Raw genomic sequence first — 57671 nt, 5'->3', positions numbered from 1 at the left:
ACATGTTCTCAACGCAGCTCTCGGCCGCGATGACTACTCGCCGGACAGGCCAAGCGATGAAGCGGATTTTGTGTTCGATCTTCCGGCAAGATCCCGCGATCGCAAGTATCATGCGAAGCTGCTGGAATGGTGGCCGCCGCTGCTGGCGGTCGAGCGGGTCACGCAGCCGGTAGGCGACATTGCACTTTTGAAGATCGTTGAGGATGTCCCCGCAAGCGTGCGGCCCTACTCGGCTGAGGATCTTGTCGTTGACGAGCTTGAAGATCGCCTGGTGCGAAGCTTCGGGTTTTCCCAGCCAAATGGCGAGTTTGCTGCAGGCCGGCTGCTTGGCGGCGATGTCGGTGGCTGGGTGCATTTTGCTGCCGAGAGCACGCAGGAATCGTTCGTTGCTCCAGGGTTCAGCGGGGCGCCGCTTCTGGATGATGAGCGCCGGTTCATCCTCGGCATGGTGGTAGCGGTCGACGACGATGCGGCCAAGCGGGTGGCCTTTGCCCTTGGCACTCAGTTGATCTGGACGGCATGCCCACAGCTGGCGCGACCGTATCGTGGCCTGCGTGACTTCGGCGAGCGCGATCGGGCGTTCTTCTTCGGCCGCAAGACATTTGTCGGCAGGTTGCGCGAGAAGCTCCTCACGCACCCGATCGTTGGCGTTGCCGGAGCTTCGGGTTCAGGCAAATCCTCGGTGGTCAAGGCCGGTCTGATCCCGGATCTGCGAAAAGAACGCAACTGGACCATCCTGAAGATGCGGCCAGCCTCCGATCCATGGGTGGACCTGGCGAAGGGGTTGGCGCCGCTGCTGTACGAAGGGCTGCTGCTCGGCGACCGACTGGGCAAAGAGGAAGAATTGGCGGAGAAGCTGCGGGACGATCCCTCGCATCTCGGTGCTTGTCTGAGAGGCGTAGCAAAGGCGCAGCACTCCGACCATGTCCTGGTGTTCGTCGATCAGTTCGAGGAGCTGTTCACGCAGGCTGGCCACGAGGCCGAGCAGTCCGCCGACGGCGAGCTCGTAAAGGCGAGGCGCCCGGACTTCCGGGATCTGATGATACGGACGGCCTCGCTCAAAGGGTCGCCATCGGTTCAATGGATCTATACGCTGCGGGCGGACTTCGCTGGCCAGGCCTATCGCTACCCCGCTTTCGTCGAAGCGCTAAAGGATGGTGAGGAGAAGCTCGCCGACATGAACGGAACCGAGCTTCGCCAATCGATCGTGGAGCCGGCACGAAAGCTTGACGTCGCCTTCGAGGAAGGCATCGATGGCGGGCCGTCTCTCAGCGAGCGCATTGTCGACGCGGTGGAGGCAAGGCCGGGCTCGCTGCCACTGATGGCGCACCTCCTGGAGAAGCTGTGGGAACAGCTGGACGACCGACAGATCACCCATGCGGCCTATGACCGCCTGCGTGGTCTTGAGGGCGCGCTCGATCGTCATGCCGACGGAGTCTTCGAGAGGCTGACGGAGGAGCAGAAGCTGCGTGCCCGACAGCTTATGTCGCGGCTGGTAAAGGTCGAGGAGGGCAACGAGCCAACCCGGCGCGTGCGCACACGCGCGGAGTTGGGCGAGGAATTGTGGGAAGTGGCTGGCCTGCTTGCTGATCCGGGCAGCCGGCTGCTGGTGATCCGGGGCACCGACGAAGACGTGGGTCAGGCAACAGCCGGGGGTGGTGAAGCGCAGGCACAGCGACAGACCGTCGAGGTGGCGCACGAGGCGCTGCTGCGCAACTGGGGCAAGTTCAGCGACTGGTTGAAGCAGGATCTTGCCTTCCTGCTGTGGCGCCAACGGCTCGAGCAGCGGATGGGCGAGTATGAACGCTTCGGGCGCTCCAAAAGCCAACTGCTGCCAGAAGACGCTCTCACCGAGGCCAACAGTTGGGCCGTCAATCCCGCCGTGGACCTCAACAAGGGCCAGCGAGACTACATCGACCTCTCGAATACTATGGCTAACGAGGAAGCGGACCAGCGCGCAAGAGATACCAAAGCCCGGATCGTCCTGCTGACCCGGCAGCGTCGCTGGTACGTGACAGCACTGATGCTCGCAGTCCTGATCATTGTCGGCGGTGCATATGCTTATTCCCGCTTGAGCAGCCTCCAGGCCGAAACCGAGTTGCAAAGGACCAAGGCAGTGGTGAGTGAGGCCGAGGCTGTGCTGCAAAAGGCAGAGGTCGAGCGTCAGAAAGCTGAGACCGAGCGGGAAAGGACTGCCGCAGAGGATCAAAAAGTAAAGGCAGATCTGCAGACCGCGGAAGCCCTCAGGCAGAAGGCCATCGCCATAGAAGAGCGCAAAAACGCCGAACGCGACGCGTCGCGCTATTCGGCAGCAATTGCTTCAAGCCTGCTCGACAATAACAGCCCGGTGCAGGCGTTGCTGGTGGTGCGCGAGCGTCTTCCCAAGACATTCACGCCGGATCTGCTGAAGGACCGTCCTGAAGCGCTGGCCCAGTTGTACAGATCTGTGGCAAGCATTGATGGCTTGCCGGGCGTCCTGCGAGGCCATGAGCGAGCGGTCAACGCTGCTGCCTTCGCGCCTGACGGCAGGACCATCGTCACCGCCTCTGAGGACGACACCGCCCGGCTATGGGACGCCGCCAGCGGCAGCCTGCTGCATGTGCTCGACGGCCATACGGGCCCAGTCCACGCTGCCGCCTTCTCGCCCGATGGCAGGACCGTTCTCACCGCCTCTGATGACCGCACCGCCCGGCTCTGGGACGCCGCCAGCGGTCGCCAGTTGCATGTGCTCGAGGGCCACACGGACACGGTCACTGCTGCCGTCTTCTCGCCCGACGGCAGGACCGTCGTAACCGCTTGTAGTGACAGCGCCGCCGGTGAGAGCGCAGCCCAACTATGGGATGTCGCCAGCGGCACTCGGCTGCATGTGCTCGAGGGGCATGGGCGCTCCGTCATCGCTGCCGCCTTCTCGCCCGACGGTAGGACCATCGTCACCGCCTCGGCGGACCATACCGCCCGGCTATGGGACGTCGCCAGCGGTCGCCTGCTGCATGTGCTCGAGGGCCACACGAACGTAGTGTACGCTGCCGTTTTCTCGCCCGACGGCAGGACCATCGTCACCGCCTCTGAAGACAAGACCGCCCGGCTCTGGGACGCCGTCAGCGGCAGCCAGCTGTATGTACTCGAGGGCCACACCGACGCTGTCTACGCTGTCGCCTACTCGCCCGACGGCAGGACCATCGTCACCGCCTCCCGCGACACCACCGCCCGGCTTTGGGACGCTGCCAATGGCAGCCAGCTGCATGTGCTCGACGGCCACATGAATTTGGTCACAGATGCCGCCTTCTTGCCCGACGGCACCGCCGCCTTCTCAACCGACGGCAGCACCGTTGTCACTGCCTTTTATGACAACACCCCTCGGCTATGGGACGCCACCAGCGGTCGACTTTTGCATGTGCTGCAGGGCCACGCGAACGTCGTCAGAGCTGCCGCGTTCTCGCCAGACGGAAAGACCATCGTCACCGCCTCAGGTGATAAAACGGCCCGGCTGTGGGACGCCGCCAGCGGAAGCCGGCTGCATGTGCTCGAAGGCCACACAGACTCAGAAAGAGCTGCCGCCTTCTCGCCTGACGGCGAGACCGTGCTCACCGTCTCGAATGACAGTACCGCACGGCTGTGGGACACTGCCAATGGCCGCCGGCATGTTCTCGAGCGCCACACCCAGCCGGTCAACGCTGCTGCGTTCTCGCCCGATGGCAGGACGGTCGTCACTGCCTCGAATGACAACACCGCACGGCTGTGGGACGTCGCTAGCGGCCGCCAGCTGCATGTGCTTGAGGGGCATGCCGGCCCTGTCGTCGCTGTCGCCTTCTCGCCCGACGGCACGACCATCGTCACCGCCTCCGATGACAGAACCGCCTGTATGTGGGATGCCGCGAGCGGCGGCCAGCTGCATGTGCTAGCGGGCCACACGGATGGTCTCTACGCTGCCGCCTTCTCGCCCGATGGCAGGACAATCGTCACAGCCTCATATGACCACACCGCCAGGCTGTGGGACGCCGAGAGCGGTAGCCAGCTGCATGTGCTCGAGGGGCATACGAGTTCTGTCAACGCTGCCGCCTTCTCCCCCGATGCCAAGACTGTCGTCACCGCCTCTTTCGACAACACCGCCCGGCTTTGGGACGCCGCCAGTGGCAGGCTGCTGCATGTGCTCGAGGGCCACACGAACTTCGTCAATACTGCCGTTTTCTCGCCCGACGGAAGGATGGTCGTCACCGCCTCAAATGACAACACCGCGCGGCTGTGGGACGCCGCCAGTGGCCGCCTGCTGCACGCGCTCGCGGCGCATACGAATTTCGTCGCCGCTGCCGCCTTTTCGCCCGATGGCAAGACCATCGTCACTGCGTCATATGACAACACCGCCCGGCTGTGGGACGCCGCCAGTGGGAGCCTGCTGCATGTGCTCGAGGGCCACACGAGCTATGTCATTGGTGCTGCCTTCTCGTCGGACGGCAAGACAATCGTCTCAGCCTCCGGCGACAACACCGCCCGGCTGTGGAATGTAGGGCCGAGAACCTTGGCGTTGAACGCCGATGGAAGCATTGCGAGAACCTCTGACGGACAGGTCGTGTGGCAGCTGCATCCGTCCTTCAGCCAGGGCCTTCTCGACCGCGCCTACCAGCTCGTTCCTCGTGACCTGACACCCGAGGAGCGGACAAACCTGCTGAAGGAGAAGTAATATTTCTATCCTTCGATGGTCCAAGGAAAATCAGCAGCGTTCCAATAAAGTTCAGGGGCAAATAGGGCAGAGATTCAATCGAAACTTTCCTAGAGTGTCTTCTGCGGTGCTCTGACCATCCCAGCTCCGCGATCGACAAAATCCAATCCTGCTACAAACCGGTTAACATTGCAGCTTGCCAACAACTGGGCCCGCACCATTTCGCCATTTGCTCGGCCGTTGGTTTTTTTGGCCCATTCCCACCACAAAGCGGCGGTGCCAGCAACGTGCGGGCAGGCCATACTTGTCCCACTATCGAGCCGTAATTTGTCATCGAGCGCTGCAGAAAGAATGTCCACTCCGGGAGCGCAGAGCTTCGGATTGATGTTGGAGAAGGACGCGACGCTCAAGCCAGCGGGGGAAAGGCTCGCGGCGCCGACTGAAATGATGTTTGGCGAGGTCGCCGCCGGAACACTGACGTCAATGACGAAATCCGGGTTGTCATCTCTCCGGCTTTCATTTCCCGACGCCGCTACGATCACCATGCCTTTCTGGTCAGCGGTCTCCACAAGCAGGAAGTCGATAAGTGTCCGGAACAGAGAAATGTTCTCGCGATAGGCCCTCAATGCCTTGGAGGTAGCAATCTTCTGCGGATTGCCGCTGTCCTGCAATCTTTGCTGCAAGGCGGGGAAGTCGAAGCCAAGGGACATCGAGACGATGTTGGCTCCTTCGCTATGCACCCATTTCAAGGCTTCGAGCACCGCAGATGCATTGCCGCGGCCCTTGTTGTCGAGGACCTTCCCGACAAGGACATCGGTTACGCCCCGAGCGATGCCAATCCTCTTGCCGTCAACATCACGCCCAAAAATCGTTCCAGCGCAGTGAGTTCCGTGGCCGTGCGTGTCCTCCGCGCTGTCCAATGTAAAATTCCTCTGGGTTACGCTTGCACCAAGAAAGGCTGGATGCTTGCGCTGAATGCCTGTGTCCAGCACGGCAATTTTGACGCCGGCGCCGGAAAGGTCAGCGGGATTGCCGCCGAGAACCTCGCGGACGCCCCATGCATCATTAGCTGCTGAAGACCGAGCTTCGCCGCCAACCGCGCGAGCATTGACCGGTTCGATAAGCGAAAGCGGCATGTTGAGCGCCACAAGGCTGTTTGGATCCCGTCTTGCATCTGCCGCCTGCCGCTCGTTCAGGCTTGCCTTTTTGATGTTCAGGTTCTGAGCCGTCAGCTTGGGTCGTTTCGCGACGAGCGTGTCTCTGCGGCTTGCATCTACGGACATCGATTCAGCCAGCATTTCATTGATCGACATATCTGACGAAGTTTTTTCGATGCCGTCCAACTCGAGCTTGAGAATGATGTAATCGAGGTCTGCCACAATTGTCCTCCATGGTCATAGTGGACGATACCGATCTATTTGTCCCGACCAGTATTGCCAGTTGGACTATTGGGTGCAACGATTGCTTTTTCAGTTTGTTAGCGGCCTCGGGCGATGGGCGTAACGCATGTCGGGTGTCTGGCAGGAGAATATTGTTCGCCTCTGTTCCGGCGACGGACAGGCGCTCGGGACCGGAACGCTTGTATTGACCAGCCAGAATGGGCTGTGCGTCCTGACCTGCGCACATGTTCTCAACGCAGCTCTCGGCCGCGATGACTACTCGCCGGACAGGCCAAGCGATGAAGCGGATTTTGTGTTCGATCTTCCGGCAAGATCCCGCGATCGCAAGTATCATGCGAAGCTGCTGGAATGGTGGCCGCCGCTGCTGGCGGTCGAGCGGGTCACGCAGCCGGTAGGCGACATTGCACTTTTGAAGATCGTTGAGGATGTCCCCGCAAGCGTGCGGCCCTACTCGGCTGAGGATCTTGTCGTTGACGAGCTTGAAGATCGCCTGGTGCGAAGCTTCGGGTTTTCCCAGCCAAATGGCGAGTTTGCTGCAGGCCGGCTGCTTGGCGGCGATGTCGGTGGCTGGGTGCATTTTGCTGCCGAGAGCACGCAGGAATCGTTCGTTGCTCCAGGGTTCAGCGGGGCGCCGCTTCTGGATGATGAGCGCCGGTTCATCCTCGGCATGGTGGTAGCGGTCGACGACGATGCGGCCAAGCGGGTGGCCTTTGCCCTTGGCACTCAGTTGATCTGGACGGCATGCCCACAGCTGGCGCGACCGTATCGTGGCCTGCGTGACTTCGGCGAGCGCGATCGGGCGTTCTTCTTCGGCCGCAAGACATTTGTCGGCAGGTTGCGCGAGAAGCTCCTCACGCACCCGATCGTTGGCGTTGCCGGAGCTTCGGGTTCAGGCAAATCCTCGGTGGTCAAGGCCGGTCTGATCCCGGATCTGCGAAAAGAACGCAACTGGACCATCCTGAAGATGCGGCCAGCCTCCGATCCATGGGTGGACCTGGCGAAGGGGTTGGCGCCGCTGCTGTACGAAGGGCTGCTGCTCGGCGACCGACTGGGCAAAGAGGAAGAATTGGCGGAGAAGCTGCGGGACGATCCCTCGCATCTCGGTGCTTGTCTGAGAGGCGTAGCAAAGGCGCAGCACTCCGACCATGTCCTGGTGTTCGTCGATCAGTTCGAGGAGCTGTTCACGCAGGCTGGCCACGAGGCCGAGCAGTCCGCCGACGGCGAGCTCGTAAAGGCGAGGCGCCCGGACTTCCGGGATCTGATGATACGGACGGCCTCGCTCAAAGGGTCGCCATCGGTTCAATGGATCTATACGCTGCGGGCGGACTTCGCTGGCCAGGCCTATCGCTACCCCGCTTTCGTCGAAGCGCTAAAGGATGGTGAGGAGAAGCTCGCCGACATGAACGGAACCGAGCTTCGCCAATCGATCGTGGAGCCGGCACGAAAGCTTGACGTCGCCTTCGAGGAAGGCATCGATGGCGGGCCGTCTCTCAGCGAGCGCATTGTCGACGCGGTGGAGGCAAGGCCGGGCTCGCTGCCACTGATGGCGCACCTCCTGGAGAAGCTGTGGGAACAGCTGGACGACCGACAGATCACCCATGCGGCCTATGACCGCCTGCGTGGTCTTGAGGGCGCGCTCGATCGTCATGCCGACGGAGTCTTCGAGAGGCTGACGGAGGAGCAGAAGCTGCGTGCCCGACAGCTTATGTCGCGGCTGGTAAAGGTCGAGGAGGGCAACGAGCCAACCCGGCGCGTGCGCACACGCGCGGAGTTGGGCGAGGAATTGTGGGAAGTGGCTGGCCTGCTTGCTGATCCGGGCAGCCGGCTGCTGGTGATCCGGGGCACCGACGAAGACGTGGGTCAGGCAACAGCCGGGGGTGGTGAAGCGCAGGCACAGCGACAGACCGTCGAGGTGGCGCACGAGGCGCTGCTGCGCAACTGGGGCAAGTTCAGCGACTGGTTGAAGCAGGATCTTGCCTTCCTGCTGTGGCGCCAACGGCTCGAGCAGCGGATGGGCGAGTATGAACGCTTCGGGCGCTCCAAAAGCCAACTGCTGCCAGAAGACGCTCTCACCGAGGCCAACAGTTGGGCCGTCAATCCCGCCGTGGACCTCAACAAGGGCCAGCGAGACTACATCGACCTCTCGAATACTATGGCTAACGAGGAAGCGGACCAGCGCGCAAGAGATACCAAAGCCCGGATCGTCCTGCTGACCCGGCAGCGTCGCTGGTACGTGACAGCACTGATGCTCGCAGTCCTGATCATTGTCGGCGGCGGGTTAGCCTATTCCAGTCTGAGCAGCCTTCAATCCGAAACGGAGAAACAGAGAGCCAAGGCTGGCTTTCTAGCTGACGAGGCGCGAAAGCAGACTATTCTTGCCGCTGAGCAGGCCGCGCTTGCTAAGGCGCAGGTCCTCAAAGCTCGAGTAAACGCATCACGGTTTTTAGCTTCTAAGGCCGAGGAAGCAGCAAGTAGGGATGAAGAGCTTGCCCTCGCACTTGTGCTGGCAGCGTTGCCGACCGAGGCGGAGGCAACTGAGACCTGGCCCCTTGTTGCTGATGCGCAAGCGAGCCTCTTTCACATCATTGTGGCGGAACGCTTGTCGGCCGTCCTGCTGCATGAGGACGCTGTCAAAAAAGCCATCTTCTCGCCGGATGGCAAGACGGTGCTGACGGCGTCCGACGACAAAACAGCCCGTCTATGGGATGCCAGGACGGCTGTGCAAATCTCGTTGATGCGGCACGAGGGCGCTGTTCATAGCGCCATCTTCTCGCCCGATGGCAAGACTGTACTGACGGCGTCCGAAGATAAAACCGCCCGCCTGTGGGATGCCAAGACGGGAGGGCAGATCATGCTGCTGCAGCATAGGGACGCGGTAAACAGCGCCATCTTCTCGCCCGATGGCAAGACGGTGCTCACGGCGTCGGCTGACAAAACTGCCCGCCTGTGGGATGCACGGACTGGAGCGCAGATCGCGCTGATGCAGCACAAAGACGTCCTCAATGACGCCACTTTCTCGCCCGATGGCAAGACCGTTGTAACGACGTCGTCCGACAAGACCGCCCGCGTATGGAATGCCAGGACGGGAGCGCTGATCGCACTGATGCAGCACGAAGACACCGTCTATAGCGCCGCCTTCTCGCCCGATGGCAAGACGCTGGTGACCGCGTCGGCCGACAGCGCCCGGTTGTGGAACGCCAGTACGGGAGCGCAGATCGCCCTGATGTGGCACGACGACACCGTTAATAGGGCCGCCTTCTCGCCCGATGGCAAGACAGTGGTGACTGCTTCGCAAGACCACACAGCTGGCCTGTGGGATGCCGGTACCGGAGCGCAGATCGTGCGATTGCGACACGACCATGATGTCAACAGCGCTGCATACTCGCCGGATGGTAAGACCGTGGTGACGGCGTCGGCTGACAAAACGGCTCGACTGTGGGATGCACGGACTGGCGTGCAGATCGCACTGATGCAGCACCCTGACGCCGTCGACGGCGCCGTATTTTCACCCGATGGCAAGACTGTGGTGACGATATCCGAGGACAAGACCGCTCGCGAGTGGGATGTCGGGATTAAAGCGCAGATCGCGCTGCTACAGCACGGGGACCGCGTGTGGAGTGCGGCCTTCTCGCCTGATAGCAAGTCGGCGGTGACGGCGTCATATGATGATACGGCTCGCGTGTGGGATGCCAGGACGGGAGCGCAGATTGCGCTGATGCGACACGAGGACATGGTTGACAGCGCCGTTTTCTCGCCCGATGGCAAGAGGGTCCTAACAGCGTCTTGGGACGACACCGCCCGCCTGTGGGATGCCGCGACGGGAGAGCAGATCACCTTGCTGCAGCACGGGGACACGGTTAACAGCGCCGCCTTCTCGCCTGACGGCAAGGTGGTTCTGACGGCATCAGATGACAATAGCGCCCGCCTATGGGATACGGGGACCGGAGCGCAGATCGCGCTGCTGCAGCATACGGGACCTGTTTTCAGCGCCGCCTTCTCGCCCGATGGCAAGATGGTAGTCACGGCTTCAGCGGACAAGACCGCCCGCCTCTGGAACGCCAAGACGGGAACGCAAATTGCAGTGCTGCAGCACGACAACACCGTCTACAGGGCCGCTTTCTCGCCTGATGGCAAGACGGTTGTGACTGGGTCTCATGACAACACCGCCCGGCTGTGGGATGCGCGGACCGGAGCGCAGATTGCGCTGCTCCAGCATGGCGGCAACGTTATTTGTGTCGCCTTTTCGCACGATGGCAGGACGGTAGTTACGGCGTCCGCTGACGAGACTGCCCGCCTGTGGAATGCCAAAACGGGAGCGCAGATCAAGCTGCTGCAGCACGGAAACGCTGTCACCAGCGCAACCTTCTCCCCTAATGACAAAACGGTGCTGACCGCGTCTGCTGACAACACTGCTCGCCTGTGGGATGCTGGGACCGGATCGCAGATTGCGCTGATGCAGCACAGCGGAACCCTGTTCGACGCCGCTTTCTCGCCAGATGGCAAGACAGTAGCTACGGCATCTTTTGACGGCACCGTCGGGCTGTGGAAGGTTCCGCTGCCTTATGATCTCGCTTTGCCCGTTGCACAAGCATCCCAGTTCCGCTTGCTTTCCGACGCCGAACTGCAGAGCTACGACGTCGAATTGCCCGAGTGGCAGGCTAACCTTGACAAGCGACGCGCCACGCTCTTGCCTTGCGACAGATTGGCCGGGCAGCCCTTCGATCGTCGCGTCGGTCTTGGCGGGATGCCATTTAACGAAATCGATGCCGCGGCCGCGATCGCAGCCTGCGAGGCGGCGGTAAAGAGTGCGCCCGGCGAGCCGCGCTTCCGCTATGAACTCGGGCGCGCGCTAGAAAAGGCAAAGCGCTTTGCGGATGCTGTCGCGGCCTATCAGACAGCTGCCGATGCCGGGTATCCGGACGGCTTCATCAACCTAGCTTACGCCTATCAAGAGGGCAACGCGGTGCCTAAGGACAATGTCCACGCACTTTCGCTCTTTTCTAAAGCGTTCGATTTGGGCGAGGAGAGTGCGGGCTTCCCGCTTGGCCAAATGTACTGGCAGGGGGAGGGCACGAAAGAAGACGGGGCAAAAGCAGTTGCGATCTGGAGTCAAGCTGCCGATGCGGGAAGTCCGGATGCGCATGCAGAACTAGGCAGGTTGGCCGAGCTCGGGACAACAACCACGGCCGCCAATCTGCTCGAAGCTTTTTACCATTACGCTGTTGCCGTGCGGATGTTTGAAGAACACGGCTATCATAAAGAAGCAATTGGACCACGCTACCGCTGCGCCACGCTCGCGCGTAACCTGGAGCCGGAAGCAATCGCGCAAGAGTGGAGCAAGGCACGGGACTTTGTCGCCAGACCGCTCGGTTCAGTCATTGGGGCCCCCAAATGAAATATTTTACCTAATCGAACTCTATTTAGACCGTTTTCTGCGGCGCTCTGACCATCCCCGCTCCGCGACTGTGAGGCGCGGCCACTCACCCACATTTCGAAGGCTGGCGATGCCGACGTGCGGCGCGCGCTCTACGAGGCGGCGCCAGGCCTGATGACGCGCTTCAAGGGCAGGGACAAGGTCAAAAGCTGGGCCGGGAGATCGCCAAACGCTCCTGCCATCGCAAGGCGCGCGTGGCGGTGGCGCGCAAGCTGGCGGTGATCATGCACACCATGTCGAGCGACGGCATGTTCTATGTCGGCGATCCGGCCGCGGGCGAGGGCGACGCCGCGCGGCGCGCCCATGTCAAGAACCGCATGCTGCTGGGAGCGCATCGATAGGCGAAACGACACCAGATGAAACGCATGGCGGCACGCTGACGGACGCCATCTGAGACAAGGAGATCCGCCCCGGCGGATGAGGACCGATGGCGGCAGACCAGGAACGACGGAACGCACGTTATCCTGCCTGCGGCCGCACCGATCGACAGACGGCCGGACTGCGCTCGATTGCCTTTGACGATGCTCCGTCAGACCGATGGAAAAGTGCGCCACGACGGTTCGAGCACTGCACCACTGCGCCGACTAACCCCGTCGCAGAGCGCGGAAGATTGCACGGCGCATCGGAACTCGACGTTCAAAAGCGGAATCGTAGCGCAGTGCATAGATTCGTGTATCATCGCACTATTGAAGAGGAACGACGATGTTGCAGAAGTCTCGCAAAGCACAACCCATTAAAACGGCAGCATAAAAGGGCGCACGTTGCGCGCCGGTTGGGCGGTGGTTTTTCAATGGGTTGGACAGTGATTTCGCAATGTGTGCGTGTTTCAGAAATTCGCGGACACCCATTCCGCTAATTCGCAGACAGCGATTTCAGTAATTACGGGACAGTGATTCCGCTAATTCCCGGACAGTCTTCGGGGCGGATAACGGTCGGTTCTCGGGAGCGCCGTTCTGGCATTTTGCCCTCTCGTCATCGGGTTGAGAGGGGCCATGCCAAGACGGAAGCAAGCGAGACGAACGACAGTGAAAGACCTACGATCCATCCTGCGCCTGACGCATCAGCAGGGCCTCTCGGTGCGAGCGGTGTCGGAACGGCTGAAGATCAGCAAGACTTCGGTTTCGACCTATCTGTTGCGGGCGCGTGAGGCTGGCATCTCGGACTGGCCGCTGCCGCCGGGCTATGACAATGACGTATTGCTTGAGCGGCTTCTGTTTCGCCGGTTGGCTGTCCGCCGTAGGATCTGGACGAGCCCGATTGGGCGATGATCTCGCGCGAGCTGAAGCGCAAGGGCGTGACGCTGACGTTGTTGTGGCAGAAATACCGCGCGGCGCACCCGATGGTTATGGCTACACCTGGTTTTGTGACCGGTTCGGCGCTTTCCAGCGCCGGGCGAGCGCAACGTTCCGCAACCGCCACGAGGCGGGCGCGGTGAAGCAGACCGACTACACGGGCCACACCGTGCCCGTTGTCGATCCCGATACTGGCGTCATCTACCAGGCTCAGATCTTCGTTGCAGTGCTGGGCGCCTCGTCCTTCACCTTCGCCCATGCCAGCTTCAGCCAAAAACTGCCGGACTGGATCGAGGGCCAGTGCCGGGCACTCACCTTCTTCGGCGGGGTAATAAGGCGATCGTCTGCGACAATCTGAAGGCCGGCGTCGCCAAGGCGCTGTGGTTCGAGCCGACGCTCGACCAGACCTTCGCCGCCATGGCCGAACATTACGACACGACGATTCTGCCGACCCGCAGCCGCATGCCGCGCGACAAGGGCAAGGTCGAGGGCGCGGTGCTGATCATCGAGCGCTGGGTCCTGGCCCGGCTGCGCAACCGGCGCTTCTTCAGTCTCGGCGATCTCAACGCCGCCATTGCGGTTCTGCTGGATCATGCCTTTCGGAAAGCCCGACCTCCCGCAGCAGGCGGCGGAAATAATTCTGCATCTCCGCCTCGGAAGTGCGGCTGCAGCAACAGGCGCGAGAGCAGCGCGCCCATAACCATGTCGCTGAGGATGTCGGTATCGGCCCCCGATCGCCATCAGTTCGGGATGATCGGGAATGGAGCCGATCAGTCGCGCCAACAGCCGCAGGGTCGCCCGGTCTGTGGTGATACGCGCCACCTCCAAGCTCGTCAGAGCCGTGACCGCCTCCTCGCGCCAGTGGCTGATGGCCTGGGCGGTGAGTTCCTCCTTCCTCGCATAGCGGCGACAGATGGCCGGTCGCGTCGTGCCCGCGCGCGTGGCGATCTTGTCGAAGCTTGCCCCTCGGCGCCTTCTTCGATGAAGAGCTTGAAGTACAGCCTCCAGGATGGCGGCGTCCTTCGCCTGGTCGCGTGAGCGCCCGGCATGTTTCGCCGGCGAGCCGTCCACCATGGCCCCGGCCCGACTATGAGGTTCCTTGCATGACGGCGTTGCTTCTTCTCCCGGTAAAAACGCATCGCCGCGTGATGTGGGTCAGCGCGAGACGATTGTATGGACGCCTGCCGGCAAGCGAATTCGATCCTCCGTCGTCACTTCTCGCCCACGCGGCCGGCGCGTGTCTTCAGGATTCCGACAACCGATCATGTCACTGCCGCCTTAACGCCAGGTCTGATGGCGGCCCTACGATCAGTCGCACCCAAGTCTCGATCATTGTTCGAAATCTTCATCGTCAGGAAGTCGTGGATCAACTTGAAAAGGGGGCTGTAGAGCTTTCAATTACGATCCTGCCGGACGCCCCGACGAGCATCAAGCGCGCGTCTCTCTTTCACGTAGATTGGATTTCGCTCGTTTCGCCGGCCAATGCTGCTGGGCTAGGCCACGAACCGGGGCCTGCTGCCACCCCATCTGCCGCGCGTGGCGCGTGTGCGACACGGTCCTTGGCAAGAGCCAAGTCTTCCAACGCCTCGCGCCCGACATCACCCCCAATGAGACACTGAAGATCATGGTAGTGCCTTGAGATGCGCGCCTCGCCGGGCTGGGTCGGTATGCATGAGCTGGGCCGCCGCTCGTATGGCGTTGGGCGGCACGCTATCTCATTTCACACCGGCGCCTTCCAGATAGGTGATGATCGCCGCGCGCTGGGCGGCATTGGAAACGCCGACAGTCATTGTGGTGCCAGGCACCATCTGGCGCGGCGCTGTGAGGAAGGTGTCGAGCGACTGACTGTCCCAGACGATGTTCGAGTCCCGCAACGCGGCTGAAAAGCGTGCTCCCTCGATGCTGCCGGCCAGGCGGCCGATGACGCCAGACAGATGCGGACCGGCTCTGTTCTGGCCGGCTCCATGCTGTGGCAGGCTCCGCAGCGCTGCCGGAACAGCCGCTCGCCCTCGGCCTGCTGCGCGGAAGTGGCGGCAGGCAACAGCAGGCCGGCGGCCAACAGCGTAGCCAGGGATGTACGCGCTCGCACGATGGACGTCGCCAGGGATGCGGTTGCAACTCCAGCGGACATGAGGGCGTTGCGTGTCGTGGCTTGTGAATGGTTCATCGGATGACCTCTGCGAAACGTTGAGGGAAGGAGCTTTGCTGCAGGCCGGAGGCTTCCGGCAGGACCATCCGCTCAACAGCGGTGGCTGGGCAGGCAAGGTGCTGGAGAGGATCCAGGTGGTGACTTGTCCTTCGTTGCGGCGGCGATGATCTAATCGTGGCGCGGCAGCGCGCGAGTTCCGATCGCGGGACGGGTTTCGGTCAAACCGGCAAGGATCGTAGTCCGGTCGGAGGGTTCGTCTCAGGCACAGGCGCCGGGGCAAGGTGCTTGGCCATGTCGATGAGCGGCAGCCTGATGACAGCGCGAAGGCCCTCGCTCCGGTTCTCCAGCACGATATCGCCGCCGTGGTGACGGGCGATGGCACGGGCGATTGACAGGCCGAGCCCGACGCCGCCAGTATCCCGGTTGCGCGACTGCTCCAGGCGGAAGAAGGGAGCGAACACCTGTTCCATCTTGCTTGGCGGAATGCCGGGTCCTGCGTCCTCGACCACGATGTCCAGGCTGTCGGCACTCCGGACCAGGCTCACCCTTGCCTGTTCGCCGTAGCGGATGGCATTCTCGACGAGGTTGCGGATCGCCCGGCGCAGGGAGTCCGGCCGGCCGCGGTACAGCACCTTGGGTCCATCGCTGACGGTGATGTTTTGGCCGAGCTCAGCGAGATCGTCGCAGAGGCTGCCGACCAGCGCCGAAAGATCGACGGTTCGCGTCTCCTCTACCGTGGCGTCCTCGCGCGCGAAGGCGAGCGCCGCTTCCGTCATCGTCTGGATCTCCTCGATGGTCTTCAGCATCTTTTCCTGGAGTTCGTGATCCTGGACAAACTCCGCGCGCAGCCGGAGCGAGGTCAGCGGCGTACGCAGGTCGTGGCTGATCGCCGCCAGCATGCGCGTGCGGTCCTCGACGAAGCGCTGCAGGCGCTCCTGCATGCGATTGAACGCCTCGGCGGTCTGGCGGATATCGTCCGGCCCCGATTCCGGTAGCCGCGGCACGGCCTCGCCGCGGCCGAACAGTTCAGCGGCATTGGCGAGCCGTCGCAGCGGACGGGCGATTGCCTGCGCCCCCAAAATAGCTATGGCGGACAGGATGAGTGCGGTGAGAGCCAGCGATATCGCCGATTGCGTCGTCCAGAAGGCGTTTGGCATCGCCTTGGCGTAGGCGGCATTCAGCCAGGTGCTGTCATCGAGGCGGACCGAAAGGCCCATGCCGTTTGGGGCGGCGTCCATATAAATAAACTTGGCCGGCCGCGAGAAGGGTTGGCCACTGCCGGACAAATCCATCATGCGCGGCGGCACGGAAGGATCGGCGGCATCGACGGCGGTCGAGGCCTGTCCGTTCATATAGCCGGCATACTTGCCGGCAATCCCGGGCAGCGGCTTGGCGAGCTCTGTCAGGGCCTCCTGTTGCCAGGCGAGGGGATTGTTCGGTCCGTCGTCCGAGGTCCAGAAACGCGTATAGGCGGTGCCGCTGACGTTGAGTATATCAGGCCGAAGCGAGGGCGGCGTCGTGTCAAGCAGAAGCGCAAGCGAGGACGTGCGGCTGACGAACTCGCCCTTGGCCGCCGCGTGCAGGGCCTGGCCGCGCTCGTCCCACGAGATCAGGAAGGTGATCGCCTGCGACAGGGCGAGCGCAAGCAGTACTAGGATGAGGAAGCGGGCCGCCAGGCTGCGTCTCCACAACAGCATCATGCCTGGGCCACCTCGGCGGTGAAGCAGTAGCCGCCGCCCCAGTGGGTCTTGATCAGCATCGGACTCTTCGGATCCGCCTCGATCTTCTTGCGTAGCCGGCTCACCTGGTTGTCGACGGCCCGATCGAAGCCGTCGGCAGTGCGCCCGACCGTGAGGTCGAGCAACTGATCCCGGCTAAGCACGATTCCGACATGCTCGATGAAGGCAGTGAGAAGGCGGAATTCAGCCGTGCTGAGCGCGACCGCCACGCCGTCGAGCCCAACCAGCTCGCGGCGGCCGACATTCAGCGTCCAGCGGTCGAAGCGCAGCGCGTTCGATTTGAGCCGACCGCGCTGCGGCGGCAGGCTGTGGACGCGCCTGAGTACGGCTTTGATCCGCGCCAGCAGTTCCCGCGGATTGAACGGCTTGGTCAGGTAATCGTCGGCCCCGATCTCGAGGCCCACGATCCGGTCGATCTCCTCGGCCATGGCGGTGAGAAAGATGATCGGAACGTCGACCGTCCCGCGCACGTGACGGCAGGCGGCAATGCCATCCTCGCCAGGCATCATGACGTCGAGGACGATGAGATCGGGCAGGCTGCGGTCGAGCAGCCGCTTGAGCGCGGCCGTGCTGTCGGCGACGCTGACGCGATAACCCTGCTGGGTGAGGTATTTCCCGACCAGGTCGCGGATGTCCCTGTGGTCGTCGACGACCGCGATGTGCCGCGCCCCTTCCATGCAATGCTCCAAAAGCCGCTACCAAATAGTCGGTCAGTATCGACGACATCTAGTTTGCGTCTACACGGATGATCACCTTTCGCACATGGCGGCAACTCGCGCGACATCAACAAACCGTGAGAAGTGTAACGAAGTGTAACAGAATGCCTCGTCTGCGACAGCTTGCGATGAACTGCCGTTCAACGGGACAAGGTTCTGCGACAGGTCCTGGCTAATTTTGGCCTCGTCGCTAGCCGGGACTTCCAGTCTCTGCCGCCGGGCCACGCCGCGCGGCATCCAGACGGGCGGTCCTCGCCAGCCTTTGATCGAAAAGGGTTGCACAATGGCCAGATTGATCGTCAACGGCACGCCAAGGGACATCGAGGTAGATCCGGACACGCCGCTGCTGTGGGTGATTCGCGAGCAGATCGGACTTACCGGGACGAAGTACGGCTGCGGGGTTGCCGCCTGTGGAGCCTGCACCGTCCATATAGACGGCGCCGCCACGCGCTCCTGCGTGCTTCCGGTGAGCGCGGTCGGGCCGGATCAGCAAATCACCACTATCGAGGGGCTTTCACCGGACAGTTCGCATCCGGTCCAGCAGGCATGGCTGGCGCTCGATGTGCCGCAATGCGGCTATTGCCAGGCCGGCATGATCATGGCTGCGGCGGGGCTACTCATGCAGAACCCGAACCCCACGGACGAGGACATAAACGGCGAGATCACCAACATCTGCCGCTGCGGCACCTACAACCGGGTGCGCGCCGCGATCAAGCTTGCCGCCAAGGGCGGCGAAGCCGCCCAACGCGGTTGAGGAGGACGATCATGACCGCCATAATTTCCATCTCCCGCCGCAGCTTCATCATCGGCGCGGCCTCCACGGCCGGCGGCCTGTCCCTCGGATTCAACGTGCCGTTCATCAAGCCGGCACTTGCCGAGGCCGCCGAGACCGCGCCGGAGATCAATGCCTGGGTGGTGATCAGGCCCGACGACACGGTGGTCATCCGCATCGCCCGCTCCGAGATGGGGCAGGGGACGCTGACCGGCCTGGCGCAACTCGTCGCCGAGGAGCTGAATTGCGACTGGTCCAAGGTAACGACCGAATATCCGTCGCCGGCCCAGAATCTCGCGCGCGACCGCGTATGGGGCAATTTCTCGACCGGCGGCAGCCGCGGCATCCGCGAATCGCACGAATATGTGCGCATTGGTGGCGCCGTCGCGCGCGAGATGCTGATTGCCGCTGCGGCCGCCGAATGGGGGGTGCCGGCCAGCGAATGCACCGCAAGGATGGGCATGGTCACGCATGCAGCATTAAATCGCGCCACCTTTTATGGACAGTTGGCCGCTGCCGCGGCGCGGATGACGCCACCCACCAACGCCACGCTGAAGGACCCGAAGGACTGGACCATAGCCGGCAAGCCGCTGCCGCGGCTCGACACCACCGACAAGCTCAATGGCAGCCACGTCTACGGCGTCGATCTCAAACTGCCGAGCATGCTCAACGCGGCGATCCGGGCCTGCCCGTATTTCGGCGGCAAGGTGAGGAGCTTCGACGCGGCGGCGGTGGCTGAAATGCCCGGCGTGCACACCGTCGTTCAGGTCGACGAAACCGCTGTTGCGGTTGTCGCCGACACGTGGTGGCGGGCGAAGACCGCTCTCGATGCCCTGCCGGTCGTCTGGGACGAAGGTCCCAACCGGCAGGTCACCAGCGCCTCGATAGCGGCGATGCTCGAAGAGGGGCTCGGCGCCAATGACGCCTTCATCGGCGCCGCGCAAGGCGATGCGGGTGCTGCCCTGTCCGCCGCTGGTCGGACGGTTACCGCGACTTATGCATTTCCCTATCAGAACCACGCGACCATGGAGCCGATGAACGCGACGGCACTCTACACGCCGGAGCGCTGCGAGGTATGGGTGCCGACCCAGAATGGTGAGGCGAGCCTGGCTGCAGCGGCCGAAGCCGCCGGCTTGCCGGTGCAGCAATGCGAGGTGCACAAGATCCATCTCGGCGGCGGTTTCGGCCGGCGCGGCAACTTCCAGGACTATGTGCGCCAGGCGGTCAGCATTGCCAAGCAGGTGCCGGGAACGCCGGTAAAGCTCATCTGGTCGCGCGAAGAGGACATGCTGCACGGCGCCTACCACCCGACCACGCGATGCCGGCTGACGGGCGCGCTCGACGCGGACGGCAACCTGACCGCTCTGCACATGCGCATATCCGGCCAGTCGATCCTCGCCGCGGTGCGGCCGGAAGGCATGCAGAACGGCATGGACCCTGTCGTTTTCCAGGGCCTCGTCCTCGCCGGCATGGAAGGCACGCTTGGCTATACGGTGGACAATCTGCTTGTCGACCATGCCATGCGAAACCCGCCGATCCCGCCGGGCTTCTGGCGTGGCGTGAACCTCAATCAGAACGCGCTCTACGTCGAGTGTTTCATGGACGAACTCGCCCATGCGGCCGGTGTCGACCCGCTCGCCTTCCGACGCAAGCTGATGGCCAACCATCCAAAACACCTCGCCGTACTGGAGGCGGTTGCCGAACGGGTCGGCCGGGACACCCCGCCCGCAGCCCGCGTCCACCGCGGTCTGGCGCAGATCATGGGCTTCGGCAGTTATGTCGCGGCGGCAGCGGAGGTTTCGGTCACCGACGGGCAGCTCAGAATTCACCGCATCGTGGCGGCGACCGATCCGGGTCATGTCGTCAATCCCGCACAGGTGGAGCGGCAGGTCGAGGGCTCCTTCGTCTACGGCCTTTCCGCCTGCCTCTACGGCGAATGCACCGTCAATGGCGGCCGCATGGAGCAGGAGAACTTCGACAGCTACGAGGTCTTGCGCATGGCCGAGATGCCGGAGGTGGAGACGATCATACTGCCGTCCGGAGACTTCTGGGGCGGCGTCGGTGAGCCGACTATCGCAGTCGCTGCGCCGGCCGTCCTCAATGCGATCTTCGCCGCCACCGGAAAACGCATTCGCACGCTGCCGCTGAAGAACCATGACCTGGCATGACATGAGGCGCTCGAAGAACAGGCGCGGTGGACGATCGTTCGCGCCCGTTCTGCTTGCGGGGCTCCTGGCCAGCGCGTCGGCATGGGCCGAGGCGGCGCCCGGCGCGACGGCTGCACCGGCTGCCACGGACCGGCGGCATTCGGCTCGGCCATCCCTTCGCTCGACGGCCACGCTGCCGACGACATCGTCGCCCAGATGCAAGCCTTCCGTTCCGGTGAGCGTGAGGCAACGCTCATGGGCCGCATCGCCAGCGGATATACCGACGAAGAGACGCGCGCCATCGCCGAATGGCTCGCCAAACCGGAGGCGGCACGCCATGCCCAGCCGTAGAGCCGTGATCGGCGGTGCGGCGGCCAGCGTCGCCGCGGCCGTTCTTGCCACGCCGCAGGTGCGGGCACAGGCGCGGCCCCGGGTCGTCGTGGTCGGCGGCGGCTTCGCAGGCGCAAGCTGCGCACGCGCACTAAAACAGCTGGATCGCGACCTTGCCGTGACGCTGATCGAGCCAGAGACCGCCTATCTGGCCTGTCCGTTCAGCAATGCCGTGCTTGCGGGTCTGCGCGGCCTCGAGGCGCAGACCTTCGGTTATGACCGGTTCGGCGACATCGAGCTCATCCGCAAGCGCGCTGTCGCCGTCGATGCCGAGCGCCGGCTCCTTCGGCTGGATGACGGTACGGATATTGGCTACGTCAGGCTGGTGATGGCACCCGGCATAGACCTGCGCTTCGACGCGTTGCCGGGCTACGATGAGGCGGCGGCGCAGATCATGCCTCATGCCTGGAAGGCGGGGGCGGCAGACGCTGCTGTTGCGCGACCAGCTCGCCGCGATGCCGGACGGTGGGACGGTCATTCTTTCCGCGCCCGCCAATCCGTTCCGCTGCCCGCCCGGTCCCTACGAGCGGGCAAGCCTGGTCGCGCATTACCTCAAAACCAGCAAGCCACGCTCCAAGCTGATCATCCTCGACGCCAAGGACCCCTTTTTGAAGCAACGGCTGTTCGAGGCGGCCTGGCCAGAGCTCCATCCCGGCCTGATCGAATGGGTGCCGCTGTCCTCGGGCGGCAGGGTGACGGAAGTCGACCCGGCGACAAGAATGCTGGTGACCGAGTTCGGCAGCCACAAGGCCGATGTAGCCAACGTGATCCCGCCGCAACGCGCGGGCGGGATCGCGCAGTCGGCCGGTGTCGCGGATCAGACGGGCTGGTGCCCGATCGATCCGGCCACCTTCGAGTCCCGCCTGCAGCCGGCGATCCACGTCGTCGGCGACGCGGCGATCGGCGGAGCGATGTCGAAATCCGCCTTCAGCGCCAACGCCCAGGCAAAAGCCTGCGCTGCGGCGGTAGCCGCCCTGGTCAGGGAGCGGCAGCCGGCGCAGCTGAAGCTCATCAACACCTGCTACAGTCTGGTCGCGCCCGGCTACGGCATTTCGATCGCCGGCGTCTATCAGCCGCGCGACGGCCTGCTTGCCGAGGTGGAGGGTGCGGGCGGCACCAGCCCGCTCGAAGCGCCGTCCTCCGTCCGCGCACTGGAAGCGGCCTATGCGGAGGACTGGTTCCGGACGATCACCAGCGAAGTGTTCGGATGACGAGGACGACTTGCCTCACTCTCACGGGATTGCTGCTTGCCGCTTCGCCCGGTGGCAGCGAGGAGGTGGGATCCTACCTCGTGACCGGCGATGTGATCATGGAGCCTCTGGTCGACAGCAGAGGCGATCCGGCTCGCGGCGCCGCGCTGATCTCGGACCGGCAGCGCAGCCTCTGCACGCTCTGCCATAGCGGGCCGTTCCCCGATGCGCATCTGCACGGCACGCTGGCGCCCGACCTGACCGGCGTCGGGACAAGGCTTTCGGAAGGCCAGATCCGGCTGCGCGTGGTCGACATGAAGCGCCTCGCGCCGGATACGATCACCTTCCTACCTACCGTGTCGCGAAAGAGGAAGACCGGCGCGTCGCCACTGTCTGGCGCAGCAAGCCGATCCTGACCGGCGCCGACATCGAGGACATCGTCGCCTATCTCACGACGCTGAAAGGGTGATCATGCGCGAAGATCCGCTTCGAGTTCACGCAGGCCTGGTCGGGCGGCGGCAGTTTCTTCGGGCCGGTATGACCGGCCTTCTGGTGGTCGGTCTGCCGCGCCGGGCCGTTGCTCGTCCGAGCCTCGATGAAGCGATCCGTACCTTCACCGGCGGAGCCGAAATCCTCGACGGTCGCATCCGGCTCGATTTGCGCCTCTGGTCGAGAACGGCAACGCGGTCGGGATCACAGTCGCCGCCGAGAGCCTGATGACCACGGACGATCATGTCCGGCGCATCGCGGTCTTCAACGAGAAGAACCCGGAGGCGAATGTCGCGGTTTTCCATCTCGGTCCGCGCTCGGGCCGCGCCACCGTCTCGACGCGGGTCCGGCTCGCGACCTCCCAGGTCGTTGTCGCGGTCGCTGAGATGAGTGACGGCAGCTTTTGGTCGAGCAAGGCGAGCGCGATCGTCACGCTGGCCGCCTGTATCGAGGACCTCTCATAATGGCGCGCGTGCTCGTCAACGTGCCGAAAACGGCCAAGCAGGGCGAGGTCGTCGAGATCCGAGCGATGATCGCCCATCCGATGGAAACCGGCTACCGTGTCGGCCCGAACGGAATCAACATCCCCCGCGACCTCATCCGCCGGTTCGCCTGCACCTATAACGGCGAGGAGGTGTTTTGGGCAGATCTCCATCCGGCAGTGTCGGCCAATCCGTTCCTTGCCTTCACGCTCGTCGCCACGACGAGCGGCACGATCGAGTTCGCCTGGACCGACGACGCCGGGAAGACTCAAACGGCATCGGCCGAAATCACGGTGCGCTGATGCGCGCCCCTTGGGGCCTGGTGGGGATCATCGCGGCGGGCGTCTGCAGCCTGGCCATCGCTGCCGGCATCGAAGACGCCGAGAAGCGCTCCGGCTTCGACTTCATGACGCCGGAGACGCAGGCGCTGCAGGCCGACGACATGAACAATCCCGGCATGCTGTGGGTGCTGCAGGGCGAGCAGCTCTGGCAGCAGTCGGAGGGCAGGGCGGATGTCGCTTGCTCCGGCTGCCATGGCAATGCGACCCGGACAATGCGCGGCGTTGCCACGCGCTACCCGGCCTTTGACGAGGCGACGGGACGGCCGATCGACCTTGCCGGGCGTATCAACTCCTGCCGAGCGGAGCGGCAGCAGACCAAGCCGCTGGCGCTGGAGTCTGACGCATTGCTTGCCCTGACAACCTATGTGGCGCATCAGTCGCGCGGCATGCCAATAGCAGCGGCAACCGACGCCCGACTCGCGCCGTTCCGCGACAACGGCCGGCGTCTGTTCCGGAGCCGCATCGGCCAACTCGATCTTTCCTGCGCCTCCTGCCACGACGACAATTGGGGCAAACGGCTCGGTGGCAGTGCCATCCCGCAGGCGCACCCGACCCGCTCTACCGACTGGAGTGGCAGATGATCGGTTCGCTGCAGCGGCGCTTGCGCAACTGCATGATCGGCGTGAGGGCCGAGCCCTTCGCCTTCGGCGCGCCCGAATTCGTCGACCTGGAACTCTACCTGGTCGAGCGCGCGCGGCCTGCCGGTCGAGACGCCGGCCGTGCGGCCGTGACGCCGGCCGGGGACTCCGCGCAACTTTGGCAAGCAGCGTCCTTGTGGGACTGCGACAGTTTCGCTCCTTGGTCGGCGCTCGCCTAGCGGACCTGATGACGGCCCCATCCATATGTGACGGCCCACACGGATAGGCGGCCGAGGAAAATTGTATCCAAATCTGTCGAAACGAGCGAAATCCAAGGACTGCGAGGCTCTCGCGTACATTCGCATACATCTCGATGCCACTCGGGCAAACTCCTGCGACAGGCCCAGCATAAGGTTCAATCGTGAGCAGGAGCCTCGTCATGGTGACGAGACGGAAAGCCGAGAGCGGTCTCGCAAGCAGGAGTCAATGCTGCGCGAGGCGCCGATTGGCGGTCTGCTCATTTTAAGAAAGGAAAAATACGATGAACAAACTCGTAGCAGCTTTCACCCTCCTCACCTTGTCGACAGGAGCCTCTCTCGGCGCCAATCAAAACCCGGACCGTGACCCTACCCGCGGATTCGCTACTGGTGTCGAGAACAGCGAAATGACCTTGGATGCCAATCACACGGCTTCCTTGCCTCGACCCGTGGTGGCCACGGAGGAAGGACAACCACAGTCCGGCAAGGTTCCTAACGAGCGTGCACCATGGGCGGGCCGTTAGGATACTGAACTTGTCTCCCGCAATGTCCAATCACCCGCCATGCAACGAGGGTGGTTGGACAGGCGGCGCAAGAACAACTTGCCGTCTATGGATGGATTGAACGTCTTCAATTACTTGCTGGTGACGCTGAAGCACCTCTGTCAGGTGCAGCGCGCTAAGCTTTGACGGGTGTCTTGCGCGCCTTCTTCACCGGCGACTTGACTCCCGTTGCGGCTGTTGTCGCTGCTGCCGCGCGAGCAGCTCGTTTTGGTTTTTCTGCCGCAGCTATTTCTGGCGCTGCTGCCTTGCGTCCCAGGCCTATTGATTTCGCCAGGGCCGAGCGAGTGGCCGCGTAGTTCGGCGCCACCATCGGATAGTCGGAGGACAGGTTCCATTTCTGCCGGTATTCGTCCGGACTCAGATTGTAATGCGTTCCGATATGCCGCTTCAAGGATTTGAACTTTTTCCCGTCTTCCAGGCATATGATGAAATCAGGTGACACTGACTTCTTGATCGACACCGCCGGCTCCAGTTTGGCTGCGGTCGGAGCCACAGGTGTACCGATCCCCTGCAAAACGACATAGACATCCCCGATCAGCTTCGACAACTCGCCGACCGGCAGCGGATTGTTCGAAACGTAGGCGGAAACGATGTCGGCGGTGATTGATATGAGATCAGCCTGCTTGTCTTGCTCGCGGGCAACGGTCATTAAGTTTTCCTCTTGTCTAAGGGGTGCATTGAAAAACGGATAATCTGTCTATTGCCGTCAGGCAATGATTTCGTCCTGCCTCCAACAAACCTCATCGGTTGCAAATATCAAGCCGCCAAGCTTCGCTTCCCATCGTTCTGCGCGGCTGCGGATAAAGTTCCGATAGCGTGGGACTATGAACAAACTTTCTCCTCGTCTCCCCGCGCGAGGCCGCAGACCCTACGCTCGCCCGCCCCACGAAACCTCGCTGCTGCACCGCAGATTGAGCGATAAACATGCGCGCACAATCTTTGTCGTCGCGACACTTGGCGGCGCGGTGCTTGTCGCCACGTCGGAGTGAATTGGACCTTCGGGCGCAGTTCATCTGGAACGCATCGGCGACGTTCAGGTTAGGCTGTACCTCGTCGGTCAACAGGTCCGGCAGGCTTATTTCGGGGCGCAGCACCTAACGCGGGCCGGAACATAGTTGAGCATCTCGCTGACGCTATCGCAGATGCTGTGCAGGGTCCCACCGCAATGGTCGCAGACGGAGCTGTCGACGTCGATGACCCGTTCAATGCGCGGCGGATGATCGGGCAGCGGCTGGCGCTCTGGTTGCGCTTTTCCGGGTTCGCCACCGGCGCGGAATGACGTTCGCGCACTCGCACGATATCGCTTTCGATGTCCTCCGTAGCAGGCTCAAACTGGTCGGGGTCCATGCGCTCGGAATCCGAGAAGGGATCCGTCTTGGGCTGCTCCTGGATCAGTAGGGCGAGCCCGTCGAGCCCTTTTCTCATGACGTGTAGCCCAGCACCAGATCCACCTTCACGTCCGCCGGAACGACGAGATGATGCGTCTCCCAGTCGGCGAAATGCAGCTTGACTGCATCTGCATTGGTGCAGATGGATGCAAAGACGCGCCGCCCGTCGTCCAGTCGGGCTGTCTCATGCCGTCCGGCGGATGCACGAGATGCGCAGGGCAGTCGGTGCCGGCGTTCGTTTTTTCGCCCCACGGATGAGCGCAACCGTTGCCAATTGCGGCGCCTTGCGAGCGGTCAGTGTCGGCGACACGGCGGCGAGCGAAGCCGACCTTGTTGCGCGCGCCCGGGTCAAGACCTGGAAGGCGCTTGGCGCAGCCCGATGAACAACGCGACGACGCTTGACGCGCAACGCGGGCGCGGCATGCAGACGCAAACTGAACACACGAGCTCCGCTGCGAAGCGGATGAGGACCGGTGCAGACCAGGAACGACGGGACGCACGCTATCTTGCTTGCGGCCGAGCCGATCGAAAGACGGCCGGACCGCGTTGGACTGCCTGTGACGCGCTGCCCCGTGAATCCGATGGAAAGATGCACCCCGACGGCAAAAGCGCTGCCAGCATGCAGCCCGAAAACGCGTCGGCGAGTGCGCATGACTGCACGGCGCACCGGATCTCGGCCGCTTCCCGGGAAAGCATGTTGCGGACAGCCGCAAAGTGTTTTTGAGTAGAAAAGGAGAGAGACGACGATGGTAAAAAGAGTACCGGAAGCACAACCGATTAGGACGGCTCTCCTAATCGGGCTCGCCCTTAAGATCGACCGCCGAGAGTGGTAGCGGCGCAAGGAATCTGAGAGCCTGACAGCGTGTTGTTCACTGCAGTCAGGAGAGATTCATGAACAACCCGGTTTACATTGGACTTGACGCATCGCTGGATGAAACAAGCATCTGCATCGTCGATTGCGACGGCAAGATCGTATTCGAGACAAAGGTGGAGAGCAATCCGGACGCGCTCCACTCCGCACTGAAGGGCTACGTGGAGCGCGCTCAGCGCATCGGCATCGAGGCGTCTTCGATAGGCGTCTGGCTGGTGCGTGAGCTGCTATTGCGGAAGCTGCCGGTAATCGTCGTCGAGGCCCATCACATGCGCACGAGCCTGAGCGCGATGCGCAACAAGACCGACAAGAACGACGCGCGCGGCATTGGGCAGATGATGCGCATGGGGTGGTTTCGTGCCGTCCACGTCAAGGGCGTGGAGAACCAGCGGTTTCGCACGATGCTGGCCAATCGCAAGCTTCTCAAGCGCAAGTTGGTGGATCTCGAGAACCACAGCTGCGGGTGCATGGCTTGAAGGTTGGCGCGATCGGCCGGCACGAGTTCGAGGCCCGCGCGCGAACTGCTGGACGGCGCCGATTTCGTCTTCGAACGGATGATCGACAGCTTGCTGGCGGTCCGTAACGCGGTCCTTGAGGGCTACGAATCGATTGCACACGATGTTGCTAAATGCGGTCGCTGCCGATCCTGTCTGTCGGCGCTTCATGACCGTGCCTGGGGTCGGACCGGTAGCTGCCCTGACGTACAAGGTTGCGATCGATGATCCGCATCGATTCAGCCGCTCCCGCACTGTCGGCGCGCATTTTGGCCTGACGCCGAGACGTCATCAGTCCGGCAGCTCGATCGACTTCACGGGACGCATCACGAAGCAGGGCGACATGACTGCACGCGAGGCGCTGTGCGAGGCGGCAGCGGCCATGTTGCTGCGTTCGCGCCGCGGCTCGGCACTCAAGGCGTGGGGGCTCAAGATCGCCAAGAAGCGCTCGATGCTGTGCGCGATCACAGCAGTCGCCCGCAAGCTTGCCGCCATCCTGCACCGTATGTGGGTTGACGGCAGTGTGTTCGATCCAGGCGCCGGGGCGGTTGTCACGCCGACGATGCGCGCGACGCTGAAGGCGCTGAGAACAGCTTGACGATGGGCGCGTCTCGACAGTTTAGAGGAGGTCCTGAGATCTGAGTTCGAAGAGTTCCCGTGCGCACGGGCGGCGCCCTGGCAGGGCGTTGGATGAGACTGAGTCCGCTATCTTGCCGGCATCCGCCCGCCACCGGGATGAATGCGCCGTGATCGCTAGGACCGTCTCGTCATGAGGCCATCAATACGGCCCGAAGGAGAGCATGCGACGGCTGATTTGAGCCGAGCGCGTAGTAACGCAGGGACCCTGCCGAGGGAAGCGTGGTTGCAAGAAGTGCGCACGAGTTTACAGTGACTATGAAGCAGAATTGGAGATGTCATGCAGCTGGAAAGCCATTATTGTAGTTGACATTAGGGGCCCGATTAGTAAGGCAAGATAAAGCGAGCTGGCGCTCGCCCTCGCTTCGCTCGTAAGTGTCTGTCTGCACATTGTTTTTTCCGGCGCGTGCGGACACCGAGCGGTACCACGCGAGGTGCGAACGGTACCGGCTGGTCCGCTATCTTGTTGATCTGAAAAGCAAAACGGTGGTGCCTTAGCGAGGTGCGATCCGCCATTCTACGCCGCAGCAAGTCTTTGCGCTCCATAGCACGCTCAGCGTTCCGGCCGTCTTGAAACGGGAAATCCGCCTCCCGATGCTGTCGTCATGGCAGATCGTGACAGCGACAGATTCCAGGTTCGCACCGGCCGGATGCGCCGCGGCGGCGCGCCGGTCAATTCGCGCGCACTGCCCTTTGTGCGCCAGGTCGAGATCGCCATCCGCAAGCAAGGCGGCAACCCCAATCGCTTGGGCGGAAGCGGTCATGCCGGGAAGCGGAGCGGCCGCTTCAATGCCCGCGGCCGCGGCCGCAAGGTGGCGGCAGATTTGCCAAAGGCCAGCGGCGGCTGGCGGCAGGACGAGAGCGGGGTCCGGTTTCGCTCGCGCCGCGTCGTGGTGAAGGCCCGCGTTGTCAAGCTGCCGGGGCGAGGCAAGGGGAGTGGGCGCGGCCAAAAGTTCGTGACGACCAGCAAGGCCGTCGATGCGCATCTGCGCTATCTCCAGCGCGACGGCGTGACCAGGGACGGCGAGAAGGGCAGGGTATACTCGGCCTTCGACGACGAGGCCGATGGCAAGGCCTTCGTCGAGCGCGGGCGGGGCGACCGGCATCAGTTCCGCTTCATCGTCGCGCCGGAGGATGCCGCGGAGATGGAAGACCTGCGCTCCTTCACCCGCGATCTCATGCGACAGATGGAGACCGACCTCAGCACGCGCCTCGACTGGATTGCTGTCGACCACCACAATACCGGCCATCCACACACCCACATCCTGGTGCGCGGCATCACCGGCGACGGCAAGATCCTGAACATCGCCGGCGACTACATCGCCCATGGCATCCGCCATCGGGCAACCGAGCTGGTGGAACGGGAACTCGGGCTGCAAAGCGAGATCGAAGTCGCCCGCAAGCTGGCCAACGAGGTGGACGCAGAACGGCTGACAAGACTCGACCGCATGCTGATCGCCGAACAGCAGGAGCACGATCTTGTCGACCTCCGTCCCAATGCCAGCGACAGCTACACCATTTCCAGCAACCGCTATCTGCTGATCGACCGGGCGAAGACACTGGAGCACTTCGGCCTGGCGAGCGAGATCGAGCCCGGCCGGTGGGTGATCTCCGACAGAGCCGAAAGCACGTTGCGAGGACTTGGCGAGCGCAACGACATCATCAAGACCATGCATCGGGCACTCGAGGAGCACGGTCTCGCCGATGAGCGGGGTGCGGCCCAATATGTCATGCACCGGCAGACCATCACCGAACCGGTCGTCGGCCGTGTGCTCGCCAAGGGCCTTGCCGGCGACGAGATGAGCGATCGGCTGTCGCTCGTCATCGATGGCGTCGACGGTCGCACGCACTATGTCGAGACTACCGATGCGGCAAAGCTCGACGACATCCAGCGCGGCCACATCGTGGCACTCGAACCGATCCTGCCGAAGCAGGGGCCGCGTGCGGCCGACCGCAACATCAGTGTCGTGGCGGGCGAGGATGGCATCTATCGCCCGAGCAGACACCTGGAGGCAATCCGCGAGACATTTTTGGAGCAGGGCAAGGACCCGGACGCCTTCGTCCGTTTCCATGTCCGCCGTCTCGAAGCGCTGCGACGCGTCGGCCATGTCGAACGCATCGACGACGACCACTGGCGCGTTCCAGAAAACTTGCCCGAGCGCGGCATCGCCTACGATGCGCGCAGCCGCGGAAAGGACTTCTCCCTCCGCCTGCTCTCGACGCTCGATCTTGACGCGCAGATCGGCAGCGACGGTGCCACCTGGCTCGATCGGGAGCTTGTGGCCAAAGCCCCTGTGCCGGTGGTCCGGTCAGGCTTTGGTCTCGACGTCGACAACGCTCTCGACAGACGGGCTAGCCAACTCGTCAGGATGGGCTATGCCGAACGCGATGCGACTACCCGGACGATCACCTTCTCGCGCGACCTTGCAGCCACGCTGGAGCGTCAGGAGGTCGCGCGCGTCGGCAAGGAAATGGCCGCTGCGCGCGGCCTCACCTTCGTGCCCGTCCAGCCCAGCAACAATGTTAGCGGCACGCTCCTCGGCTCGGTCCGTCTTGCCAGCGGGCGCTTCGCCATGCTGGAAAATGGTCTCGGGTTTCAACTGGTGCCGTGGCAGCCGATGCTCGATAAGCGCGTCGGCCAGCACATCACTGGCCTCGTGCAAAACAGCGGCGGCATCGACTGGAGCTTCGGCAGAAAGCGCGGAATCGGGGTTGGGATGTGAGGGCAGTCGATGCTCGTAACTTGGGCACTCAGTCACGCCTTTGGCGGCTCTCACCCTAAGTCCACTAACCTTCCGCCACCGTTTCTCGCCGTCCCCGGCACTCACCGTCTTCGGCCTTTTATTGTTGCTCAGATACCGGGGAGGGCCTGACCATCTGAGCAACGGGCGCCGCTCCACAGCCCGCATTGATAAGTGCGACTTCCGCTATCCCGGCACGCCTCAGTTGCGGAAGGAGCCGGTCCAAACAACGGTCAGAGTTTGCCTTTTGCATCGTCAGATCGACGCGCCAGGCGAACACCAGCACCGCCTCCGTTCTCCGGGATGAATTCGATCCCGGCCGCTTCGAAGACTGCACGAATTTCGGCGAGGGTTGAATTCTTTAACTGCTCGCCTCTTTCTAACCGGGCGATGGTATCAGGAGATACGTTTGCGTTTATGGCTAGTTCTCGAGTTCCCCAGCCCAATGCGACGCGTGCCATCTTGCATTGAACTGCATTCATTTCGTAACCGTGATACGATTCTTGTTGATCCATCGTGACATTTTCATTATCGTACCGCTGATACGATTTTCGCTTGAAAGCGGCTGCTGTTGGTGTGCAACCACCCTCAGCAGCCTGACCACAACCAAGCTGTTCAGGAGCTCGGATCATGGCTGATTCCGACAATAGCATGACTCTGCCTTTGGTCACTCGCCGACAAATGCTTACGGGAGGAATGATCACGTCCACCGCTTTGATGCTTGAGAAGAATGCGCTTCCCGGGGATGTAGCAGCAACCAGCATGCCCTCTGACCCTGCGATGGCGCTTTGGCGCGAATGGGAGATGACCCGCGAGTCGGCCGAGCGGCATTGCCGCCGGCAGCAGCGCCTGGAGACCAAGCTTGTCGAGAGCGTCGGCTTTCCCTGTGTGACTGTCCGCCTGCCCAACGGTGAGGACGTGACGGTCCACTCGATCGAGGCGCTCAACGAAGTGCTCGGCACAGACCCGGATATGGCGGCTCTCCGCGAGAAGGCCGAAGCTGATTTCGCGGCGCATCAGGCACGGTGGGATGTGGCTGCCGAGGAGACCGGTTACTCCGCCGCCTTCAGGGCCGAGCGAGAGGCTGGCGACCGTGCACACGATCTGCTGGAAGCGTTCTCGATGACCCCCGCCACGACTCTCGCCGGTGTGGAGGGCAAGCTCGATGCGGTTTTGCGCGAGGGCGAAGCCTGGGAGAAATCCTCCGAATTCCCCTGGCCGCAAATCCGCTCGGCGCTCAGTGATCTGGTGCGCATCGGAAAGCAGACGAGGCCTGCTCACGAAGGTCCCAAGTTCGGCAGGCGGCAACCTGGCGGCCGTCTCCGCGCCTAGCATCCGTCCCTGAATCGAGGTCCGAAGCGAAATCCAGCCAGGCGCCGTTGCGCTGAACCACGATCCGACCGCCCCCGGAAAGGAGCGCACCCGCAGCGTGAGCAAAGAAAGTCAAAGTCCACCGGACCGAACAGTCGACGAAAAGTAAAGAGCGTACAATCAAGAGTCAGCGGGCGAGTATGCCTAACATGCAGAAGGGAGGCCTCCGACGGATCTCTATGCGTAAAGGACATTAGTGCTGGCTTAAATTCGAGGTATCTAATGTAGAACGCGGACTTTTTCGGCATTTCGGCAACACTTCTTCTTTTCTCTTCTTCACGCATTGCTTTTGCGGCGTCTGACGGCGGATACAAGAAAACAGGGCAATTTGGGTTTGCGGGAACGCATGTGGGCGCGGCTACGCCGATAGTCAGGCTGGACAGTGGCGTCATCTGTTTGACGCTGATGACGCAGTATTTGCGCCAGCCGGCCGACCCCGACGCAATTCGCCATGACCTTGGACTGGGCGAGCGTGTCGCCGATCGGGTCGACATCGTGCGGGCGGCGAAGAGGCTGAAGCTCAAGGCCAAGATTGCAAAGCCTTCGCCCAGGCGGCTGGACCGGCTGCCGCTGCCGGTGATTATCGAAAAGGCGGACGGCAGCTTTGCGCTGCTGGCGGCCTTGTCTGCCGGCAAGGTGCTTTTGCAGGATCCGCAATCGGGCGCGCCGCAGGAGTTTTCTCGCGCCGACTTCGATCTGCTGTGGGGCGGCTACGTCGTCCTTGTCACCAGCCGGGCCTTCTCGCAAGGGTTTTCGCGGCGCTTCGATTTCTCCTGGTTCATTCCCGAGATCATCCGCTATCGCTGGATCTTCGCCGAAGTGCTGCTCGCCTCGTTCTTCGTGCAGCTATTAGGCCTTATCTCACCGATCTTCTTCCAGCTGGTGATCGACAAGGTTCTGGTTCACAACGGCCTGACTACGCTCGAAGTGCTGGTGATCGGCCTGTCGGCTGTTTCGATGTTCGAGGTGCTGCTCACTGGCCTGCGCACCTACACCACCATCCATACCACCAGCCGCATCGACGTGGCGCTCGGCGCCAAGCTGTTCCACCATCTGCTCGGCCTCCCGATCGCCTATTTCGAGGCGAGGCAGACCGGCCAGACCGTGGCGCGCGTGCATGAGCTCGAGAACATCCGCGCCTTCCTGACCGGCTCGGCGCTCACCGTGCTGCTCGACGTGCTGTTCCTCTTCGTCTTCCTGGCGGTCATGTATCTCTACAGCCCGTGGCTGACGCTGATCGTCATCTGCTCGATCCCGGCCTATGTCGCGCTGTCGATGGCGGTGACGCCGGAGTTTCGCCGCCGCATCGAGGAAAAGTTCAACCGCGGCGCCGAGAACCAGACCTTCCTCGTCGAGTCCATCGTCGGCGTCGAGACCCTGAAGGCCATGGCGGTCGAGCCGCAGATGCAGCGGCGCTGGGAGGATCAGCTTGCCGGCTATGTCGCCGCCGGCTTCCGCACCGCCAGGCTCGCCAATTTCGCCAGCAACACCGCCCAGTTCATCTCCAAGGCGGTGATCGTCGCCACCATGTGGTTCGGCGCCAGGGCGGTGGTAGCCGGCGACATGACCGTCGGCCAGCTGGTCGCCTTCAACATCATGGCCGGGCGCGTCTCCGGCCCGGTGCTGCGGCTGGCACAGCTCTGGCAGGACCTGCAGCAGGTGCGTATTTCCGTCGATCGGCTGGGCGACATCCTCAATGCGCCGGTCGAGCTATCGGGCGGAGGCGGGCAGGGCTCGCTGCGCAAGATATCGGGCCATGCCGCCTTCGATCACGTCACCTTCCGCTACCGGCCGGGCGAGCGCGAGATCCTGAGCGACGTGTCGTTCAAGACCGAACCTGGCGAGATCGTCGGTATTGTCGGCCCCTCCGGCTCCGGCAAGAGCACGGTCGCCAAGCTGCTGCAGCGGCTGCATGTGCCCGAACGCGGCCGCGTGCTGGTCGACGGTGTCGACCTGGCGCTGATCGACCCGCGCAGCCTGCGGCGCCAGATCGGCGTCGTCTTGCAGGAGAATATTCTCTTTCGCCGCACCGTGCGCGAAAACATTGCGCTGGCTGACCCGGCGCTGCCGTTGGAGCGGGTCATCGAGGCAGCAAAGCTGTCGGGCGCGCACGAGTTCATCCTGCAGCTCAAATCCGGCTATGACACCGTGCTGGAGGAACGCGGCTCCAACCTCTCGGGCGGCCAGCGTCAGCGCATCGCCATCGCCCGGGCGCTGGTCACCAACCCGCGCATCCTGATCTTCGACGAGGCGACCAGTGCGCTTGACTACGAGTCGGAATATGTCATCCAGCAGAACATGCGGCTGATGGCCAAGGGCCGCACCGTGTTCATCATCGCGCACAGGCTGGCCGCGCTTCGCGACGCCACCCGCATCATCACGATCGAGGCCGGCTGCATCACCGAACAGGGCTCGCATGACGAGCTGCTGAAGCTCAACGGCCGCTACGCCCAGCTCTACCGGCTGCAGGCCGAACAGCGCCCGACCGCGCCACCAATGCCAGCAGAGGCGGCGGAGTAGGCGATGGGGCGCTATTGGCAAGCAATCAGCGAAGGCGTGGCGCGCGAGACCGGCAGCAAGCGCCCGCCGCTCAACCGCGACGAGCGCGCCTTCCAGGCCGCCGCCATCGAGATCCTCGAAACGCCGGCCTCGCCGGCGGCCCGCATCTTCTCAGGCCTGATCATGCTGTTTGCCGTTGGCGCGCTGGCCTGGTCGTGGTTCGGCCGCATCGACACCTATGCCACCATCCAGGGCAAGCTTATCCCGATCGGCAAGGTCCAGGTCATCGAGCCGCTGATCACCGGTACGGTCAAGGCGCTTCACGTCAGGGCCGGCGACCATGTCGGGGCGGGCGACGCGCTGGTCGAACTGGAGCCGGCCGAATACGCGGCCGAACGGCAGAAAAACGCCGGCAACCTTGCCGCCGCCGAGGTGTCGAAAGCCCGGCTCGAGGCGCTGGTCGATGCAGTCGCTGAAGGCACGCGGTCGACCGAGGCAGGTTTCGTGGTTCCGGCCGATGCACCGTCGCCGCTGGTCAAGCTGCAGCGCCTGCAGATGCGCCAGTCGCTTGCCGCCTATCAGGCCGAACAGGAGAGCCTCGAAGCCGAGATCGCCCAGAAGCGCATCGAGATCGAGCGCGGCAACAAGACATTGGTCGAACGCCGCAAGCTGGTCAGCCTGGCCGGCGACAGGCTCGATATCTTCCAAGAGCTGGAAAAGCGGCAGGTCGGGATCAAGACCAGCACCATCGACGCGCGCCAGAGCGAGCAGGACCAGTTGATGGCGGCGGTGTCCGACGAGGGCCATATCGCCGAGCTCGAAGCCACCATAAGGACGCTTGTCGTGCAGAAGCGCGCGCGCCGCGAGGCCTATCTCGACAAGGTCGCGACAGAACTGATCGAGATCGACCGTTCGATCGGTGTGCTGCAACAGGACCTAGTCAAGGCCGAGCTGTTCGAGCGCGCCAGCCTGCTCAAATCGCCGGTCGCCGGCCGCGTGCAGCAATTGCAGATCAACACGCTGGGCGAAGTGGTGCAGACCGGACAGAAGCTTATGGTGATCGTGCCGGATGGCACGGCACTGGAAATCGAGGCAATGCTGCTCAACCGCGACAAGGGTTTTGTCCATGAAGGGCAGGAGGCGCGCGTCAAGCTCGAAGCTTTCCCGTTCACCCGTTACGGCACGCTCAACGGCAAGGTCCTCACCGTCTCCAATGACGCCATTCCGGCAGGCGCGCCGCAACAGGGGTCTCCAGCCAAGGAGGAGACCGCGCGCGACGCCGCCGGGCCGCTGGTATTTCCTGTGAGGATCGCGCTGAATGAGACGTCGATCAGAGTCGAGAGCAAGGATGTCATGCTGACACCCGGAATGTCGGTGACGGCGGAGATCAAGACGGGGAACCGGCGGGTGATCGAGTTCCTGCTCGATCCGTTGATGGAGATGACGGATGAAGCGTTTCATGAAAGATAAAAACGCATTCTTGAAAATCTTGCATGTGTCAACTCTGACCATAGCACTCGCCTTCGACGTCTTAGGAGCGCTGGCACAAAATAATTCTGATTTCGACGAAAAGGCATTCGTGAAGATGGTTCGGTCAGGTAAATGCGACGACGCATTCCGCTCTATTTGGCACAGAGTGGCGACAGGCGAAGTAAAACCGACAGAAATACTTTCATATTACATCGAGAATAATCAGATTGTTCTAGAGGATTTAAATAAGTACGATATGTCTGACAGAAAGATCTCCCTGATGCTTCGGATGAAGATTTTTGGTCGCGGCAGTCGTGGAAGCGACAATCGATTGATGCGTCGTTTGTTATCGCCAGAAATTATGCAGCCTGGGGGCAAAAAAATCGGAGCGTGTCTGGCCGCCTCTAAGGGCTCTGGAGAGGCAGTGCAGGAATGCATTGAGAATGCGCAAACCGTGGGCATAGTCGACGACTTTATGAAATTCTACTTCTACGCCGACAAAGCAATGAATGACGCTGTCGTAGTGCAGTGCGGGAGGAATTAACATGTCTGATTTGTTCCCATCAAGAAAAATGACGCCAGGTGAAATTGATATGGCGCGACGTTATTACGGCGATGAAATAGACTACAGCAAAGTTGATATCAACAAATTTTCGTACTTCGTAGGCCAACCAAGTTATACGTATGTTACGCCAAATAATGGGATTTATATTGGAAAAGACGATCCTTCATATCAAGATGATTACTCTAATCCAACTCTCAGTGTAGGGCAAAGATCGCAGTTTATGCACGAGTTGATGCATATTTTTCAATATCAACATCGAGCTGGATTATTCAATTCGGGTCTATTTAAAAATAACTTTTTTTATAGAAACCCTTTTGTTCCTGGCAGTGGCCCTTATTACGAGTATGGCCCGTTGGCTAGTGTTAAGAGCTTCAACGGCCTAAACATCGAACAGCAAGCCCACTTATTCCAAGACTATTTTGAGACGGTTGAAAAAGGCGGCCAGAGACCAGATTTGGCACCCTTTGAAAAAGTGCTTCCGCGAATTTTTCACTATAGCCCGGCAATAAGGCTGCCCGACCAAGCGCCAATTCCTGGACCTAGGAATTCCGACCCAAGTCTGTCGCCTTCAACAAATCGGGGTAGCGCGCGCGGCGGTAGCGAATTTGGAGGCAGTTCGCAACCGGGTGCAAGTGCTCAGCCTTCCGGGAGCGAGCGGGGTGGCAATGTTCGTGGCACCCCAAGCACCGGTCCCAGATCATCTCCCGCTGCCAGCCCTTCGCAGTCGCCGACCGACGCTCGGGCTCCAGATAGAGGCACGATGCCTAGCAGTGGGGCCACGTCGCCTAGCAGAGCTATCTCCACACCCTCGACCGCCCCAACGCCAACTTCTCGCCCGGAGAGTAACTATGCCCCAGGTGCGATAACCAGGGCGCCCCTTGCGGCTCCGACGTCCGATCCGGTTCCAGGACACTATGAGGCAGACCATGGTTTCTGGCATTGGGTTGGAAAACCGGAAGACGAACCGGGCTATGGCGTTCTACCGAATGTAAATCTACCGAATATAGAAATAGATCCTACGCCTACTCAGTCCATTCACAATATGAGCATTCCGGGCAACCCGCTGGGGGCTTTCGGTAATGCGGTTGCCGGGGTATTCGGCGGTGTGGTTGGCGCCATCGGCGGTCTTATCGGTGGCATCGTTGGCGGCATTGCCCACGCCATTGGCAACGTTTTTGGGGGTGGCGGTAGCGGTGGTAGTGGCAGTGGCAGCACCAGCGGTTCCGGTGGGGCTCCCACCTCCTCCGGCGGCGGCTCCACCGCTGTGGGCGATCATGCTGGGCACTACAATGGTGGCTACCCTGTTCTGCTCGACCTGTCCGGCAACGGTCTGTCCATCGATCCGCTGTCTTCATCGTCGCAGTTCCTCGATCTCGACGGCGACGGCTATCAGCATCGCACCGCCTGGGCGGATTCCGGCACCGGCGTGCTGGTGCTCGATGCCGATGGCGACGGCAAGATCAGCCGCTCCAGTGAGTTTGTTTTCACCGAATGGGACCAGACGGCGACGAGCGACCTCGAGGCACTGAAGAGCGTCTTCGATACCAACCACAACGGCCTGCTCGATGCCGGCGACGAGCGCTGGTCCGAATTCAAGGTGATGGTCGACGGCCAACTCGTCTCCTTGGCCTCGCTCGGCATCGCCTCGATCGGCCTGACGCCAACTAGCAGCGGCCAGAATTTTACGGATGGTTCGGCCATCACGGGCACGGCGCAGTTCACCCGGACTGACGGCACCACGGGCACGGTCGGCGATGCCGTTCTTGTCTCCGATTCCAATGGCTACACTATCAAGAGCACCACTGTCACCAACGGCGACGGCTCCAGGACCACCGATCTTGCCGGCTATGGCAAGGATGGAACCCTGGCGTTCCAGAACCGCATCACCGTCAGCGCCGACGGTCTGTCCACGACGACGCAGTTCGACGATGACGGCAATGGCACCTATGAACGCTCGCAGACCGACGTGACGACGATCACCGCCGGCGTGCGCAAGCGCGTCGTCAGCGACTTCAACACCGACGGCTCGCTTGCCGACCGCACCACCACGACGACCAGCGCCGACAAGACGACGGTGACGACCACCCTCGACCAGGATGGCGACGGCGCCGTGGATCAGACGCAGGTGTTTGTCAAAAACGCCGACGGTTCAGCCACAACCACCGTCTCGGAAACCAGCGTCAACGGCACATTGCTTCGGAAAATTGCGACCACAGCATCGGCCAACGGCCTGTCCAAGACGGTGCAGGTCGACTCGACCGGCAACGGCGTCTACGATTTGACCAGCACCGAAACCACGGTCATTGCCGGTGACGGCACGCGCACCAAAACTGTTGCGAACACCAGCAGCAGCGGCACCCTCATTGCCAAGGAGCAGACCGTCACCAGCGCCGACGGTCGCACGCGAACCGTCTCGCATGATCTGGACGGCAACGGCACCTACGAAACCCGTGATGTGACCGCCATCACTGATGGCGCCAATGACGTCTCGGTTACCACCGTTTCCAGCTACAGCTCCACCAATGCGCTGATAGGCAAATCGGTCATCACCACCAGCGATGACGGTCTGGCGAAGACGGCTTCCACCGATCTGGACGGCGACGGGCTGTTCGACGTCATTTCCTCCGATGTGACGGTGGTCGGCGCTGGCGGCAGCCTGACCGAGACCCAGCAGCTAAAAAGTCGAGATGGTTCCCTGCTGGGCAGTTCCACCACCGATACCAGTGCCGACCGCAAAACCATCTCCATATCCACGGACGGCGACGGCGATGGCCGCACAGATGCCGTCAAGACCATCGTCATCGACGGCGCAGGCGTGACGACCACGACCGGGATTCTGTACAATCCCGATGGTTCGATCGTGGGCAAAACCTTCGACCAGTCCTCCGCGAACGGCCTGTCGCTGACCAACAAGGCCGATCTGAACAGCGATGGCGTCTACGACGTTATCGTTACCGACGTGACCATACCCGACGCATCCAGCAACCACACGCGGACCGTGACGACCACCAGCGCCAGCGGTGCGCTGATCGGCAGCAGCGCCGTCACCACAAGCGCGGACAGCCTGACCCAGACCGTAAAGGACGACATCAACGCCGACGGCACCGTGGACCGGACGACGGTCCAGGCTACCGTGCTCGGCAGCGACGGCAGCCGCACCGTGACCACGACGACGACCAGCACCAGCGGCGCGATGCTTGCCAGGACCGAGGTCAAGACCAGTGCCGACCGCAAGACGACCACCACCACGATCGACGCCAATGGCGACACCAAGATCGACCGGACGCAGGTCGCTGTCGTCAATGCGGATGGCAGTCAGGTCGCGACAATATCGGATACCGACATCAATGGCGTGCTGCATGCCAAGTCAGAAACCACGCTCTCCGCCAACGGCCTGATCAAAACCAACAAGCAGGACGTAAACGGCGACGGCGTCTACGATGTGATCACACAGGCGGTGACGGTAATTGCCACGACCGGCGTCCGCACGAACACGACTTCGCAGACCTCGACCAATGGCACGCTGCTGTCAAAGACGATCGCTGCGGTGTCGGCGAACGGATTGAGCGTCGATGCTCAGTTCGATGCGGATGGCGACGGCGTCATTGAAGGGAAGTCCAGCGACGTGACGGTCCTCACGCTGACGGCTCGACGACCAGAACGGTTTCCAAGCTTGCCGGCACTGGCGCTCTGCTCGGCAAGACCATTACCACTACCAGCGCTAACGGCCTCACGTCGACGCTCCAGGCCGATGTTGACGGCAACGGCACCATCGACCGGACCAGCACCGCAACCACGATCCTGGCTGCCGATGGTTCCAAGTCTGACACGATCGCGGTCAAGAACGGCAGCAATGCCCAGATCTTCCGCACGCAGACGATTGCCAGCAGCGACGGGCATACAGTCACGACGACGAACGACCTTGATGGCAACGGAACCACAGACGAGAACGTGACCACCGTTCTGAACGCCGATGGCTCGACTACCGAAACCGCCCGCACCTATGATGCCGGTGGCGCGCTGACCTCGAAGGCAACGCATACCATCAGCGCCAACGGCCTGTCGGACACGCTTGCCACCGATCTGGACGGCAACGGCGCTGTCGATCAGTCGACCACCGATGTGATCGTCCTCAATGCCGACGGCAGCAAGACCGAAACCGTCACCGATCTCGATGCTGCCGGCGCGGTCAAGGACAAGACGACGATCGTCACCAGTGCCAACGGACTGACCAAAACAGTGACCTGGGCCGCGGTCGGCACGACCACCAGCCGCTCGATGACCGACACAACAGTGCTCAACGCCAATGGCAGCACGACCGAGACTGTTGCCTACAGGAAATCGAACGGCTCGCTGGAGAGCCAGACAGTCACCACCGTGAGCGCCGACAAGCTTACCAGCACGACCACCAGGGATGTCGACGGCAACGGTTCGGTCGATATCACCACTACCAATGTGAAAAATGCCGATGGCAGCGTGACCTCAACGATGTCTGGACCGAACAGCGAGGATTGGTCGTCGGTTTCGACCACCACAAAAACGACAACGGTCAGCGCGGATGGGCTGCACAGCGTAACCCTCTACGGGCCGACGTCGAGCGCCCACATGCCGACGATGACCGCCAAGACTACCAGTGACACAACGATCGGCGTCGACGGTTCGACCGTGACGATCGTCAAAGATTATCAACTGACGACGACATCGACTCCGACACTTTTCCTGGCCGACCAGACCAGGATCACAAAGGCCGGTGACGGCTTTTCCACCACCAAAGAATGGGACATGAATGGTGATGGGACCTATGACAGCAGCCAGACCGACGTAACGGTGCTGAATGCCGACGGCTCGACGGTGCGGACGGTCAGCAAATATGAAGGCGCAGTCCTGAAAAGCACTTTCGTCACCACGACCAGCGCCAACGGCCTGTCGATCACGACCAACTGGGATGTTTTCGGAACGGATCCCTTCAGCCAGGACACGACCGACGTGACGACGATCAATGCCGACGGGTCATCGACGCGAACCGTCACCAATCTGAAGGCCGACGGCTCGCAGCTGTCGAAGTTCGTCACGGTGACAAGTGCGGATGGCAGGACGACGACCACCCAGGAAGACATAGATGGCGTGGTCGGCTTCGACCGGACCACGAGCGACAACGTGCTTACCCTGGCGGATGGCGCAATCGTCGAAACCGTCAAGAGATCGACCACGGGCGGCGTTCTGCTGGACAGCGGGACCGTCACGACGAGCGGTGACAAGCGGACAATTTCGATTGTCCGTGACGTCGACGGCGACGGCACCGTCGACCAGACCGAAATGACGACGAAGGCGGTCGATGGATCGGTCAAGACGGTGATCACCGATTTCAGCGCGGCCAACCACAAATCGGCCGAGGTCACCATAACGACCAGCGCGGACGGCCTGAGCACGATTTCGGAATGGGATTTCGACGGCAACGGAACCGTCGACCAAAGACGCACCGCGACCAAAACCTCTCTGGGAGATGGTTCGGTAGAAACGCAAGCGAGGGACAAGTACGTCTCGGTCAGCCAGCTCGGCTTTCCGTCCGAGTCTTTCGCCGGAGCATGGAACACGGTCACCAGCGATGACGGCCGCACCGTCTATACCGCGACGGACATCGACAATGGCGGTGTGGACAACATCCGTGCGGCCATTGTTGCGGCGGATGGCTCCGTCACCGAAAACTTCCACAACGGCTATCATAATGCCGCTCTGCTCATTCCGGGCGTGATTTATTGGAAGAACGATGTTGCGGAAAACGATTTCCTAAATACCGGCGCCGACGGGCTTGTTGCGGAAAACGTCATCGTAAAAACCAGCGCGGACGGCCTGACGACAACGACATATTTCGACTTCGACGGGAACGCCACCAACCCGACCAGCAATCCGACTTCGAACCCGAGCACGACCAACTTCGAGGTTGTCGCGGTATCGCAAGCCCAGATCGATGGCTCCGTCGTCACCACATTCACGGAAAAGAACAACAGCGGCGTTGTTGTCGCCAAAGGCACGATGACGACCAGTGCCGACGGACAGACCACGACCTTGCTGAAGGACGCCGACAACAACGGCACTTATGAACACACCGAGACGGCCGTCACTCGCATCGACGGGTCGATCCGAAAGGTCGTAACGGACTATAATGCCAGCGGAGTGGCGACCAAAACCGTGACCACCGACGTCAGCGCCGATGGCAAATCGACCTCTGTGGTGATCGTAAAAGACGCCACCAGTACCGGCACCACGACTGGCGTCGGTGTCGAATTCATCGCCACGGGAGCCACCAACGACACGATCACCGGCAGCGCCGGCGACGATCACATCCAGGGGGGTGCCGGCGTCGACAAGATCAATGGTGGCGCCGGCGACGATGTCATCGACGGCGGCACCGGTGCGGACGAATTGAGAGGCAATGCCGGCAACGACACCTATATTGTCGACAATGCTGCCGACCAGGTCATCGAGGACCCTGTCATCACCGGTGTCGATAGTGGCATCGACACGGTGCTGAGTTCTGTGACCTACACGATCTCCGATGAAGACGTTGAAAACCTGACGTTGACCGGAACGTCCGCCATCAATGCGACGGGCAATTCTTCAGACAATGTTCTGACCGGCAATTCCGCCGCCAATTCGCTCAGCGGTGCTTCGGGATCTGATAGTCTCTATGGCGGCGCCGGCAACGACTCGCTGACTGGCGGTAAAGGCAGCGATACGCTGGTTGGCGGGGTCGGCAATGACTACCTGAACGGCCAGGATGACGGCGACACCTATGTGTTCCAGCGCGGCGATGGCAGCGATACGCTCGAAGACATCGTGTCGGTGACAACCACCGCATCTGCCGACATCAACGCCGCGCAAGCTTTGGGTGTTTCGGCGAGCGGAACAGTCAATACCTGGGTCGGCGGCTATTATTGGCAAACCAGCACGAATTCGCTGTTGAAGCTGGCGGACGGCGGCAAGGACTCTCTTACCCTCACCGGCGGCATAACTGCCGACAACCTCTCCTTTGCCTGGACGGGTGTTGGTCAGGACAATCTCGTTGTCAGCATCGCGGGTGGTCCGGTCGGGGATAGCATCACGATCACTCAACAGGCGCTTGCCGCCGCGAAAATCGAGAAGCTAACGATCGACGGGTGGGGCACGATGCTCTTCGGCGTCGCGACCGCACCTGGCGCAACGCTCAACGGCACGTCAGCCGCGGAACTCCTGTTTGGCCTCAGCGGCGATGAAACGATCAACGGCAACGGCGGCATCGACTTCCTTTTTGGTGGAGCCGGCAACGATGCCATCTATGGCGGGTCTAGCACCGACACGTTCTATGGTGGCGCTGGGAACGATACCCTGAATGGTGCAGGGGGTGATGACCGCTATGTCTTCCGTCGCGGTGACGGCACCGACGGCGTCAAGGATTTCAACATTGTCACGACCACCGCAGGCGCCGATATCACTGCGGCACAAGCGAAAGGCGTGTCCGCAACCGGCATCGTCAATACCTGGGTCGGCGGCTATTATTGGAACACCAGCATCAACGGCCTCCAGAAAGCGACCGAGGGCAATGTCGATACACTGGCATTGGAAAGCGGCATTAAGGCCGAAGATCTCTCGTTCTCGTGGACTGGGGTGGGCGGCGACAACCTTGCAATTACGATCGCCGGCGGGCCGACAGGCGATAGCGTCGTGCTCTACCAGCAGACGACAGCCGCTGCCAAAATCGACAAGCTGGCGCTCGACGGCTTGGGGACGCTAAACCTTTTCGTTGCGACCGCGCCAGGGGCAACGGTGACCGGTAGCACGGCAGCGGATATCATTTTTGGCCTTGCGGGCAATGAAGCCCTGAATGGCAGTGATGGGGACGACATCATCTATGGTGGCGCGGGCAACGATACGATCAATGGTGGGATCGGCAACGACGCTATCTACAGCGGCGCCGGAAGCGATTATTCCAATGGAGCTGCCGGCGACGACCGCTTCGTCTATCGGCGCGGCGACGGCAGTGACGCGATCGACGACAATACGTCTATCGTCACGACAGCGTCAGCGGATATCACCGCGGCGTCAGCGAAAGGCGTCTATGCCGGTGGGACCGTCAATACATGGGTTGGCGGCTACTATTGGCAGACCAGCACCAGCCAGCTTCTCAAGCGGCAGGAGGCCGGAACAGATACTCTTGCCCTTGAAGGGATTTCCGCAAACGACCTGTCCTTCTCCTGGACGGGTGCAGGCAATGACAATCTGCTGATCAACATTGCCGGAGGGCCGGTAGGCGACAGCATACTGCTATATCAGCAGAGCGTCGCAGGCCACATCGAGAAGCTGACGCTCGATGGCATGGGCACAATGAACCTCGCGGTCGCCACGGCCGCTGGTGGGACCGTAAACGGCAGCGTGGATGCCGACATCATCTTTGGCCTTTCGGGCAACGAGGTGCTCAACGGCAATGCCGGCAACGATGCGCTTTACGGCGGCGCCGGCAATGACACGCTGTCGGGCGGCACAGGCAACGACAGCTATCATTTCAACGCGGGAGGTGGCGCCGACACTATCGTCGAGTCCGGCACCTACAGCGACAATGACGAGCTGGACTTCGGCACGGGACTTGATGCGAACGAACTGTGGTTCAGCCAGCAGGGCAACGACCTCGTCATCTCGGTCTTGGGAACAACCGACAAGGTGACCGTCAGCAACTGGTTCGCCGGTCCAGGCAACGTCGTCGAGACCATCAAGTCCGGCGATGGGAAGGTGCTCAACCATTCCGAGGTCGCAACGTTGGTCGCCGCCATGGCCGGGTTCCAGCCGGCAACATCTCCCGGCGGTACAGGCATCCAGCCCGGTGATCCCCGGCTCGGCGATCCGGCCCAGATCGGCACCATCGCCGCGGCGGTACAGTCCTCCTGGGCGACGGCTTGAGGCTGAGTGATGGGGCAAATGCGAACCGGCTCAAGGGCCGGTTCGCTTCGCGACGGCGGGTCGAGTGGCCGCGCGGAGATGCAGCCATTCTCCCATCGTGGCAGCCTGTTTTATTTCCGGACGCAATTCTCGGGCAGCGGCTGTCTTTTGCAGAATCGGGGATCGGCGAAATCCAGCTCTTCGACTGAGCCGGTGACCAAGCCCCAACTGCGCTGCTTAACCATCGAAATCTCATAAAAATCGACCCCGCTGTACTTGAAATCTTCATCCTCCAGAGCGACGGCTACTCCCATCTCTCGCAGATACTGTTTCTTTTCCAGATGAGCATTGGCTAGAACCTTGGCGACCCTTTTGGCCGATTTTATCTCAGTGAAGCTCCTGTCGCCGTTTGTGTACAGGACGGCTTGTCCCTTGTGGACCCGAATAAGGTTGCGGTCCGCGGGCGTGTGATGGTGCTCCGGACCCGCTGGCTGGCCATGGATTTGCGTCCCCATGCATTGCGGCGGCGACTGTGGTGACGGAGCCAGTGATTCGATGGCAGCAGTTCGGTTCGGAGTTCAGGTTAAACTATAGACAAGTGGAAAATGAGGGTTCCGGCGATAGGACTAGACTAGAATGGGGCAAAACACGAGAACGCTGAACGCCGCTTCGGCTCGTCGCAAGAAGGATCCCCTACCTGCCGGCCAGGTCCGCCCTCGTGCGATACAGACTGAGATACAAACTGTGATACAAGCCGCCACCGAATCTTGGAAAAAACGCTTTACAATCAATGTCGGAGGCAGTGCGGCGTTGCATCTCGACCGCACCATTAAATTCGAAAGCGGAACCTCTAACCCGTTGAATTCGAGCACGGCGGGGAGCGTCCTTGTCAGGGCGCGAGGCTTTTTGCCTGGTTGCGATCACGAATGTGGCCCAGTGAAGAAGCAATCGGCGCGCGGAGCCATCTATGCGGTTGGCGTGCAAACTATTCGCGCACCAAGCGTCCGGTTGCCCACCAGATCACAAATACAACAACGATCGATGCGTAGCCGTTCACGGCATGGTGGCAGCCAGTGTACACCGATCCGTACAGGATCAGGGCTGCAAAGGTCCAACCGAGAACGAGCCGGCGCTGGGTGTGGTTCGAGGGGCAGCTCGATCTCGACGCTGATCGGATGGTTCATGGCCTATGGTCCAGCGACGATCGCAGCGAAAATAAGCACCTTTGCGCTTGCCTTGAAGGCATCCTATTCTGGCGGGTAGTATCCGCTCGTGGGCATAGAATGTCGGTACTGCCTTTCTTAAGAATTTACGCGCCGCTCAACGCGGTGCTGGCTGCGACTGGGCTTGTGGCGGTGGCTACGCTCACGACACCGGACCTGTCCGGACGAAGCAGACTGGCTTTGGCTGCCGTGCTGGCGGTCATTTGGGGCGTCTATCTCCTGGAATTGGCCGAGAAACTGCTCAAGCGCCGGGCGGGAGACGTTCGGGACAGGACGCCGGCAATCGCCATTGATGTGCTCGCGGTTTTGGTTCCACTCGCCGCATTTCTGCTCGTCGGCACGCCCGACCGGAGCCTCTACTGTGCTGTCTGGCTGCTGAAACCGCTGCGCGACTCAACTTTCTTCCCGCTGCTGGGCAGAATCCTGACCAACGAAGCGCGCAACCTGATCGGCGTCGCCACGGTCTTCGGCATCGTTCTTTTCGGTTTTGCGCTCGCAGCCTATGTCATCGAGCGCGACGTCCAACCGCAACAGTTCGGCAGCATCCCCCAGGCAATGTGGTGGGCGGTGGTCACGCTGTCCACCACCGGCTATGGCGACGCTATTCCGGAAAGCTTCGCCGGCCGCGTCCTTGCCGGGGCGGTCATGATGAGTGGCATCGGCATCTTCGCGCTCTGGGCTGGCATTCTTGCCACCGGCTTTTATCAAGAAGTCCGTCGCGAGGATTTCGTCCGCAATTGGCAATTGGTCGCCGCCGTGCCGTTGTTTCAGAAGCTCGGCCCGGCCACACTAGTCGAGATCGTGCGCGCATTACGACCTCGCATCGTGCCGGCGGGCGCTGTGATCTGCCGCAATGGCGAGACCGGTGACCAGATGTTCTTCGTCGTGGAGGGGCGCGTCAGCGTCGCGACGCCGAACCCGGTGGATCTGGGCCCTGGCGCCTTCTTCGGCGAGATGGCGCTGATCACCGGCGAACCGCGCTCGGCGACCGTCAGCGCCACAACGGTGGTCTCACTCCTGTCGCTACACTCGGCGGATTTCCAGATGCTGTGCAGCAGCAGCCCGGAGATCGCAGAAACCATCCGCAAGACCGCGCTCGAGCGGCGCGGCGCGGCAGCTAAGGGTTGACCGTACTAGGTGTTCGTCAGAGGAGGATGTGATGGCAAGGCTGCCAGCTGCCTGCCGATGGTGGCTGGCTGGAACTACATGCTTTGCCGCTGCCGAACCATCCTCAATACAGGTCGCCACAGAATCGTAGAAAAATGGCTTAAAATCAACGCGGGAGGCGTTGGGGCGCTGCATCTCGACCGCACCATTAAATTCGAAAGCGGAATCTCTTGCCCGTTGAAATTCGAGCACGGCAGGGAGCGTCCATGTCGGGGCACGTGCTTTTTGCCTGATTGCGGTCGCGAGTTTGGCTTATGCGAAGTGGCCATCGGCAGGCATGGCCATCTATCGACAAGCGCACATAACTATTCGCGCACCAGGCGTCCAGTCGCCCACCAGATCACCGATACAACAACGATCGATGCGTAGCCGTCCACGGCATAGTGCCAGCCGGTGAACACCGATCCGTACAGGATCAGGGCTGCAAAGGTCCAACCCAGAACGCCAACCCAGCGATTGATCGATGACAGCAAATAGGCGTTCAATGCGGCAAAGGCGACATGCATGCTTGGCATGGCCGAGATGCCGCCGCCAAGACTTGGCCGGCCGCTTTGGTAAGCCATCAGGAGATATGCCGCGGGTTCCCGCACCATGTAACTATGGTCCAGCCTGTCCAAGGCCACATTCAATCCGTGGAAGCGATCCACGCCGACAAAGTGGTGGTAGTAAACCGGTCCGACCGATGCCAGCGCCACGGCCAAGACCGTTCCGAGGACGGACAACGTCAGCGCTGCTGCGCAGAGATAGCGGATGCGGGCAATCTCGTCCGACCAGAGCGACACGAAAAGGATGGCGCCGAACCACTGGTAAAACCAAATGACTTCATAGCTGTTGAAGACGACGAACGACCAATTGTTGCTGTCGAGCTTATGGACGATCTCCCATGGCGGCATACCGTGCAGCCATTCATCAGCGTCGGCCAACCAGTTGTCGGCATAGTATGGGACGACGGACGGGATGGCGATCTTGTAGGTAGAGAACGCGGTCAAGCTGGCAAAGAAGAACAGCAGCACCAGCAGACAACCGCGCCAGCGCCCTTGAACCAAATCCAGTGCGTAGCGAACCGGTTGCCGCCGGCCATGGATTAGCGCGGCACAGCAGACGCCACCGATAAACAACACCGGAATGCCAACAAGAAACTTGTGAGAATAGATTAAGGCGGACGTATAGAATATTTCTGGATATAATGCAGATGCGCCTAAAACGTATGTCGCCATGAACAAGGAGAGGCGCAATTGCCATATGGCGGAGGGCCTGTAGCGAGAGGCTTCCGTGGTTAGGGCCAAACCAATTTACCTGTTCTTAACGTTTCGCCGGAGAGACACATACACCGGTAAGGTAAAAACCTTGCCGCCAGGTTTACTTTTCCCCGGTGGTCGACATTTGCCGGTTCGAGACATGGTCGTGCCGTTCAGAGGTAAGGTAGTTGCGGGTCGGCAGTCGCTTGGTAAAGGAGTTCAAGACGACGTCGGCGGAAGCACTCGGCTTTCCGCTCGGTAGCGTTCCGCCATTTTCCGATGTTTCATTTCTTGTTTCTCCACGGCATGTCCTTTTCCCAATCGCCTGCCATGATCGAGCCGTAGGGATCGACAAAGTCCTGGATGGTCGCCAGGCCATGCTTCTCGATTTGGCCGATGACCTGTTTGGCGCTCTTGTAGGCCGCCGGCAATTCGGAGAGGTCTGGTCTTCCCATCCAAAACCGGATGTCCAATCCGCGCGTTTCCGCCTTGAGAACGTCGTCGAGTTCCCGCGAGCCGATCACGTCGCGCAAGTAGCGGGTTCTGCTCATGTTTCGGCCGGCACCATGAGGGGAGAAGCCAAGCGACGCCTTTTTGTCGGTGTGGCCTGTGATCAAGACCGGCTCTCTCATATTCATCGGGATCAGCGTACGGCCATCGTCGTCGGCCGAGAAGCGAGAGAACGAAGGCGTTGCGCCTTTGGCATGATAGAAGAGCCCGTCGTCCCGGCGAAAGACGAAGTTGTGCTCGTTCCAGAACCGATCGACAATCTGGTTGCCAAGGACGCCCTGAACGCGGTCATGGATGCGGAAATGGTTTTGCTTGGTCCACTCGCGAATGATTTGCAGCGCTTCCCAGTATGCGCGGCCTTCGTCGGTCTCAGCCTCGATCCACGCCGCCCCGGAAGGCGTTTTTGGCGACACTATTGCCGTATGCTTTTTGGCCAATGCCATGCCGCGTTTGTACAGCATCGCTCCCGGACCGCGTGATCCGTGATGGGTTACGATAGCCGGCTGTCCGGTCGACCTGAGATGACCGACATAGAGGAAATGATTGCCGTCGCCCTGCGTGCCCATGTTGCTGTCGCCGATAGGCACAATGTCGGAAAGGAAGCGGTTCGACTTAAATCGCACGGCAAGTTCCCGCGACATGTCCCAACCACGCCGATCCTTGCGCCCGCCGGGCCCGAAATGCGTTACGTCGAACGCCGCATCGAGTATCTTCTTCGGATCGTCGTTCCTCTTGAACACCGTGATCGCCATCGAGCAGCAAATATCGGCCGAATGGAAATCAGGGTGGATGGCGTTTCTAGCTGCCACGACACCGCCGACGGGAATGGTTCCTGCCGGACATGCGTCGGGCATGACGACCCCGGACACGACTGTTGGTGTGCGCAGGAGGGCATCCATGGCCTCGACCACCAGGCCAAGGTTTTCGCGCTCGACATCGTTTTCCGGCTCGAGGAAAACGCTAAACGCCAGCGCATTGGTCCTCGGCATCATTTCGACCGGCAACAGTGTTTGCAGATAGGCAAAGATTTCGTCCTGCGAGCGTCCTTCGCGTTCCATGCGTTGCGCGTCGGCGATGGCGCCCGGAAACCACCTGCCCGGCTTAAAACCCCACTGGATGAGTTCCTTGCCGGTGATCACGGCCGTCTCCTGTCGTCAAAAAGATCAGGCTGACTAGCACGCTGCCCGAACGCGCGCACCACCCGAGCTCGGGGGCCGAACCGGCCGGGTGTTTAAACACCGGTCCACCGACCCCTCAGTTGACATATCATAAGTTTTAGCTTATCATAAGTGATGGTTTATGATTATGCGGGAATGGTGGCCTTGGCCGATCCGACGCGCCGCAAGGTGTTCGAGCTCATCGCCGATCGGCCACGCTCGGTCATTGATCTGACGCGAGTGCTTCCGGTCTCGCAGCCGGCGGTATCGCAGCACCTCAAGGTCTTGAAGGAAGCCCGGCTGGTCCGCGCAGAGCCGAAAGGTGCCAGCAACATCTATCATCTCGACCCGCATGGGCTCGGCGAGATGCGTGCCTGGCTCGACCGCATGTGGGGCGATGCGCTCGACGCCTTCAAACGGGAAGTCGACAACAGCAAGGAGAAGAGGAAATGACGACCATGATCAAGCCCGCGCCGGTCAGGAAGTCGGTGACCGTGGAGGTGCCGCTCGACAAGGCGTTCGATGTGTTCACCACAGGATTCGGGCGCTGGTGGCCGGCTTCGCATTCGATCGGCAAATCCGCCCTGACGACCGCGGTGATCGAACCGAAAGCCGGCGGCCGCTGGTACGAGATCGGCGAGGATGGGTCACAATGCGATTGGGGCGAGGTTCTCGCCTGGGATCCGCCGTCGAGGCTGACGCTCGCCTGGCGCATTGGAGCCGGCTGGCGCTACGATCCGGCATTGCTGACCGAAGTCGAGATCCGCTTTGTCGCGCTCGGCGAGAACGCGACGCGCGTGGAACTCGAGCACAGGCTTCTGGAGAACATGGGCGAAACCGCAGAGGCGATGCGCGAGGCCTTCGAATCGGAGGGTGGCTGGAGCGGTCTCCTGGACCGCTATGCGGCTGAGGCCAAGCGCCACGCCGCCTGATCGGGAAGCCGTTAAGTCCAATATCCAGCGAGGCCGTCGCACCCTCGGCCTCGCCGTTTTTGAATCAGTGTCGATCTGCCCATCTGGTTGACCGGGGCGGGGAGATACGCTGCCCTTTACCTGCCGCCGCGAAGGTTTGCAGCGCCGCAGGTTTGTAGAACGTCCTCTCCTCCTACCATCCGGTATGCGCCGCGTCGTTTGGACGCGCGAACGGCGCTGTAGCAATTTGTCGTTGTGCATGGTCCTTTCGCAAAATCGATTCCGATTGTCAGGATCATGGTCTAGACCTGACAGGCACCTTATCCGGAAATCCGATGGCGGGAGGCGCTGGTGGAAGGCCAGGACGAACAGATGACCGGCGCCAGGGCGGCCGAGGAGCGCCGCGCCGACATCTATGACGAGGACGGCGTCATCCTGTCGTCGTTCCTCGCCCAGATCGGTGCCGCGATCGCCGATCGCGATACGCTGACGCTGAAGCGCGAAGTCGACGATCTGCACCAGTCGGAACTCGGCCACCTGCTCGAGGCCCTGCACCCGGAACAGCGACGCGCGCTGGTCGAATTGCTGGGCAAGGATTTCGATTTTTCCGCGCTGACCGAGGTTGACGAGGCGATCCGCCGCGACATCGTCGACAGTCTGCCCAATGCGCAGATCGCCCAGGCGGTGCAGGATCTCGATTCCGATGACGCGGTCTACATTCTCGAAGACCTCGACCAGGAGGACCAGGACGAGATCCTGTCGCAGCTGCCGTTCACCGAGAGGATCAGGCTGCGGCGTTCGCTTGACTATCCCGAAGAGACCGCCGGCCGCCGCATGCAGACCGAGTTCGTCGCGGTGCCGCCGTTCTGGACGATCGGCCAGACCATCGACTACATGCGCGAGGACAACAATCTTCCCGACCGTTTCAGCCAGATCTTCGTCATCGATCCGAGCTTCAAGCTGCTCGGCGCCATCGACCTCGACCAGATCCTGCGTACCAAGCGCTCGGTCAAGGTCGAAGAGGTCATGCATGAGACCAGGCATGCCATCCCGGCCACCATGGACCAGGAGGAGGCGGCACGCGAATTCGAACAATACGATCTTCTGTCCGCCGCCGTCGTCGACGAGAACGAGCGGCTGGTCGGCGTGCTGACCATCGACGACGTCGTCGACGTCATCCAGCAGGAGGCCGAGGAAGATCTGCTGCGCATGGGCGGCGTCGGCGACGAAGAACTCTCGGACAGCATCTTTTCGACCTCGCGCTCGCGCGTGCCTTGGCTGCTGGTCAATCTTTTGACGGCTTTCCTGGCGGCCTCGGTGATCGGCCTGTTCGACCGCACCATCGAGCATATCGTGGCGCTGGCGGTGCTGATGCCGATCGTCGCCGGCATGGGCGGCAATGCCGGCTCGCAGACCATGACGGTCACGGTGCGGGCGCTGGCGACCAGGGACCTCGACATCTACAATGCCGGCCGCATCATCCGCCGCGAAATCGGGGTGGGCTTCATCAACGGCATCATCTTTGCCATCCTGATCGGCCTCGTCGCTGCTGCCTGGTTCCACGATCGCAATCTCGGCGGCATCATTGCGGCTGCGATGATCATCAATATGTTCGTGGCGGCTCTGGCGGGCATCCTTATCCCGCTGCTGCTCGACCGCTTCAAGATCGATCCGGCTGTGGCTTCGGCGGTTTTCGTCACCACGGTCACCGATGTCGTCGGTTTCTTTGCCTTTCTCGGGCTCGCCACATGGTGGTTCGGCGTGCGCTGAACGTCACGTCAATTGACTTTTACGTAAATGCCATGCGAGGCTTTGAAAGGTGCCTTGTCCGCCGATTCTGGTACGCGCCTGGGCGCCGGCGGCGCCGGCCAGTTGGAACTCGCGGCGTGGCCGGGGCATTGGAGTGACGATGCGGGAATATTATTCGATCACGGAGCTGACCCGCGAATTCGACGTGTCGACGCGGACGTTGCGCTTCTATGAGGACGAAGGGCTGGTGCAGCCGGTAAGACGCGGCCGCACGCGGCTGTTCCGTCCGTCGGACCGGCATCTCATCCGCCAGATCATGCGGGGAAAAAGACTCGGCTTCTCGATCAACGAGATCCGCGAGATCATCCAGATGTACAGGGAGCCGCCCGGCGAGGTCGGCCAGCTCAAGCTGATGATCAAGCGCATCGAGGAAAAGCGCGAGGATTTGCGCCAGAAACGCCGCGACCTCGAAGAGACGCTGGCCGAGCTCGACCAGGCCGAGGAATCCTGCGTCGAGCGGCTGGTGGAGCTCGGCGTCACCACCTAAGCCGGTGTCAGCCTCGGCTCAAATCCAGCGCCGCACCCTTTTGGCGTAGTCCCGGTATTTCTTGCCGAATTTGGCCGTCAGCACCTTCTCCTCGCTCTCGATCGTCAGCTTCTGCGTCAGGAACGCCGCGATGACCGCCAGCGGCAGGAACCAGGCGATCCCAGTGACAAAGGCGAGGCTGACCAGCAGCAGCGTGTTGGCGAGGTAGATCGGGTTGCGGCTGACGGCGAAGGGTCCGGTAGTCACCAGATGGTCAGGCACGCCGTTCGGGTTGAGCGTCGTCTTGGCGCGGATCATGGTGCGGATTGCCGTGAACCAGAGCGCGGCAACCGCCACCAACCCCACAAGGCCGGCGGCGAACAGGATGTCGCCGAGAAGATCGCCGATCCACGGCAGCGGATAGAACAGCCCTAGCGCGACGCTGACGATGATGGCGGCGATATAGATCAGCGGCGGCCATGGGATGTGCCCCAGCTTCGGCTGCCCAGGATTTTGCTGCACGGGTTTCGGGTGACTGTCGCTCATTATTGTCCTCCCTCGATTAGCGCGTTCCCGGTTCCGCCGCCTCGGTTTGGGCGGTGCAGGTGCCGGCGAGCTCGCCAATATGCGCCTTCCACTCCGGGGACTGGTCGTCGCTGTTGAGCCGGTCAAGCGAGGCTTCGCCCTGGAGAGTGTCCAGCATGCAGGCACAATAGCTGGAGCAGAACTCGGTGTCGCGTGCCTGCTCGCAGGATATCTGGCAGGATTTCAGAAAACGCACCTCCCTGGTTTCGGCCTGCGCCGGCATGAATTGCGAAAACAGCCAGACCGAGCCGATCAGCACCGGCTGATGGATCAGATAGAAGGCAAGGCTGTGCCGGCCGATGAAGACCAGCGGATTTGCCCAGCGGCCGGGCGCCAAGGCCGACAGCCGCGTCAGCGCGCCGGAGGTGGCGGCGAGCTTGGTAACCGCGATGCCGGCAAGTACGGCGCCGAACCAGGGCAGCAGCGGAACGTAGTCGTTGGAGCGCGGGTTGGTCGCCGACAGGCCGACCCACCACAAAGCCGGATGATCGAAAAGCTCGGATCGCAGGTAGAAAGGCGCAGCGACGACGAATACGGCGACAAGCAGCGTCAGCAGCGCCGGCAGGCGCAGGAACGCCAGGCCGAGCAGGCTGGCGAGCGCGATCTCATGCAATATGCCGAAGAAGATGAAGCCGTCGGGCGTGGCGATGCGGGTGACCAGCGATATTGCGAGCGCTGCCCCGGCAACCATGGCGAAGCGCTTCCAGAAGCCGGTCCAGCGGATTTTTTTGCCATGGGCGAGATAGAGGCTGATGCCGACCAGGAACAGGAAGCTCGAGGCGATGCAGCGCGCGTAGATTTTCCACCAGCCGAAGGCGGTGAGGCCGGGATCGGTGTAGCCGAAGAATTCGAGGTCCCAGGTGAAATGATAGCTCGCCATGGCAAGCAAAGCGATGCCGCGTGCAATGTCGATAACGGCGATGCGCTTCGACTTCGGTTGATCCTGAACGGCTGCGGTCGGCGTGTCGATGCTCATGGTCTCGCTGTCTTGGTTCAGCCCCGGCAAGACGACTATCACGGTTGCCACCGTCAAAAGAAGCAGGGCCTTGCGTCGTGTTGGCGCCGGTCGGCATCAGGGCTGCTTTAGGCCACAGCCGGAAAGCCTTTGGCCGGCGTGCTGGCGTTCTTCGGCCTGGGCGCGGTTTTCGCGACACTCGGCCTGCTGGCGGCGGCCTGCGGCTTCGTCACCTGGCGCTATCTGCCCAAATCGCTTTGATGTGCGAGCGCCGCATGGCGCTCGCGCACCCAGTTGTGGAAGCGGTGCAAGTCGTATTCCTCGGGCATCAGCACGCCGGTCTTATGGCGCATCGAGCGCAGGCCCATCTGGTTGACCTCGCAGATATCAGCATCCTCCTCCAGCACCTGGGTACCGAACGCGACGATGTTGTCGATATCGGCGGCCGGATCGGCGAGCGCTTCGCGTCGCGGCAGACGAGCAGCCAGTTGCGATACCAGATCGCCTCGAGATCGCGCTGATAGGCTGCGATGTCCCAATAGGCTGTTTGACGGCAGCGTCGGCTCGGGCCGCGTCAGGCCGTTGTAGGGATCGCGCTTGTTCGGGCTGGGTTGCATGCCGGCTTCCTCCCCATCCGCCAGCCGACACCCGGCTGCGAAAATTGTCAATCGCGGCGCCGGTCTGCGAACTTGGCGAGGCGGCGCATTCGCCACACGATCCGGCGGAATTTGGTTTGCCGGGCGCGGCGATTCTGCCTATAGTCGCTGATGTCGTCGGTTCCGTTTGGAACCAAGAGGGAATGCGGTTAGGGCAAGTTGTTTGCCCAATGCCGCGGCTGCCCCCGCAACTGTGTGCGGTAGTCCTCTCCATATGCCACTGAAGGTTCGCCTTCGGGAAGGTGGGGAAGGGCGCTGATCCGCGAGCCAGGAGACCTGCCGGCGACAGGAAACTGACTTCTATGCCCTCGGGTGGAGGGCGAAAGGACAAGACATGAATACCGCTTCCGTTTCGCTCGGCGCTTCCGCCTCCTCGCAGTCGCGTCTCATGCAGCTGGCGCTTGCTGCATTCCTCGGCATTTTCGTCATGGGCTTTGTCGGCTTCTCGCATATCGATGCGGTCCACAATGCCGCGCACGACTATCGCCATTCGATGGGCTTTCCCTGCCACTAACAAGGGGCTGACATCATGACACTGTTTCGCAACGTCGTGTTCATCGCGGCGATCGCAGGGCTTGTGGCCGGCGTGGCTCTCGCCTGCATGCAAGCCTATGCCACGGTGCCGCTCATCCTGAAGGCGGAAGTCTACGAACAGGCCGGCGGCGGCCATGACCATGCCGCGGCACCTGCGGCACCGGCCGAAAACGCCGCGGGCACGACGGCTATGAGCAGCGCCGCGCCGGCACCGGCTGAAGCAATGGCTCCGGCGGAAGACGAAGGCTGGGCGCCGGCCGACGGTTTCGAGCGCTTCGGCTTCAGCGTCGTTGCCAATATCGTCACCGGCATCGGCTTTGCGCTGGTCCTGGTCGCGGTTTCGGAATTCGCCGGCGGCATCGGCAACTGGCGCCAGGGCCTGTTCTGGGGGCTTGCCGGCTTTGCCGTGTTCACGCTGGCGCCGGGCCTCGGCCTGCCGCCGGAACTGCCGGCGATGCCGGCGGCCGACCTTGTCCAACGCCAGATCTGGTGGTGGGCAACAGTGGTGGCGACCGCCGCCGGGCTCGGCCTTATCGCCTTCCGCAGATCGTTGCCGCTGGCGATCCTTGCCGTAGCGTTGATCGTGGCGCCGCATATTGTCGGCGCGCCGCAGCCCGATAGCTTCGAGACGGCGATCCCGGAAGGCCTGCACCACCAGTTCGTGGTGGCGGTGACGCTGACCAATCTGGTGTTCTGGCTGGTGCTCGGCGCGGTCGTCGGCGTGGTGCGCGGACGCTTCACGGGCACGGCGACCAGCCTGCGCGACAGCTTTGCCTGACCGCGCTGTCGGGGCACTGACCCTGGTCGTCGGCGGTTGGGCGCGCCCCGCCCCCGCGGCCACCCCCCGCCGCGAGTCCGGGCGGGCCCCCCCCGCGGCGTGTATGGCAAAGACACCACCACGCAACGCGCGGGCACCGCC

Annotated in this window: 34 protein-coding genes, 6 pseudogenes and 1 riboswitch (1 of these 41 running past the window's edge); of the genes and pseudogenes, 28 read left to right on the top strand and 12 right to left on the bottom strand. The window is 62.0% G+C overall.

Annotation, left to right across the window (positions count from 1 at the left end; all coding sequences use genetic code 11):
• A protein-coding gene (locus NKI08_RS26645; RefSeq protein WP_352773515.1) for an nSTAND1 domain-containing NTPase crosses the window boundary here: on the top strand, window positions 1-4678 show its 3' portion. The gene continues 116 nt to the left of window position 1, outside the view; only the last 4678 of its 4794 coding nucleotides appear in the window; its start codon lies off the left edge, out of view; it ends in the stop codon at window positions 4676-4678.
• 89 nt (window positions 4679-4767) lie between these two features.
• Here NKI08_RS26645 and NKI08_RS26640 read toward each other — a convergent pair whose 3' ends face one another.
• The gene (locus NKI08_RS26640) at window positions 4768-6036 is read right to left on the bottom strand and encodes a S8 family peptidase (RefSeq protein WP_352773513.1); all 1269 of its coding nucleotides are present in this window, start codon (window positions 6034-6036) and stop codon (window positions 4768-4770) included.
• Window positions 6037-6163: 127 nt separating this feature from the next.
• Between NKI08_RS26640 and NKI08_RS26635 the strand changes: the two genes are divergently transcribed.
• From NKI08_RS26635 to istA, 3 genes and pseudogenes are all read left to right on the top strand, one after another.
• A complete protein-coding gene (locus NKI08_RS26635) occupies window positions 6164-11452 on the top strand; it encodes an nSTAND1 domain-containing NTPase (RefSeq protein ID WP_352773510.1) in 5289 nt (1762 codons plus the stop codon).
• A 93-nt stretch (window positions 11453-11545) separates the two neighbouring features.
• Window positions 11546-11832 (top strand): annotated as a pseudogene (locus NKI08_RS26630) (IS110 family transposase); the annotation flags it as partial.
• 651 nt (window positions 11833-12483) lie between these two features.
• A pseudogene (gene istA / locus NKI08_RS26625) lies at window positions 12484-13374 on the top strand (IS21 family transposase); the annotation flags it as partial.
• A gap of 1124 nt (window positions 13375-14498) precedes the next feature.
• Here istA and NKI08_RS34755 read toward each other — a convergent pair.
• The 3 genes from NKI08_RS34755 to NKI08_RS26610 form a co-directional block, all read right to left on the bottom strand.
• Entirely contained in the window at window positions 14499-14657 is a 159-nt protein-coding gene (locus tag NKI08_RS34755; protein ID WP_502899674.1) for a c-type cytochrome, read from the bottom strand.
• A 493-nt stretch (window positions 14658-15150) separates the two neighbouring features.
• Window positions 15151-16632: an ATP-binding protein gene (locus NKI08_RS26615; RefSeq protein WP_352773507.1), complete on the bottom strand. Its 1482-nt coding sequence runs from the start codon at window positions 16630-16632 to the stop codon at window positions 15151-15153.
• Window positions 16629-17348, bottom strand: coding sequence for a response regulator (locus NKI08_RS26610; protein ID WP_352773504.1), 720 nt, complete (start codon window positions 17346-17348; stop codon window positions 16629-16631). Before NKI08_RS26610 ends, NKI08_RS26615 begins: the two co-directional genes overlap by 4 nt.
• 322 nt (window positions 17349-17670) lie before the next feature.
• Here NKI08_RS26610 and NKI08_RS26605 point away from each other — a divergent pair, with 322 nt between their 5' ends.
• The 8 genes and pseudogenes from NKI08_RS26605 (at window position 17671) to soxA (ending at window position 23929) form a co-directional block, all read left to right on the top strand.
• A complete protein-coding gene (locus NKI08_RS26605) occupies window positions 17671-18141 on the top strand; it encodes a (2Fe-2S)-binding protein (RefSeq protein ID WP_352773501.1) in 471 nt (156 codons plus the stop codon).
• Between the two features lie 11 nt (window positions 18142-18152).
• Window positions 18153-20327 carry a xanthine dehydrogenase family protein molybdopterin-binding subunit gene (locus NKI08_RS26600; RefSeq protein ID WP_352773498.1) on the top strand — a complete coding sequence of 725 codons (2175 nt, stop codon included), beginning with the start codon at window positions 18153-18155 and terminating at the stop codon, window positions 20325-20327.
• Between the two features lie 81 nt (window positions 20328-20408).
• A complete protein-coding gene (locus NKI08_RS26595) occupies window positions 20409-20657 on the top strand; it encodes a c-type cytochrome (protein ID WP_352773496.1) in 249 nt (82 codons plus the stop codon).
• Window positions 20644-21907, top strand: a pseudogene (locus NKI08_RS26590) (NAD(P)/FAD-dependent oxidoreductase). Before NKI08_RS26595 ends, NKI08_RS26590 begins: the two are co-directional and overlap by 14 nt.
• Entirely contained in the window at window positions 21904-22302 is a 399-nt protein-coding gene (locus NKI08_RS26585; protein ID WP_352773494.1) for a cytochrome c family protein, read from the top strand. The pseudogene NKI08_RS26590 and the gene NKI08_RS26585 overlap by 4 nt, the downstream one beginning before the upstream one ends.
• A gap of 121 nt (window positions 22303-22423) precedes the next feature.
• A pseudogene (locus tag NKI08_RS26580) lies at window positions 22424-22839 on the top strand (SoxY-related AACIE arm protein).
• Window positions 22839-23159: a thiosulfate oxidation carrier complex protein SoxZ gene (soxZ, locus tag NKI08_RS26575; protein WP_352773492.1), complete on the top strand. Its 321-nt coding sequence runs from the start codon at window positions 22839-22841 to the stop codon at window positions 23157-23159. Before NKI08_RS26580 ends, soxZ begins: the two are co-directional and overlap by 1 nt.
• Window positions 23159-23929 (top strand): annotated as a pseudogene (gene soxA, locus NKI08_RS26570) (sulfur oxidation c-type cytochrome SoxA). The gene soxZ and the pseudogene soxA overlap by 1 nt, the downstream one beginning before the upstream one ends.
• A gap of 782 nt (window positions 23930-24711) precedes the next feature.
• On the opposite strand, the gene NKI08_RS26565 reads toward soxA, so the two are convergent.
• A complete protein-coding gene (locus tag NKI08_RS26565) occupies window positions 24712-25245 on the bottom strand; it encodes a Ros/MucR family transcriptional regulator (RefSeq protein WP_352773490.1) in 534 nt (177 codons plus the stop codon).
• Between the two features lie 948 nt (window positions 25246-26193).
• Here NKI08_RS26565 and NKI08_RS26560 point away from each other — a divergent pair.
• From NKI08_RS26560 to NKI08_RS26550, 3 genes and pseudogenes are all read left to right on the top strand, one after another.
• Window positions 26194-26367 (top strand): hypothetical protein, encoded by a 174-nt coding sequence (locus NKI08_RS26560; RefSeq protein WP_352773487.1) that lies wholly within the window; start codon window positions 26194-26196, stop codon window positions 26365-26367.
• 508 nt (window positions 26368-26875) lie between these two features.
• Window positions 26876-27947, top strand: a pseudogene (locus tag NKI08_RS26555) (IS110 family RNA-guided transposase).
• A gap of 643 nt (window positions 27948-28590) precedes the next feature.
• Complete coding sequence (locus tag NKI08_RS26550; protein ID WP_352773484.1) at window positions 28591-30708, top strand: DUF3363 domain-containing protein; 2118 nt, start codon at window positions 28591-28593, stop codon at window positions 30706-30708.
• 251 nt (window positions 30709-30959) lie between these two features.
• On the opposite strand, the gene NKI08_RS26545 is transcribed toward NKI08_RS26550, so the two are convergent.
• Window positions 30960-31208 (bottom strand): helix-turn-helix domain-containing protein, encoded by a 249-nt coding sequence (locus NKI08_RS26545; RefSeq protein WP_352773549.1) that lies wholly within the window; start codon window positions 31206-31208, stop codon window positions 30960-30962.
• Between the two features lie 148 nt (window positions 31209-31356).
• Between NKI08_RS26545 and NKI08_RS26540 the strand changes: the two genes are divergently transcribed.
• From NKI08_RS26540 to NKI08_RS26515, 6 genes are all read left to right on the top strand, one after another.
• Window positions 31357-32058 carry a hypothetical protein gene (locus tag NKI08_RS26540; protein WP_352773481.1) on the top strand — a complete coding sequence of 234 codons (702 nt, stop codon included), beginning with the start codon at window positions 31357-31359 and terminating at the stop codon, window positions 32056-32058.
• 387 nt (window positions 32059-32445) lie between these two features.
• On the top strand, window positions 32446-34617 hold the full coding sequence (locus NKI08_RS26535) for a type I secretion system permease/ATPase (RefSeq protein WP_352773478.1): 2172 nt from the start codon (window positions 32446-32448) through the stop codon (window positions 34615-34617).
• Window positions 34618-34620: 3 nt separating this feature from the next.
• The gene (locus tag NKI08_RS26530; protein ID WP_352773475.1) at window positions 34621-36066 is read left to right on the top strand and encodes an HlyD family type I secretion periplasmic adaptor subunit; all 1446 of its coding nucleotides are present in this window, start codon (window positions 34621-34623) and stop codon (window positions 36064-36066) included.
• Window positions 36044-36610, top strand: a complete 567-nt coding sequence (locus NKI08_RS26525; protein ID WP_352773472.1) for a hypothetical protein — start codon at window positions 36044-36046, stop codon at window positions 36608-36610. Before NKI08_RS26530 ends, NKI08_RS26525 begins: the two co-directional genes overlap by 23 nt.
• A 1-nt stretch (window position 36611) precedes the next feature.
• Window positions 36612-40586, top strand: coding sequence for a beta strand repeat-containing protein (locus tag NKI08_RS26520; RefSeq protein ID WP_352773469.1), 3975 nt, complete (start codon window positions 36612-36614; stop codon window positions 40584-40586).
• Window positions 40583-45562, top strand: coding sequence for a beta strand repeat-containing protein (locus NKI08_RS26515; protein WP_352773467.1), 4980 nt, complete (start codon window positions 40583-40585; stop codon window positions 45560-45562). Before NKI08_RS26520 ends, NKI08_RS26515 begins: the two co-directional genes overlap by 4 nt.
• A gap of 110 nt (window positions 45563-45672) precedes the next feature.
• On the opposite strand, the gene NKI08_RS26510 is transcribed toward NKI08_RS26515, so the two are convergent.
• Complete coding sequence (locus tag NKI08_RS26510) at window positions 45673-46056, bottom strand: hypothetical protein (protein WP_352773464.1); 384 nt, start codon at window positions 46054-46056, stop codon at window positions 45673-45675.
• A 768-nt stretch (window positions 46057-46824) separates the two neighbouring features.
• On the opposite strand from NKI08_RS26510, the gene NKI08_RS26505 reads away from it, so the two are divergent.
• Complete coding sequence (locus tag NKI08_RS26505) at window positions 46825-47892, top strand: cyclic nucleotide-gated potassium channel (protein WP_352470245.1); 1068 nt, start codon at window positions 46825-46827, stop codon at window positions 47890-47892.
• A 344-nt stretch (window positions 47893-48236) separates the two neighbouring features.
• On the opposite strand, the gene NKI08_RS26500 is transcribed toward NKI08_RS26505, so the two are convergent.
• Window positions 48237-49148 carry a phosphatase PAP2 family protein gene (locus NKI08_RS26500; RefSeq protein WP_352768047.1) on the bottom strand — a complete coding sequence of 304 codons (912 nt, stop codon included), beginning with the start codon at window positions 49146-49148 and terminating at the stop codon, window positions 48237-48239.
• A gap of 305 nt (window positions 49149-49453) precedes the next feature.
• Window positions 49454-50818 carry an RtcB family protein gene (locus NKI08_RS26495; RefSeq protein WP_352773461.1) on the bottom strand — a complete coding sequence of 455 codons (1365 nt, stop codon included), beginning with the start codon at window positions 50816-50818 and terminating at the stop codon, window positions 49454-49456.
• Between the two features lie 153 nt (window positions 50819-50971).
• Between NKI08_RS26495 and NKI08_RS26490 the strand changes: the two genes are divergently transcribed.
• From NKI08_RS26490 to NKI08_RS26475, 4 genes are all read left to right on the top strand, one after another.
• Window positions 50972-51289, top strand: a complete 318-nt coding sequence (locus NKI08_RS26490) for an ArsR/SmtB family transcription factor (RefSeq protein WP_023720727.1) — start codon at window positions 50972-50974, stop codon at window positions 51287-51289.
• Window positions 51286-51768 carry an SRPBCC family protein gene (locus NKI08_RS26485; RefSeq protein ID WP_254818127.1) on the top strand — a complete coding sequence of 161 codons (483 nt, stop codon included), beginning with the start codon at window positions 51286-51288 and terminating at the stop codon, window positions 51766-51768. Before NKI08_RS26490 ends, NKI08_RS26485 begins: the two co-directional genes overlap by 4 nt.
• 351 nt (window positions 51769-52119) lie before the next feature.
• The gene (gene mgtE / locus NKI08_RS26480) at window positions 52120-53517 is read left to right on the top strand and encodes a magnesium transporter (RefSeq protein WP_502894205.1); all 1398 of its coding nucleotides are present in this window, start codon (window positions 52120-52122) and stop codon (window positions 53515-53517) included.
• A 139-nt stretch (window positions 53518-53656) separates the two neighbouring features.
• Window positions 53657-54043 carry a MerR family transcriptional regulator gene (locus NKI08_RS26475; protein WP_023676566.1) on the top strand — a complete coding sequence of 129 codons (387 nt, stop codon included), beginning with the start codon at window positions 53657-53659 and terminating at the stop codon, window positions 54041-54043.
• 18 nt (window positions 54044-54061) lie between these two features.
• Here NKI08_RS26475 and NKI08_RS26470 read toward each other — a convergent pair whose 3' ends face one another.
• The 3 genes from NKI08_RS26470 to NKI08_RS26460 form a co-directional block, all read right to left on the bottom strand.
• Window positions 54062-54568, bottom strand: coding sequence for a methyltransferase family protein (locus NKI08_RS26470; protein ID WP_352454650.1), 507 nt, complete (start codon window positions 54566-54568; stop codon window positions 54062-54064).
• Between the two features lie 16 nt (window positions 54569-54584).
• Window positions 54585-55583 (bottom strand): heparan-alpha-glucosaminide N-acetyltransferase, encoded by a 999-nt coding sequence (locus NKI08_RS26465; RefSeq protein ID WP_352773457.1) that lies wholly within the window; start codon window positions 55581-55583, stop codon window positions 54585-54587.
• A 218-nt stretch (window positions 55584-55801) separates the two neighbouring features.
• Window positions 55802-56179 carry an SRPBCC family protein gene (locus NKI08_RS26460; protein ID WP_352618919.1) on the bottom strand — a complete coding sequence of 126 codons (378 nt, stop codon included), beginning with the start codon at window positions 56177-56179 and terminating at the stop codon, window positions 55802-55804.
• A 140-nt stretch (window positions 56180-56319) separates the two neighbouring features.
• A riboswitch (cobalamin riboswitch) is annotated at window positions 56320-56516 on the top strand.
• A gap of 36 nt (window positions 56517-56552) precedes the next feature.
• On the opposite strand from NKI08_RS26460, the gene NKI08_RS26455 reads away from it, so the two are divergent.
• Together NKI08_RS26455 and NKI08_RS26450 are read left to right on the top strand one after the other, a co-directional pair.
• Window positions 56553-56732: a CbtB domain-containing protein gene (locus tag NKI08_RS26455; protein ID WP_023676561.1), complete on the top strand. Its 180-nt coding sequence runs from the start codon at window positions 56553-56555 to the stop codon at window positions 56730-56732.
• A 15-nt stretch (window positions 56733-56747) separates the two neighbouring features.
• Window positions 56748-57530, top strand: a complete 783-nt coding sequence (locus NKI08_RS26450; RefSeq protein WP_352618917.1) for a CbtA family protein — start codon at window positions 56748-56750, stop codon at window positions 57528-57530.
• Window positions 57531-57671: the final 141 nt, after the last annotated feature.

Origin of the sequence: Mesorhizobium sp. M0768 (assembly GCF_040320195.1) — a bacterium.
Lineage (GTDB): Bacteria > Pseudomonadota > Alphaproteobacteria > Rhizobiales > Rhizobiaceae > Mesorhizobium.
This window is presented reverse-complemented; position numbering and strand designations above follow the sequence as displayed.

What these genes read in the sequence shown, in the direction of transcription:
- NKI08_RS26635 (WP_352773510.1), top strand. Translation starts at nt 6,164, where the DNA reads ATGTCGGGTGTCTGGCAGGAGAATATTGTTCGCCTCTGTTCCGGCGAC.
- NKI08_RS26615 (WP_352773507.1), bottom strand. Translation starts at nt 16,632, where the DNA reads ATGATGCTGTTGTGGAGACGCAGCCTGGCGGCCCGCTTCCTCATCCTA.
- NKI08_RS26610 (WP_352773504.1), bottom strand. Translation starts at nt 17,348, where the DNA reads ATGGAAGGGGCGCGGCACATCGCGGTCGTCGACGACCACAGGGACATC.
- NKI08_RS26605 (WP_352773501.1), top strand. Translation starts at nt 17,671, where the DNA reads ATGGCCAGATTGATCGTCAACGGCACGCCAAGGGACATCGAGGTAGAT.
- NKI08_RS26600 (WP_352773498.1), top strand. Translation starts at nt 18,153, where the DNA reads ATGACCGCCATAATTTCCATCTCCCGCCGCAGCTTCATCATCGGCGCG.
- NKI08_RS26595 (WP_352773496.1), top strand. Translation starts at nt 20,409, where the DNA reads ATGGGCCGAGGCGGCGCCCGGCGCGACGGCTGCACCGGCTGCCACGGA.
- NKI08_RS26585 (WP_352773494.1), top strand. Translation starts at nt 21,904, where the DNA reads ATGACGAGGACGACTTGCCTCACTCTCACGGGATTGCTGCTTGCCGCT.
- soxZ (WP_352773492.1), top strand. Translation starts at nt 22,839, where the DNA reads ATGGCGCGCGTGCTCGTCAACGTGCCGAAAACGGCCAAGCAGGGCGAG.
- NKI08_RS26565 (WP_352773490.1), bottom strand. Translation starts at nt 25,245, where the DNA reads ATGACCGTTGCCCGCGAGCAAGACAAGCAGGCTGATCTCATATCAATC.
- NKI08_RS26560 (WP_352773487.1), top strand. Translation starts at nt 26,194, where the DNA reads ATGCGCAGGGCAGTCGGTGCCGGCGTTCGTTTTTTCGCCCCACGGATG.
- NKI08_RS26550 (WP_352773484.1), top strand. Translation starts at nt 28,591, where the DNA reads ATGGCAGATCGTGACAGCGACAGATTCCAGGTTCGCACCGGCCGGATG.
- NKI08_RS26545 (WP_352773549.1), bottom strand. Translation starts at nt 31,208, where the DNA reads ATGAATGCAGTTCAATGCAAGATGGCACGCGTCGCATTGGGCTGGGGA.
- NKI08_RS26540 (WP_352773481.1), top strand. Translation starts at nt 31,357, where the DNA reads ATGGCTGATTCCGACAATAGCATGACTCTGCCTTTGGTCACTCGCCGA.
- NKI08_RS26530 (WP_352773475.1), top strand. Translation starts at nt 34,621, where the DNA reads ATGGGGCGCTATTGGCAAGCAATCAGCGAAGGCGTGGCGCGCGAGACC.
- NKI08_RS26525 (WP_352773472.1), top strand. Translation starts at nt 36,044, where the DNA reads ATGAAGCGTTTCATGAAAGATAAAAACGCATTCTTGAAAATCTTGCAT.
- NKI08_RS26520 (WP_352773469.1), top strand. Translation starts at nt 36,612, where the DNA reads ATGTCTGATTTGTTCCCATCAAGAAAAATGACGCCAGGTGAAATTGAT.
- NKI08_RS26510 (WP_352773464.1), bottom strand. Translation starts at nt 46,056, where the DNA reads ATGGGGACGCAAATCCATGGCCAGCCAGCGGGTCCGGAGCACCATCAC.
- NKI08_RS26505 (WP_352470245.1), top strand. Translation starts at nt 46,825, where the DNA reads ATGTCGGTACTGCCTTTCTTAAGAATTTACGCGCCGCTCAACGCGGTG.
- NKI08_RS26500 (WP_352768047.1), bottom strand. Translation starts at nt 49,148, where the DNA reads ATGGCGACATACGTTTTAGGCGCATCTGCATTATATCCAGAAATATTC.
- NKI08_RS26490 (WP_023720727.1), top strand. Translation starts at nt 50,972, where the DNA reads ATGGTTTATGATTATGCGGGAATGGTGGCCTTGGCCGATCCGACGCGC.
- NKI08_RS26485 (WP_254818127.1), top strand. Translation starts at nt 51,286, where the DNA reads ATGACGACCATGATCAAGCCCGCGCCGGTCAGGAAGTCGGTGACCGTG.
- mgtE (WP_502894205.1), top strand. Translation starts at nt 52,120, where the DNA reads ATGACCGGCGCCAGGGCGGCCGAGGAGCGCCGCGCCGACATCTATGAC.
- NKI08_RS26475 (WP_023676566.1), top strand. Translation starts at nt 53,657, where the DNA reads ATGCGGGAATATTATTCGATCACGGAGCTGACCCGCGAATTCGACGTG.
- NKI08_RS26470 (WP_352454650.1), bottom strand. Translation starts at nt 54,568, where the DNA reads ATGAGCGACAGTCACCCGAAACCCGTGCAGCAAAATCCTGGGCAGCCG.
- NKI08_RS26465 (WP_352773457.1), bottom strand. Translation starts at nt 55,583, where the DNA reads ATGAGCATCGACACGCCGACCGCAGCCGTTCAGGATCAACCGAAGTCG.
- NKI08_RS26460 (WP_352618919.1), bottom strand. Translation starts at nt 56,179, where the DNA reads ATGCAACCCAGCCCGAACAAGCGCGATCCCTACAACGGCCTGACGCGG.
- NKI08_RS26455 (WP_023676561.1), top strand. Translation starts at nt 56,553, where the DNA reads ATGAATACCGCTTCCGTTTCGCTCGGCGCTTCCGCCTCCTCGCAGTCG.
- NKI08_RS26450 (WP_352618917.1), top strand. Translation starts at nt 56,748, where the DNA reads ATGACACTGTTTCGCAACGTCGTGTTCATCGCGGCGATCGCAGGGCTT.